The organism is Bacillus sp. BS98 (assembly GCF_008432245.1).
GTDB classification, from domain to species: domain Bacteria; phylum Bacillota; class Bacilli; order Bacillales; family Bacillaceae_G; genus Bacillus_A; species Bacillus_A toyonensis.
This window is the reverse complement of the sequence record NZ_CP043830.1, coordinates 3,522,490-3,580,160: the sequence shown is the minus strand read 5'-3', so window position 1 is coordinate 3,580,160 and position 57,671 is coordinate 3,522,490. Positions and strand designations below refer to the sequence as shown.

The window sequence follows — 57,671 nt, the reverse complement described above, 5'->3', positions numbered from 1 at the left end:
GTTTCTTTAAATCCCGATTATCCGAATGTCACCAAAATTGCCCGTTCTTTTTATGAAGAACAGCAAGATTTTGATAGTGCAGTAGAGCTTGCTGTGAATGAGCTGGTTCGAACAGAATCTTATCCTTGGTTTGAGGTGCTAAAAGGGTATATCGATAAAGGATTTACTAAAAATATTTCACCAGACTATTTTCATGAAGTATTAGTTACATTAAATCATGTAGATCAAGTGCAATTTACACAAATTGTATCATCACTTTGGAACAGTTATAAAAATGAACAAAATTACTTATTATGGCTTAACACAATAAATGAGTTTTTCTTACATATCGAAATACATTCGTCCGATATATGGGACAAAATTTCTTCTCTTTACGAAGAAACGTATTTTGAATTAATTCAAGGCCAATATACGCTTAGACAATTACATGATATCATTCCAAATCTGTTAACAAATTGGTTAAAGGTAGTCAATTCTTCTTATGCTGTATTTCCATCAGCAGCTGTATTGGCATGGGATGAGATTTTCCCTTCCAAAATAGATGCAGCAAATATAAAAAATGCAGAAAACCTACTGTTGTATTCTATTAATCATGTGGATGGCTTAGAGTATAGTTTACATCTTTTTGAATCTATTACACAGTGGGCACAAAAGCATGATATAGAAATGGGTCACCGATTTAGATGGTTAGTTAGCGAACTTGCAGATTTAAGAACAAATCGTATTTTAGTAACGGGCACTTCAGGAAATGGAAAAACTGCATTTATTAACTCTATAGTAGGAGAAAATATATTAGAAAACTCAATTTCAAATGTAGTGGTTTTAAAAAATGATGCTCATACAGAAATTAACGCTATAACAGACTCAGCAATTACAACAACTGAGAATTTCTCTGATTACCATGATATGATGTCTTTACACCACCAAACGTATAGAGATAGAGCGTGTGTTGAATTTAAACTACCATGCAAATTTTTAAGTGAAAATAAACTTACATTTGTAGTTACACCTGGCTTTAATAGAAATAACGATACTAGAGATGAGATATTTGAATACCTGAATTCTGTAGACGAATTATTGTTCGTATTGAATGCGGATTCACCTTTTACTGACAAAGAACGTGACATTCTATTAAGTATTCAAGAACATACACCAAATCTACAAATTCATTTCTTATTAAATAAAATCGATAACATTTACAGTGAAGCAGAAGTAAAAAGAGTTTTACATGATACGCAAGCGAGAATAAACGCGTATTTCCCGCAAGCGAGACTTTTCCCTTACTCTTCGTTATATACAAGTAATCAACAACTAAATGATTTAACTGAGTTTATTCGTTTTAATTTTAACTATAAAAATATCGATGCAGATCGTACTGAAAAGCTATTGTTTTTCATTCGAAAAACAATTACATACCTTTTAGATAAACGCGTTGAGAAAGAAAACAATCTAGTGGATGCTATGAATTGGAATGAAGATATGTTAGTTAAATTAAATGGTAGTATTAATAACCTTACTGCTTTTGAGAGGGAAAAAATTCATATCATTACACAATCGTATCGTACAATGAAAACAGAAATTACGAATGGTCTTACTGAACATATTCCGAAGCTACTGCAGAGTTGTTCTGATTTAATCAGTGAAGAAAGCGATTTTGGAAACATTGAAATGGAACTAAATACAGCAATGAACGAAAGAGTACACAAATATTTAGAACAAACTGTATTACCTAACTTTGCTCGTTCTATGCAAAATTGGATTGAAACTTCTAATAATGAGTTACTTCAAAGTCAATCGCACTTAGAAGAACTCAGTGAAGGACTTAATTCTTTATTTGGAGAAAATCGAATACAATTAGAATGTGACTTTAAAGTGCTTGATGACTGGCGCAGAGATACTGATAGAATGACGACTAGAATACAAATGGAAGAAGTAAATATTTTACGCCGATTTACGCCAGCGCAATTTTTACTGAAAAGTGCCGGTAAATTATTTGGGGTTCTTCCAAAGAATAGATCTATGCTATATAACAAATATAAACAGTATATAGAAAATGAAGATTATACAGAAGTAACGGCTTCTATTATGAAGAAATTTTTCTTGCAATTTGAGCTGTTTGAAAATACACAAGAGCGGGATATTAATATGTTCTTTAGAAATCCATTTAACTCCTTGAAACAAGCTGTAGAAAATACGCAGTTAGAAATACAAGAAAAACAAGAGATATTACATAAAATGAAATCAAATCCTGAAGTGTATCATGATTCTATAACGCTCTTTGAATTGAGATTACGTCAATGTGAAGTAATCTTAAATATAGGTGAGTATAATGCCTATACAGATTTAAATTTAGAAACAAGCATAGAATAAACGTAAAACAACTCCAAAAGTGGATTTTGGAGTTGTTTTTTTGTTTATATCCGTTGTTATAAGAGGGGAAAAAGGGAGCAACCGTAATGAGTTGCTCCTTTCGCATATATAGATTATTTTTCAGTTTCTTTAATTTTAGTTTTTACTTCGCCAGTTTTAATTTTATTACTTTCTGAGAAACGTAATAAATCGCCTTCAATAATTTTGTCAGACATACGTAATTCATTTTGTGCACGGTTAATGAGTGCTTGAGCTTCTTTTTTTGGTAAATCTAAAATTTCACCTGTTATCCGGTCATAAAAAGTGTTGTTTTTGTATGCATATTTGTCTGTAACGAAGCTACCATCACGTAAAACAACAAATCCTGTATATTCATCTGAAAACATATCGTGACCAAAACGGATATCGTTCGTAGTATCAATCCCTAATAAATTTAGAATAGTAGGTTTCACATCAATTTGTCCCGTAGGCTTTGAAATCGTTTGACCTTTTGTTTGTCCAGGGATATGAATATATAAAGGTGTACGTTGTAAATGTAAAGTATCAAATTCTGTTATTTGATCTTTTTCTAAAAACTGCGCCATTGCACGGTTATGTTTTTCAGAAATGCCATAATGATCACCGTATAATACAATAATAGAATCATCATAAAGCCCTTCGGCCTTTAAACGCTCAATAAAGTTTTTAATGGATTCGTCTAAGTAACGTGATGTTACGATGTAACGATCAAATACGCCATTACCAGAGTTATATGGTTCAATGAATTTTGTGTCTTCATCATACGTAAATGGATAATGGTTTGTTAAAGTAAGGAAACGAGCGTAAAATGGTTGATCAATCGTTTTTAACATATCTACTGATTGATCAAAGTATTCTATATCTTTTAATCCCCAATTTAAATTTGTTTCGGGCGTGATTTTGTAATCAAGTTCATTATAGTAACGATCATAACCAAGAGCTGAGTACATAATGTTACGATTCCAAAATGTTGCGTTATTCGCATGGAATACAGAAGTGAAATAACCTTGTTCACGTAAAATTTCTGGAGTTGCAGTATAATCATTGTTTCCGTGTGTGAAGAATACAGCTCCACGGTTTAATGGATACAACGATGTATCTATTAGAAATTCAGAATCGGATGTTTTTCCTTGTCCAGTTTGGTGGAAAAAGTTATCAAAGTAATAGCTTTCATTTATGAATTCATTCAAGAAAGGTGTAACTTCTTGACCATTGACGGATGCTCCTATTAAAAAGGTTTGCAAGGATTCAAGAGTAACGACAATTACATTTTTTCCTTTCGCTGCGCCAAACATATTAGGATTTGGTTCACTTTGGGTTGCTTTTACGTAGTTTTCAGTTTCTTGTAATTTACTACTATCAGCGAGTGCCTTTTGTGATCCTGCTTTTGCTTGCAGCGTTAAATCATATATTTGGTGAGTGTATAGTCCTAAATTTTTGACAAGCATTACTCGGTCGAAGGATCTCGTTAATAATTCAGGGCGTTCTTTTTCTGCAAGATGCAGATTTGCAGAAAATACAGCAATTGTTAAGACGAAATATAGTAAGCGTGTAGAATGTGCTACACGTTCTGTTTTAAAGACCAATGTCTTCTTTTTTAATAAAATAAAGAAGAAAATAATGTCTACGAATGCGAGTATAATTTTGTAGTTCAATATTTCTATAATACTACCGCCTAATTGGCCAAAGTTTGATGTTTGTCCGAGTACTGGTAACGTAACGAAATCACTATAAAAATCATAGAACATTACATTTCCGACAAGTACGATCGTTAATAAGAAATTAATACATAGCGCTATATAATTGCGCTTTTCACCAGTTGCAAATAATGCTAATCCAACAAATGCTAACGATGCAGCGAGAGGACTAATAAACAAAATAAGCTCTTGTGTAGAAGACTCAATTTTTAAATCAAAACTGAATCGCGTAATAAGATATGTTTTTAACCATACTGCTAAAGCAATTATGATAACAAAGCTTATATTTTGCATTTGTAAATTTATTTTATTCTTCATTTTTACACCTTCTTTATAAAATTTATTTAACTAAGGTTATATGTTATATTTTTATAACTATTATAGTAGGGTGAACCATTTAAATGATGTTTTCTAATGGTAATAATTTGCAGTGTTCCTATACATACAATGGGGAATTTAAATGCGAAGCAGAAAAAGTCATATTTGTAGTGTAAGTGACTTATAGACATCCTAACATATTAAACACTATGATGATGTTACAAAATATCGAACAAATGAAAGTGAAAAGGAATAGACGCTTTTTAAACTATTGACATTCAATGAGTTGGAATTTGAATAAAAGGTGAGTTTAAAGTAAACGGTTATATGAATGAGTAGAAAACTACATTCTACATAGAATGTAGTTTTTCATATATTCTGTAAAATCATGCTTCTTTGTAGGATAATCATTTCATTAAGTAAAGTGGTGGTGAAACGTAAAACGTTTGACTAGTAGTGTAATGAAAGAGTTCACATATCAGATAAATATTTTCCAACATATAGACCACTTGCAGCTGCTTGAGATAATGAATGAGTAACACCTGAACAATCTCCAACTAAAAATAGCCCATTCATACTTGTTTCAAAATGGTTATTGATTTTTATCGTAGGGGCATAGAACTTTCCATCTATTCCATATAATAAAGTATCTTTATCGATAGGTTCTTGGATAAAATGTTCTAAGCGTAATAAAAATTCTTTGAGTCCTTCAATATATAATGGAGGAATTTCTTTATGCAAATCTCCATAATCTCCGTGTAGTGTAGGTTGTATACGATTATGTTTCATATCTTTTTCCATTGTAGGTTGTTTCTTTAATAAGTCCTCTAAGCGCTGTATAACAATCCGATCTCGTCCTTGATTAATGCCTTTAATAATTGAGTTTGCATATATATTGGCGTCTTTAAGAGTTGGGAAATAGCGCGGGATAAACAAAGTGAAATTTAAGTTAGGAGTGCCAGTTCCTTGCTCTCGAAAATTTTGACCGTCAGGCATAACTAAACCTTCTTCGTACTTTCGAATAATGCGTCCTTTTGGATTCATACAGTAAGTAGTTGCTGTGAAATTTTCACCTTGATAAGAAAGTTTCGTTTCAAAAGTATCTTTTAATATAGAACGTAATTGATGTTCTTTCATTTCTACTCTAATCCCTAAGTCTACACGTGTTTGTTCCTGAGAAATATTTAGAGAAGTGCACATTTCTTTTAACCAATCTGCCCCAGAGCGCCCCGTTGCAAATACGAGTTGCTTAGATTGAACTGTTCCTTGATTTGTAGTTATATTAAAATGATCTTTCTGTTTCATAATATGCTCTACATCTATATGAAATTGGATATTTATTTTCGTAAGTAAAAATTCATAGAGTTGCTGAAAAATGGTACTGGAAATTGTAGTACCAAGATGCCTTACTTCTGTTGTTAACATTTGTAAACCACAAGTTGCAGCTTTCTTAGTGAGATTTACATTTTCTGTAGAATATTTTGAAACTGAATTTCCACCAAACTGACATAGAATTTCATCTACTTCAGCCATGAGTTGCATAAAACCTTCTTTACCTACTTTTTGTTCGAGTTCTCCTCCAAATCCATTTGTATAATTAAATTTTCCTTCAGACTTTCCTAAGCCACCAAAACCGAAATATTTATCACATATGTTACAGTCACACGTTTTTCCTTGATCTAAAGGACAATTTCGATGTTCTAGCTGTTTACCTTTATCAAGAATTAAAATGTTTTTGTTACTTTTGGCTAATGAATAAGCCATAAAAATGCTACTTACTCCAGCGCCGATAATTGTAACATCATACATATTCTTTCACCTGCTAACGAATAGTTTGTTTACTATTTTCCTAGTGTATAACACTTTTATGAAGTTAAGAAATAGCTTTTATGAATAAAGAAAAAGTTTTTGAACTTTATACTTTTTCAATTTCTCTAAGTGGTGGATGAAGTATAAATGTTTTTATTTGAACGGAGATATCGTTTTAAATAATCACTTTTTCGTATGATTCATAAAAGTCTACATATAAAAAGAACAGACCTTTTCAGTAAAAAGGTCTGTTCATCATTTGAAAAAGTTGTTAAGTGCATAAATTAGAAGGGAAGTATAGTTTTATTTAGCGAAGGCATGGTTACCGATTACTGCTACTGTTTGACGTGTCGTAATCCATTTGTCTGTTGATGTTTTTGGGTTGTAGAAATAAAGCCAATCAGAATGTATTCCCTTTGTGGAGATAGCCTCTTCTACAGCCATTTTTGCTTCAGCGCTTGCAGGCTGATTAATTCTTCCATCTGTAACAGGAGTAAATGCATATCCGTATTTAATAGGTTCATAAATAACGCCTGTTATTGTATTTGGAAACCCTTTTGCATTTACTCGATTTAGGATAACTTTTGCTACAGCTACTTTTCCTTTATATGATTCGCCACCAGCTTCAGCGGTAACTAAGCGTGCCATTAAGTCTTTTTCTATTTCGGAAATACTGGAATTAATTTTCAAATGTTGCCCTGTATAAAGCTTGTTACCGATTGTGTTGTTAATTTGTTTTATAGATTGAACGGTTACGTTGTAGCGCTTTGCTATCGTTTCTAATGAATCTCCCGGTTGTACTTGGTAAATAATTTGTCCAGAAGTGTTCGTAGTTTTTTCGTTTTGATGAACTGTAATCGCATTTGATTTCATAGATCTTGGAATATGTAACTGTTCTCCAATAAAAGCTTGATCGTTTCCTTTATTATTCGCTTGTTTAATGGCTTGTATGGAAACTCCATATTGTTTACTAATGCCCCAAAGTGTATCATTCTTTTTTACTGTATGAATGGTGGAAGCTTCAGCTGTACTTTGATTACATACGAATGTAAGTGCTACTGCAGATAAAGGAATTATATGTTTTAGTTTTAATAATTTCATTGTAAATCCTCCTAAAAAAGTAAGGTATAACTGTTGCGTAATGTAATTCAGAATATGAAAATATAAATATTTTAATGTAAATATATTAGCACATATAAAATAAATAATCATTATAAGTTTTTTATTTACATCCATATAGGATTCAAATATGAAATATTGCATATGAAAATACATTGAAGTTCATATTGCTGCTTACTATAATCTATTTAGTAGAAAGGTAATATGTTATAGAAATAAAATCATTATAGATTAATATATTGATTATTAATTGTTATGAGTTAGGAGGATTTATGTAATGAAAATGTTTCAAAGAATAGGTGTTTCAGCTGTGATCGTCTCAACATTTTTAGGAATAGGGGACAATGTTAATATTGTAACTGCTGATTCTATAGAACAGCAGAGTAAATTAGGGATAGAACAAGAAACAGATAAACAAATCATTGTAAAATTCAGTGCAGATTTGAAATTACCATATGAAGATGGTATTGAAAAGCAGATACAATCTGAAACGAACGATAAAGTATTAGAAGATTTTTTGGCAGAATATCCAGATGTAACATTTACTCGTCTATTCACATCTGTAAGTCCGGAAGAAATACAAAATCTTGAAGTGAAAGCACCTAATAATGTATCTACAAGCTTATTAAACTACTATATTCTTCAAACCAAAAATGATGGGCGTGAAGAAACACTAGTAGATAAGTTAAAAGCATCTTCTTTAATAGAAGATGTGTATATGAAGAAACAAGAAAAAATAATACCGCCTGAAGTGAAACAATTAAGTGTATCTCTTACTCCTAATAATAATCCTAGATTTAATAAACAAGGTTATCTTGAAGCAGCACCATACGGTATTAATGCACCCTTCGCCTGGGGCGTTCAAGGCGGTAATGGAAATGATGTAACCTTTGTTGATATGGAATATGGTTGGTTATTAAATCATGAGGATTTAGTACATCGAAATATTGAATTGATGTCTGGAAGAAATATAGATCAACATGTCGGTCATGGGACGTCTGTACTAGGAATTGTATCATCTGAAGATAATGAAGTAGGGAATATTGGGATTGCACCAAAAGCGAAAGCAAAAGTGATTTCTCAAATAAGAGATAACGGACAGTATAATACAGCTGATGCAATATTAAGTGCTGTAAATCATTTAGAAGCTGGGGATGTTTTATTATTAGAGGCACAAGCTTCTTTTGATGGATATGGTGATAAATATTTACCTGTTGAAGTACAACCAGATATCTTTGATGCAATTCGTGCGGGTACAGATAAGGGTGTTGTAATTATAGAGGCTGGAGCAAATGGTTGGAATGATCTAGATCAATTTAAAGATAGAAATGGTAAACAAATTTTAAATCGTAATAGTAAAGATTTTAAAGATTCGGGTGCAATTATGGTAGGAGCGGGCTCTTCATCTTTCCCTCATGAACGTATGTGGTTTTCGAATTATGGAAGCCGTATTGATGTGTATGGCTGGGGAGAAAACGTAGATACAACTACAGCTGAGCAAAGTAGAAGTGCTGTAAATCTTTATACATCCAGCTTTAGTGGTACGTCTAGTGCTTCGCCTATTATTGCTGGAGCAGCGACTTTAGTACAAAGTATTGCTAAAGAAAATGTAGGACAACCATATAGACCAAGTGAATTGAGAACGATATTAAGTAACCATAACACTGGAACGAAGTCTAAAGATCCATATTCAGATAAGATTGGTATTTTACCGGATTTGAAGTCTATCCTAGTAAATTTAGGGTATGAACGAAGAGAACTAAACGGTGGGAATGAGTTACAAGTAACAGAAAATGAACCAAATAATGAACCTAAACAGGCAAATAAAATTAACTTTCATACACCAATGAAAGGGACACTACATAATCGTGATAACGTAGATGTATTTACTTTCCAAATTGACTCGCCAGAAACTATTAATATCTCTCTACTAAATGAAAAAAATATTGGAATGACATGGGTACTTCATCATGAATCGGATGTAAATAACTATGTAGCATATGGTGAAAATGAGGGAAATGTAGTTAAAGGAACCTATAATGCAAAGCCAGGTAAATATTATTTATATGTCTATAAGTATGAAAATAAAGATGGTTCATATGTATTAAATATAAAATAATCGAAAGGAACTTCAGATGAAGTTCCTTTCGATTATTTTAATTCAGGATACGTGAATGTTTTTTTACTTTATCTCGCAATTTGTCGGCAGTAAGAATTCCACCTCGTATTCGTCCAATTAGTTAAACGTTACTTCTATGCAATATTTCATATTTATGAAATGTCATTTATTTTTTACTCACCAGATTATATTATATTCAATAAGTCTGATGTAAAACAGAAAAGGGAGGAATAATAATGAACAATAAGAAGTTTATTTTGAAGTTATTCATATGTAGTATGGTACTTAGCGCCTTTGTATTTGCTTTCAATGATAAGAAAACCGTTGCAGCTAGCTCTATTAATGAGCTTGAAAATTGGTCTAGATGGATGAAACCTATAAATGATGACATACCGTTAGCACGAATTTCAATTCCAGGAACACATGATAGTGGAACGTTCAAGTTGCAAAATCCGATAAAGCAAGTGTGGGGAATGACGCAAGAATATGATTTTCGTTATCAAATGGATCATGGAGCTAGAATTTTTGATATAAGAGGGCGTTTAACAGATGATAATACGATAGTTCTTCATCATGGGCCATTATATCTTTATGTAACACTGCACGAATTTATAAACGAAGCGAAACAATTTTTAAAAGATAATCCAAGTGAAACGATTATTATGTCTTTAAAAAAAGAGTATGAGGATATGAAAGGGGCGGAAAGCTCATTTAGTAGTACGTTTGAGAAAAATTATTTTCGTGATCCAATCTTTTTAAAAACAGAAGGGAATATAAAGCTTGGAGATGCTCGCGGGAAAATTATATTACTAAAACGATATAGTGGTAGTAATGAATCTGGGGGATATAATAATTTCTATTGGCCAGACAATGAGACGTTTACCTCAACTATAAATCAAAATGTAAATGTCACAGTACAAGATAAATATAAAGTGAGTTATGATGAGAAAGTAAACGCTATTAAAGATACATTAAATGAAACGATTAACAATAGTGAAGATGTTAATCATCTATATATTAATTTTATAAGCTTGTCTTCTGGTGGTACAGCATGGAATAGTCCATATTATTATGCGTCCTACATAAATCCTGAAATTGCAAATTATATGAAGCAAAAGAATCCTACGAGAGTGGGCTGGATAATACAAGATTATATAAATGAAAAATGGTCACCATTACTTTATCAAGAAGTTATAAGAGCGAATAAGTCACTTGTAAAATAGTAAATATGGTCATAGTAAGAAGCGGTGAAATACGTCGCTTCTTATTGAAAATACAGTTTTTCTTGTAAATGGAACAATTTTCGAGCTATCGCAATCAATGTTTCATTATGAAAAGACGAAACTTTTAAATCGAATTCATTTCAAGTGAAAAATGAATACAAATAACCTTTTGAAAAAGCGACTGATCTAAGTGATTAGTTGCTTTTTATTTTGAAGTGGATGAGCAAAAAAACATAAAAGTGGTTGGTCCGTTTTTTACAAACATCCATTATGATAGGAGAAGAAAGGTAGTATTTTATTGATGCTTTAAAGAGGAAGTTTTTTATTGAAGTTCTTAATTAAAATAGACTAGCCTTAGAGAGGTGAAAATACAATGAGTTTTGCAATTTCACTAGTAGTTATTATTGTAATTGTATCGCTGTTTGGGACCGTACTAGTTGCACGAAATGTGGAGGAGAATTACGGCAAGTCTACAAAGAGAAATGTGAAAAACTTATCGACTATCTATATTATCCTTCTTTTCGTTCTACTTGTTGGGGTAACGTGGTATGCGGTAGTGATTTAATAACTTTTTAAAGGAACACATTTACATTGTGTATGATGGAGGAGTAGCACTTTGATAAAAAATGAGCGCCACGTTTTAATTGTTTTTCCGCATCCAGATGATGAATCATATTGCGTGGCTGGAACAATTTTAGCTTATGCTCAGCAGAATGTTTCTCTTACGGATGTTTGTTTAACGCTTGGCGAAATGGGGAGAGCGATGGGAAACCCTCCTTTTGCAACACGTGAATCATTATATGCTATAAGAGAGAAAGAACTAAAGAGCGCAACTAATATTTTAGGGATTAAAGATTTACGTATGATGGGATATCGTGATAAGACGCTTGAATTTGAAACTCCTGGAGAATTAAGAAGTGTAATACAAAATTGTGTGGAAGAATTGAATCCTTCGTTAGTCATTTCTTTTTATCCGGGATATGCAGTTCATCCAGATCATAATGCAACAGGAGAAGCAGTAGCCAGGGCGTTAGCTAATATTCCGGAAAATAAGAGGCCAATATTTTATGCTGTAGCTTTTTCAAATAATCATGAAGCAGAAATAGGGCCACCAAGTTTTAAAAATGGAGTAAAAGAATATGTTCCAAAAAAGTTGGACGCATTGCAAGCACATGCATCACAATTTGCGACTAAGGTAGCGGAACTGAAAAGAGAGTATGAAGATGGTGTTCCGGAAACAGTCGAGTGGTTAGAGAGAGAACCGTTTTGGATATACCCGTTCAAAGATAAAAATAAGTGATGCTATAGCTGAAGGTGATGAATATGTATTTTGAATATAAGAATCGAAAGGTTTTTTATAATATAGAAGGATCGGGTCCCGTCATATTGTTTTTACACGGTCTTGGAGGAAACGCAAATAATTGGTTATATCAAAGGCGATATTTCAAGGGGAATTGGACAGTGATTTCAATAGATTTACCTGGGCATGGGAAATCTGAAGGACTAGAAATTAACTTTAAAGAATACGCAAATGTTTTGTATGAGTTATGCAATTATTTAAAGCTACAAAAAGTAGTCATTTGTGGTCTTTCAAAAGGGGCTAGAGTAGGAATTGATTTTGCTATACAATATCCAAGCTTTGTTTCTAGCTTAATTGTTGTAAATGCATTTCCTTATTTGGAACTAAAGGATCGTAAAGAGCGACTTGAAGTATATGATTTACTTAGCTTACAGGATAACGGAAAAACATGGGCGGATACATTATTGAAGGCGATGGGAGTAGCAGATAATGAAGGGATTGTCCGGGGATTTTATCAATCTTTACAGTCTATTAACCCATTGCATATTCAAAGATTATTTGCTGAATTAGTTGATTATGATCAGAGACCGTTTCTTGCAAATGTTTCATGTCCTGTTTTAATAATAAGAGGGGGAAATGATGATTTTGTCCCTGAGAAATATGTAAGAGAGTTTGAAATACATTTAAAAAATACGACTTTCATTGAGTTTGAAAATAGTGGACATTTACCTTATTTAGAGCAGCCAACTAGCTTTAATATGACGGTAGAAACATTTTTAAATCATGCGCTTAATTAATACGATTGTTACAGTAAATACTGTTATTAATGAGTAAAGGATAGTTCGTTTTGAGAGGAGGGAACTAGATGGAATGGAAACCAAATCGTGCAGATAAGACACCCGTATATAAACAAATTGCTGATTATATTGAAAGGGGTATTTCTTCAGGTGAATTTCCTTCTGATAGCAAGTTACCTTCTGAGCGTATGCTAGCAAAGGAATTACAAGTGAACCGGAGCACAATAGTAGCTGCATATGAAGAGTTAAAATCACTTGGAGTAGTAGAACGGCAAAAAGGAAGCGGAACTCGGGTGAATACAGACATATGGGGTGTGTCACATAAACGAATACCGAACTGGGGGAGGTACGTTGAGGATGGATCGTTCTTACCTAACGTACCACTTGTTCAACAAATTCGAACGGAAACACAAAAAGATGACTTAATTAATTTAGCGAGTGGAGAATTGTCACCAGAATTAATTCCGAGCGATAGATTTCGAACGATTTTGTCGGAGAAAACATTTATGGAAAACCTCGGTTATGACCATCCACTTGGAAATGAGATGTTGAGAAAAACAATTGCAGTACATGTTCAGCAATACAAACAAATTGAATCAGAATCAAGCTCGATTCTGATTACATCTGGAGCACAACAGGCACTTAATCTTATCGTTCAATGCTTATTAAAACCGGGCGATGCCATTGCAATTGAAGATCCTTCGTATTGTTTCTCGCTTCCCATGTTTAAATCGGCCGGTTTAAATATATTCCATTTACCTGTTGATGAGCATGGAATGAATCCAGATGACTTAATCGATTTGCACAAAAAGCATCGTATTCGTATGGTGTTTTTGAATCCGGATTATCAAAATCCGACGGGCACTGTGCTTTCGTTAGCGAGGCGTAAAAAGATTTTAGAACTGTCTTCTGAATTCGGTATACCGATTGTAGAGGATGATCCATATAGTTTAACTTCTTTTAATGGAGAAGTGAATCCAACATTAAAATCAATGGATCAGAATGGGAATGTTCTTTATATAAGTTCATTATCAAAAATTGTTGCGTCAGGATTACGTATTGGCTGGGTAATTGGTCCTACGCGCGTAATAGAACGTTTAGCAGATGCGAAGCAACAAGTTGATTTTGGTCATAGTGTATTTACACAGTGGGTAGCAAATCAATTTTTAGAATCAGAAGATTTTCATACGCATATTACAATGCTTCGTGGACAATTGAAACAAAGAAGAGATGAGTTAATTAGAAAGCTTGAAGAAATATTAGGGGACCGCGTTGAATTTTTTGTTCCAGAGGGTGGAATACATGTATGGTGCAAAGTACAAGGAACGTTTGATGAATATCATTTATTAGGTGAATCTATACGGAATGGTGTAGCATTTGTCCCTGGAAGTGTTTTAGGTTCTAAAAGTGAATATATTCGTTTTACTTTTGGGAGAGTAAATGTAGAACAAATCCAACTTGGAATTACGAGGTTTGCGGAAACGCTAAACGAAATTTCATAATAGTGATGTGTAATATTGGAATGAGGGGAAGAAATGAAGTATGTGACGCTTTTACTTCAAGTAGGCGTGCTATATGTGTTTAGCTTAGCTGGTACGTGGATTCAGGGAATATTCCATCTATCGATGCCAGGAAGTTTAATAGGAATGTTAATGCTGTTTCTACTCCTTTCTACTCGTATTTTTCCATTAAAGTGGTTTGAGTTAGGGGCAGAAAAGTTAATCGTATTTTTACCGTTATTTTTAATTCCTTCGACAACAGGATTAATGGAATATGGATCTTTTCTTTTAAGTAAAGGAAGTATTATATTCCTTTTAGTTGTTGCAAGTACGGTAGTAACATTGATTGTTTCAGGGTATGTAAGTCAATTATTAGTAACATTCAAAAAATAAAATCGACAAGGTGCACGATTCAAATGGTCTTAATACTTATTACTGTAGTCATATATTTATTTGCGACAAAGCTGTATAAAAAATATACGTTTCCATTTATGTTACCAGTATTAACAGTTACAGCAACTATGATTTGCTTATTTCTGATGTTTGGCATTTCTCATCATGAGTATAAGGAAAATGGTGGGGACGTTCTTTCAGGCTTTTTGAGTCCTGCAATTGTAGCGTTAGCCATACCTCTATTTAAAGAACGAAAGATACTTATGAAAAACTTTTTATCGATACTTATTGGCGTATTGATAGGTATAGTGGCTTTAACGAGTATGAATGTAGTGATTGGTGGGATTTTGAATATAGATAAGGAATTTATACTAACCACTCTTCCGCAATTAGCGACAATGCCAATTGCCATTTCATTAGCGGATCAAATTGGTGGTATTCCAACTATGACTTCTAGTTTTGTAGTTGTTGCAGGAATAACAGGTGCTATTATCGGACCGACAGTACTTAAGTTTTTCCGGATAACAAGTACGATTGGAAAAGGAGTGGGGATGGGTTGCGCATCACATATTATCGGTGTGAGTCGACTCGTGAAGGAAGGCGAGAAAGAAGCGACTATCGGTTCAGTAACGATGATTGTAACAGGAATACTCATTAGTATATTAATACCTTATGGAACGAAATTTATATTTTAAAAGTTGTAATAAGAAGTATAATGCTACTTATTTTAAAATGTATGGAGATGATAAAAGTGACAACATGGTTTATAGTTACATTATTTATTTTTGGTGCCATTAAAGTTCTAGTTTCTAGTATGCCAACTTCTGTTGTAGAATCCATTATTAGTAGATTTGAATTACATCAAAAACTTGATGAAGAACATACGACTGTATCGCTAGATGGAAAGAATATAGAGGGCGAAATGAAACTGCAAGTTATAAATGATTTTAACGAGGCTTTATTTTTAGATAAACATTATTTTCCGCCACAAGGTGAAGGCACGCCGATAATCATTGAAACGAAAAAAGGAAAAAGAGTAATTACGTTATCGATATATAGTTATGAAGAACATGTTGATGTAATAAGGCAATATAAGAAGAAAGTTGTTGCCTATCGTTTACGTTCTAAAAGTCTTCAAACGTTTGCACCATTAGCAGTAACTGAAGAGTATGCTTAAGAAGAGACCTATAATGGTCTCTTTATTTTTGTATCCAATTATATACTTTCCAAATAAAAGAAAGGAACACCATATAACCAAATAAAGAATATGTATGGTTCCAGTCTGCACTATGTATAAATAAACCTAAACCTTCAGCAACTTGTTCAAAAATGCTAGCACAAATACCTATGGAAATAATAAATATAGTTCTAGAAACGGCAGATAATGTTTTTGAAATTTGTATGAAAATGATTGTTAAAATCGGTAGTACAAACAACGTAAAGCCAATGTTAACTGAAAATATGGATGGGAAGGGCCTAACTGGAAAGAAATATATGTGCTTATGGACAAAGAAAGCATCTAAGTAAGTTCCGATAATTGAAGAGAGTAAGATTGTAACTGTTAATGCTAGAAAATTATTCTTCTTCTCGAAGGAGGACATTTTTCTTTGCGAGAATTGCCAGTTCAATTTTTTCGAGTGTTTTGCAGTAGTCTTCTGTAATTTTTCCATTCATATTTTCCTCCTTATCCACTAAGTAATTTACAACTTGCCAGTCCGTAAACCAATCTTCACTTTCAACTTCTTCATGCTTCATATCTCGCCATGCATAGATGAGTGCAGGGCTGTATATACGATATGCGCCACTACGCAACTGGCATTTCTTTATTCGGCGTTTATAAAACTCACGGGAAAAAGATTCATTTACACTTGAAAATAAATGAGGCCAGTAATCTTTCCTTGAGCCTGTATGTGGATGATGCTCGGCCCAATATATGATTTGAGATAAAATATGTGTATCTCGAAATAATAATGAATACAACCTTTTTCCAATTAAGATTCGTTCATGCAAGGAAGTAAAATGTTTCATTGTATCGCCAATTAATAAAGTTTTTTGATTTGTATTATTTTCGTAGAAAGGGAAAAGGATATGATTAAACTGAAAGAAATCAAAGAGTTTAAATCCGATACTATTGAGTACGGTCTTTTGAAAGTGTGCATTTTGAATCACTCTTTTTTCTAAGTAGTTTTGCTCATTAATAATAGTTGCGATTGCTAATGTTTTTTTGTTCCCAGTTTTCCAAAAATCGTTCCACATCGTTTCCATAAATGTAGAAACATTTAGGTGAGGGAGAAGATGAAATAGCTTTTTTGCTTTTTTAACACTTTGTTCATAAAGTAAAAATTGAGGATATACATCTTGAAAAATGAGCCAATTCCCTCTTTCTAAAAAAGAAAAAAATGTAATTTGATCTTTCTCTGATAAAAGTTTCGTATATAAGTCTCCTTTTAAATCAGTCATATTCCAACCACCGTTACGTGATACCATATGTCCAAGTAGTGCCCAATGTATTTCTGGATATCGAATGTAAAATTGGTAGTACGCGCGTGTTCTCGTAACATTATTTTTATTTAGTTGTTCTGTCTGTATTTTTATATTGTTGATGATGAATTGCTCTTCTTTCGTTAATGTATACATGGTGTCAGAATGAATGAGTTTGCTTTTTTGTTTCAATTCATTTTTTACATCAAATAGGGAGAGAGGCAGTGCTTTGGAAGGTCCATTATATGTATAATTTGAATTGCTTCGGTCCATTCCGTTACCTCCCTTTTTCATAAGTTTAAACGTAATTATTGGCTATGAATCATTCTATTTATCCCGCTATTTGCCGGGCAGTAAGATCCCCACCTCAAAATTCAGCGGAAGCAAAGAAGTTCAGTGGAGGTCGGGCTGTCCCCCCACTAAATAAAGTTTCACTTTATTTTATTACGAGTATAAGAAATAAATGAGCGGTGTTTTTTACAAGGAATTTATTTATCATGCAAATAGTATAAAAAATCTTACCGTTATGAAGCGAAATAAAAAACAGAAACTATGCTTAATAGTTTCTGTTTTTTTATTTTGTCAATTTAATGTAACAAATGACAATTATGATTTGAATCAATTGAAAATAATTCAATAGCTTTTAATAAATACAATTTTTATGAAATGTACAGCAGGAGGAAAAGAAATGCTTAATAAAATAATTTTAATTACTGGTGGTACAGGTTCGTGGGGACATGAACTTATAAAACAATTATTAGAAAAATCACCGAAAGAAATTAGAGTTTTTTCAAGGAATGAAACGGTTCAGTTTGAAATGCAGCAACAGTTTATAAATGAAACTAGATTAAAATTTATCATTGGAGATATTCGTGATAAAGACCAACTCGTCTATGCTTGCCAAGATGTACATTATGTATTCCATCTTGCAGCTTTAAAACATGTTCCAGTATGTGAGTATTATCCTTATGAAGCTATAAAAACAAATATACATGGTACGCAAAATGTAATTGAAGCATCTATCCAGATGCAAGTTGAGAAAGTTATATATGTTTCAACAGATAAAGCAGCGGATCCATCAAATACGTATGGGATGACAAAAGCAATTGGTGAAAAATTAATGGTTCATGCGAATGTGCAAACGCAGAAAACAAAATTCATTTGTGTTCGTGGTGGAAATGTTTTAGGGACGAGCGGAAGTGTAGTGCCGCTTTTTAAAAAGCAAATTAAGAAGTCTTCACAAATAGGAATTACCGATGTAAATATGACTAGATTTTTCTTAACGATTGAAGATGCTGTTCGGTTGTTATTTAAAGCAGCATTTGACGGAAGAGGAGGGGAAATCTTTGTCATGAAAATGCCGGCATGTAAAATTACAGATTTAGCAAAGGTGTTGATCGAAGATTCGAAAAAAGAATACGTGAAGATAAAAGAAGTAGGGATAAGGCCAGGTGAAAAATTAAGTGAAATGCTTTTATCTGAAGTAGAGAGTAAAACAAGTATAAGTTTTGATCAAAATTATTTTGTGGTACTACCGACTATTCCTATAGAGGGACTTCAAGAATATTATGCTAGTTATCCGCTTGTGGATGTGAAGAGTTTTAGTTCTCAACAAGACTTACTTGCAAAAGATGAGGTGAAACAAATGCTATTAAAGGGAGGATTTCTACGATGAAAAAAAATGCAAGCCTTTTAATAACTGGTGCAAATGGTTTCACAGGTAGACATGCTTGCCAATATTTTTTAGAGCAGGGCTTTCATGTAATTCCTATGTTTCAAAACCGTCCACATAGAGAAAACATCGGAAATAGTATTACTTGTGATTTAACTAATAAGAGCGAAGTAATGAAGGTAATGAAACAAATAAAACCAGACTATGTATTGCATTTAGCAGGAAGAAATTCAGTTATAGAGTCTTGGACAGCTTCTCTTGAATACATGGAGATTAATGTAATAGGGACTTTGTATTTATTAGAAGCGATTAAGCAGGAAGCTTCGCATTGTAAAACATTAGTTATAGGATCTGCATTGCAAGCAGATAGTATGAATAACATAAAAGTTTCAAATCCATATAGTTTAAGTAAAACGATGCAAGTCATTATTGCAGAGGCTTGGGGCGGATTAATGGATTCAAATATTATCATTGCAAAGCCCTCAAACTTAATTGGTCCAGGAGAATCGAATGGCATTTGTTCGATTCTCGCAAAAAAAATGATAGATATAGAATCGGGTAGGAGTAAAGCGATTATTGAAGTAAGCAGTTTGAAAGATAGTAGGGATTTTCTAGATGTACGTGATGCGGTTAAAGCGTATCATGTGTTATTACGTAATGGTATAAATGGGAAACAATATAATATTGGATCAGGAGTGAGACGATCTTTATTAGATGTACTAGAACAATATAAAAGATTAACACAGCTCCATTTTACTATAAAAGAAACAGAGAATAGTGGAAGCAGCTCAAATGAGAGCTTAGTAATAGAGGATATAAAAAAGTTAGGTTGGATCCCAGAAATTCAATTTCATCAATCATTAAAAGATGTACTTGAATATGCGAAGTGCAGTGACATCTGCATGCAATGAAAAATAAAAAAGGGTGTAAGAAGTATATGAATGTGAATGGTTATGAAGCAATAAATAATCAAAATACACTATTTCTTTCGATTGTCGATACGCTGGATTGGAAAGATGAAGAAGCGCATGTTTTGCACATCTATGAGGCGATAAATAAATGTCGAGCATACGTGGAAAAGGTTAATCGGAAAAATCCAGCAGTAGAGACGGGAATTAGGCCTGTAATCCAAGTCTTTACTCAGTGTGAATGTAGTGAGTATGGAAATGATTTTTATGAACTCATCAAAGATCTTTTGCAAGATATAGGATTTGAGTTAAATATTTATATAAATAATAGTAAGTTTACTTACATGTAATAGATTGATATAAAGCAAGATTTTTAATGATAAAGGTGGATATAAGTTATGAATAAAAAGATTCTCTTTACTGGGGGCGGTACAGCAGGACACGTTATGATTAATATGGTATTGATTCCTAAATTTATGGAAAAAGGATGGGGAGTTGAGTATATTGGATCTCAAAATGGAATTGAAAAGTTATTAGTTCAAAATGTTAAGTACAATAGTATTTCAACGGGGAAGCTTCGGAGATATTGGGATTGGGAGAACTTTAAAGATCCTTTTAAAATTATAAAAGGCTGCTTACAAAGTTATAAATTAATTAAGAAAGTGAAGCCAGACGTTATCTTTTCGGCAGGAGGATTTGTTTCGGTTCCTGTAGTTATAGGGGCATGGTTAAATCATGTACCAATCGTAATACGTGAGCCAGACAGTACGTTAGGGTTAGCAAATAAAATAGCATTGCCTTTTGCTACAAAACTATGCACAACATTTCCTCATACAGGGGAGAATGTAAGTAACGAGAAAAAAGTTTATGTAGGACCAATTGTAAGGGAAGAAATTGAGAGAGGTAGCGTATTACGAGGAAGAAGTTATTGTGAATTTCAGCAAGATAAGCCAGTATTGTTAATTATGGGTGGGAGTCAAGGGGCTAAGTGGATAAATGATATGGTAAGGAAAAGTTTAGATACATTATTATTAAGTTTTAATATTGTTCATATGTGCGGTAAAGGAAAGGTAGATTCATCTATTGGCATGGAAGGTTATATGCAATTTGAATATATAGGGGAAGAATTGCCGCATATATTGAATATGGCAAGTGTTGTCGTTTCCAGAGCGGGTTCTACTGCTATTTCTGAATTGTTATTTTTGAAGAAACCGATGTTGCTTATCCCGTTAACTAACGGTTCCAGTAGAGGGGATCAAGTTTTAAATGCTGACTATTTTTCTAGGCAAGGGTATGCGGAAGTTTTACTTCAAGACAGAGCAAGTAATAGTGCATTTACACATGCAGTAAACCGGCTATATGCAAATAAGGAGAGATATGTTCAAAACATGAATGGATATAAGAAAACAAATGATGAGGGGATTCATCAATTAATAGATTTAATAAATGAAGTGGTGAAATAATAGAAAGTTAAATAGAAAAACAAAAGGAAAGAAGGTATCTTCTTTCCTTTTGTTTTTCAAATTCATTATTATGTAGCCTATTATATTCTGTATAGAGCTATATACTATAGACGAATACCGTTTTTTAACAGCTTAGTAAATGCATTAGAATAAATAGGTTTACTGTAATAGTAACCTTGAATAAACTGACATTTATTTTTTTGAAGGAAATTCACGTGTTCTTTCGTTTCTACACCTTCAGCGATAACCGACATCTCTAATGTATGTGCTAATGTGATGATTGTTTTAATGATTTCCATTCCATCTTCACACGTTTCAGACATTGTCATAAATTCCCTCGGGATTTTTAAAGTATCGATTGGATATAAAGGTAAGTAAGCAAGCGAAGAATAGCCTGTACCAAAGTCGTCGATTGAAATGTGAATTCCTAAATTTTTTAGTGTACGCAGTTTTATTAATGTTTCTCTTTCATCCATCATTGCAATTCGTTCTGTTAATTCAAGATCGAGAGAACTTGCTGGTAAGCCTGTAGTTGCTAAAGTAAATGAAATAGACTTTACAAAATCTTCTTGTTCAAATTCTTTAGCAGATAAATTTACTCCTATTTTTAAATGAGAATACCCGAGTACATGCCAACGTTTCATTTGCTCACAAGCTTGTTGTAATGTCCATTTTCCTATTGGAATAATTTGTAGTGTTTCTTCAGCAATAGGAATAAATTCGTATGGAGAAATAACACCTAATTCGGGATGGTTCCATCTGATCAAAGCTTCAGCACCGATAATTTTGTTAGATTCACTGTCAACTTGAGGTTGATATAAAAGGAATAATTCTTCATTTTGAAGTGCATTTGGTAAATCTTTCTCTAATCGTAATCGTCTTTCAATTTTTTTAGCGATTACATCGTCATAAATAGAGACTGAATTAAGCTCTTTTTCTTTCGCATCATACATTGCGACATTAGCATTTTTCAAAAGTGTAGAGGCATCGATTCCAGAATGTGGATAAATAGCGATACCAATACTAAGTGATACATTTAATTTTTGTTCATGTATGACAAATGGTTTTTTCATACTTTCAAATAATTCGTTACATAACTGGAATAAGGAATCATGGTCAGTATAGTTTTCAATTAAGATTGTGAATTCATCGCCACCGATTCTTGATACATAAGTATGTGATGGAAGACATGATTGGAATCGCTGTGCCACTTCTTCTAATATGTAATCACCTGACGAATGCCCAAGTGTATCGTTAATTGCTTTAAAGCGGTCTAAATCTAAATATAATAATGCGAACTCACTATTTATTGTTTGAGCATTCTTTATAACTTTTCTTAATTTCTTATGGAAATAGGCTCGATTCCCAATTTTCGTTACAGCATCGTGGAATGCTAAATATTTTATTTCTTCTTGTTGTTTTTTTTGTGCGGTAATATCCTTTACCATAATATAGCTTCCTGAAATTTGTCCATTTATCATAATAGGGACGATGGTAACGTATAAAAAATAAATAAAACCATCTTTATATTGAGAACTAAGTTGTAAGGATGCCGATTTTTGTTGTTTAACTTTTTCTAATGCAGTTAACAGTTTGTGTTTATCTTCATCTAAAATGATCGAGAAACATGTCTCACCGAGTAACTCGTTTGTTGGTGCTCCGAGTAGGACGCTTCCTGCCTTATTTACATTTAAGAATACTCCATTTAAATCAATTGTAAAAATAGGGTCAGGGTGATATTCATATAATGATTCGAATTTTTGCTGTTTCTCAGATAGAGCCTCTGACTTATGGACTAAATCAGAAGTCCTTAAAGTAACTTTATCTTCAAGTTGAGCATTAAATGCTTGTAGACGTTTTGTTAGAGTAGCATTTTGCATACCCACAATAGAATGTCGAATAAGTACAAAAACAAAAGCGATACAATTTCCTGTAATGAGAGTGGAAGATGATGTTTGTTCTTTTAACGTAAACCCGATTAGTATTGCGACGGCAAGGTAGGGGAATACGACTAAAACTTTTTTCCCTAATTTAGGGTGTACAGTAAAATAATTTTTATTGCTATTATAATCGTCTGAAATGGAACCAGCTATTGCGATAAGTAATATAGGTACTCTATATAAAAGACGTAATAGCGTTATAGTATCATTTGCTAAATGGCTATATAGGTAGAAGTAAATATAGTTAAAAGTTGCAGAACTTATTAATACAAAAATAAAAATATAAATTTTCCGTTTGGAATTAAAAACAGTTGGGCGGAAAAAGAGACTAACACTTAGTAGAAGAAGTAATAGGTCTGCAATTGGATATAGAAAGGAAAGAAAAATATCTCCCAGTGAAAGGGAAAATATATTTAAATCTGGCTGATTAAATAAATACCATTCTAATGTGAATACGGAAATGAGTACTATGCATAGATCACAAATAAAGAATGCCTTTTCCCATTTGTTGCATTCTTTTAAGATTTTATAGCAGAAAGCGATAAGGCAGAAGACTAGAAAAAACATGTAAAACACATCAGAAACAGTAAAACGATGTATTGGAATCTCAAAAAACTTATCTTGATACGTATATACTATTTTTCCTAATAAAAAACTACCAATTGCTATTGTGATACATATCCAAAAAGGATTTGAACTAACTTTTTTAGAATATATAGAGTAAATTAGTGATACAAATGTAATGGCTTCAATGATGAGTGAAGCGAAGCGTACATTGAAATTTGAAAAATGAGTAGGGAACAGAAAGAAAAACATAAAATAGATTGAATAGCATACTAATGTTGTAATTAATATGCATAGTTGTAAATTTTTATTTAATTTCAATAAAATCACCTTCTTTAATTACGCACCATATTCGTAATATCTATACATAATAATATTACTTAAGGATTGTATCAGATTTCCATATAAAAAGCATGCTAATAAGAAAAGAATTGAAGAGTGTAATACTTCTTAAAATTGAAAAAGTATTGCGTTCAATAATTTTTAGTTTATAAGGAATATAGATAGAATTTGTATATTTAGTCATCCTTTAGATTTTAAAGGTTTTTTAGTGATTTGCAAGCAGAGATGCAACATTACATATAAAATGACAAGGGACTTCCTTCTAAGTTATAAAACGAAAGGGAAGACTTTCTGTTTTAAAATCTGAAAATTTATAATTGAAAATAAGTTCCGGGAAGTAATATGATAAGAAAGTATGATTTTGTGGGTTTGATAGTGTTGCCATTAAAACTATAAAAAGAGGGTGAACTTTTAATGTTATGTCGAATTAAAGATGCAGAAATATACTACGAAATTGTTGGAGAGGGGAAACCAGTCCTTATTATACATGGGTGTGCCCCTGATCATAGGTTAATGCAAAGATGTATGGAATCAGTATTTCAGAAATATGAAGGATATCAAAAAATTTATATTGATTTACCTGGCATGGGAAAATCGAACGCTCCAGATTGGATAAATAGTTCAGACCATATATTAGAAGTACTTATTGCATTTATTGAGGAGATTATTTCTACTGAAAAATTCTTATTGGTAGGAGAATCGTACGGAGGATATTTGGCTAGAGGGATACTCTCAAAGATGTCTGAGAAGGTGAATGGATTATTGTTAGTATGTCCTGTTGTTGTAGCACAACCAAAAGAAAGACTTTTACCGGATAAACAGGTACTTGTACGAGACGAGGAGTTTTTAAATACGCTCACTTCTATCGAAAGAGAAGAATTTTGCGATTTGGCAGTGGTAGCAAATGAATATACATATACACGATTCAAAGAAGAAATTAAGCCAGGATTAGATGTTGCTAATTATGAATTTATTGAAAGGTTGCAAAAGAATTACCCTCTTACTATAGATTTTCACCGTAAGAAATATGAGAAACCCGTTCTTTTATTAGCTGGAAGACAAGATATAACAGTAGGGTATCAAGATATTATAGGAATGATTGAAAATTATCCAAGAGCGACATTAGCTGTGTTAGACACGGCAGGACATAATTTGCAAATTGAACAGCCTGAACTATTTGAGAGTTTAGTAGGAGAGTGGATTAGAAGAACAACTTAGCAAAGTGTATAAAGTATATTAAAGGAGAATAAATTAATATTGCGATTACGCCTAAGTTTTTGGATGGGACAGATTAACGTGATGTATAAACAATCTTAAGGAGGAATTATGAGTACATTTATTTACATGGTTAGACATGGTGAATCACTTAAAATAGAGGGGAATGAAAGAACACGTGGATTAACTGAGAAAGGAAATTTAGATACTCATAGAGTAACTGAGATATTAAAAACAGAGGGAATTGATACTTTCATTTCAAGTCCGTATAAGAGAGCTATGTTAACGATAGAAGAGGCAGCTAATTTCTATGAAAAAGAAATAGTAGTATATGAAAATCTTAAAGAGTGTCGATTTGCAAGTGAGGATCAGATTATATTAGACAAAGAGGTGTATCCACTTGTAAAGAAGATGTTCTCTAATCCGGACTTTGCACGAACGGAAGGAGAGTCATATGCGGATTGCCAGAAAAGAGTAGTGAAAGTATTAAAAGAAATCTTAATGGGTTTTCAAGGGCGCAAAATTGTAATTGGTACACATGGGCTTGTCATGACATTGATGATGAACTATTTTGATAAGCAATATGGGCTTGAATTTTTAATGAATACAGCAAAACCGGATATATATAAGATGGAATTTAAAGAAGAACAATTAATGAATGTAGAGAGATTATGGAAAGCTGAATAAAATTGGTTGCATGGATTTTGCTGTAAAAGTTACTTTTATAGCAAAATCTTTTTTATTTGAATAGAAAGCATCTTTATCAACTATTTTTAGAATGTTACATCAATAAGTAATTATTCAGTGTTTGAATAAATTATGGGGGAATTGGTTTAGGGAAACAATTTTAAATGTGTCAAAACTCCAAACGTTGGATTTATATGCATTAGGAGAAAAAGATGTAGAATTTTGTCTTGTTGTACGTGTTTACTTTTTATTCCGTTACATATAGGCTTTGTGGTGTAAGGGGGAGACATCGCCTTTGCGCTAAATTTAGAAGGAGGTCATTGTGATGAAAAAGATGAAGAAATTTGCGGGAGTAGCTTTAGCGGGGACAATTGGATTAAGCGGACTACTTTTTTTAGAACCGAGTATAAGTGCTGCAGAAACATCGCAAGTGCAAGAGGAGAATGTTAATGCGATTCATGTAAAGATGAATCAAAGTGAGCATTATTTATTGAGTGGTAGAAGTATTGATGTTCTTTCGGGAGATAAAGAAGCAATTCAGCTAAATAAATATACAATTAGTTTTAGTAAACCTGGCGAGTATGTGATTAGGGTAAATGGTTGTGTTTATGACGATATCTATACTTTTACTGTGAGTGAGTAGTATATATTTTTATATTGTGAGATAAAAAAAGAAACACCCTATTTGCGGTGGGAATCGTAAATAGGGTGAATTATTTGTTAGAAAGTTAATGAAAAGAGCAATAGGTATTCAGTTGTATTTTATATATTTTCATTAATTTGCTCTTTATTTTTGTTATGTAAAGTATGTAAAAGTGTTTGAAATACTGTAAATGATTGCTGAAAGATTGGACTTTGAATAAAAGTGTATAGAAACGTTACGATGAAAACAGGACCTCCTAGCATATATCCAATAACTAATACAACGCATTCTACTATGATTCTAGCACGACTAATAGACAGTCCCGTTTTGTCGGAAATAGTAAGCATGAATCCATCGCGAGGTCCAGCGCCAATTCCAGCCGCAACATACATACCTCCCCCAATACCTGTGATTGCAATACCGGAAAATAAGATGAGTAAGTTTATCCATAAATAATGAGTAGCGTTTGGAAGGATATTTGATTGTAAGAAAAAGTCCATAATAGGACCGATAAGTAGTGCATTTAAAAATGTGCCCACGTTTATATATTTTCGATCTACTAGTAAAGAAATGAGAACGAGACATAATCCACATATGACACTCCACGTACCAATGGTCCATCCAAATCTTTGGTAGAGGGCCATATTTAAAACTTCCCACGGATGCAAACCGAGAAATTTAACTTTGACTGCAAGAGCGTTTCCAAGGCCAAAGAAAATTAATCCTAAGAAAAAAAGAAAATAGCGAAAGAGAGTTAGCCTCATCTTTAAAACCTCCCATATTTTATAATTATGTATGTTACCTGTTACGGTTTTAATGTACAAATATTATGTCTTTTTATCATTCGTTTAAAATTGTTAACAATGTAAATGAAATATACATCTTCACAGTCAAAAAAGTTAAAATATTTCGTTTTAAGGATTATAATGGAGAAAGAAACAGAAAAGGGAGTGAACGAACTTGAAACAAGAACTTATTGAAAGATTTACGAGATATGTAAAAATTGATACCCAATCAAATGAAGAAAGCCATACAGTACCAACAACACCCGGACAAATTGAATTTGGTAAGTTATTAGTTGAAGAGTTAAAAGAAATTGGGTTAACAGAAGTAACGATGGATGACAATGGTTATGTGATGGCAACACTTCCCGCTAATACGGACAAGGATGTGCCTGTAATCGGATTTTTAGCCCATTTAGATACGGCAACAGACTTTACAGGGAAAAACGTAAAACCACAAATTCATGAAAATTTTGATGGTCATGCAATTACGTTAAATGAAGAGTTAAATGTTGTATTAACACCAGAGCAGTTCCCGGAATTACCATCATATAAAGGTCATACGATTATTACAACTGATGGTACAACACTTCTAGGAGCAGATGATAAAGCTGGTCTTACAGAAATTATGGTTGCAATGAACTATTTAATACATAATCCGCAAATTAAGCACGGGAAAATAAGAGTAGCATTTACACCGGATGAAGAAATTGGTCGTGGGCCAGCGCATTTTGATGTAGAAGCGTTTGGTGCATCATTTGCTTACACGATGGATGGAGGTCCATTAGGTGGTTTAGAGTATGAAAGTTTTAATGCTGCAGGTGCTAAGTTAACGTTTAACGGAACGAATACACATCCTGGAACAGCGAAAAATAAAATGCGTAACGCAACTAAACTTGCTATGGAGTTTAATGGGCATCTACCGGTAGAAGATGCACCAGAATATACGGAAGGTTATGAAGGGTTCTATCATTTACTTTCTTTAAATGGTGATGTTGAGCAAAGTAAGGCGTATTACATTATTCGAGATTTTGATCGTGAAAATTTTGAGACACGTAAAAATAACGTTGAAAATATTGTGAAGCAAATGCAAGAGAAGTATGGGCAAGATGCGGTCGTTTTAGAAATGAATGATCAATATTATAACATGCTTGAAAAAATTGAACCGGTAAGAGAAATTGTTGATATTGCATATGAAGCGATGAAAAGTTTAAATATCGAACCGAACATTCACCCGATTCGCGGTGGAACAGATGGATCACAATTATCATATATGGGATTACCGACGCCAAATATTTTCACTGGTGGTGAAAACTACCATGGTAAATTTGAGTATGTTTCGGTAGATACTATGGAAAAAGCTGTTCAAGTTATTGTAGAAATCGCAAGACGATTTGAAGAACAAGCTTAGAAAAGAACCAAGTAGTACGAATGTGCTACTTGGTTCTTTTTAATATAGCACTCGCCACAAATAAAAAGTTGCATAAGATTCCCAATTTGTCCAGTTTGCCGCAAAGTCTTTTATTTCATTTTTAGTCGGTTTATTTTGGGAACCTGTAATAAATTTAATTGCATTATGCAGACCAACATCATCAATTGGAAAGGCTGAAGGGAAGCGTAAACAGCGCATTAAAACATAGTGGGCAGTCCACGGTCCTATACCATGGATAGCGGTTAATTGTTTTTCAGCAATTTTTACATCTTGTGTTTGTAGTAACGATTCTTTTGATAGTTTCCCTTCTGTAATAAGCTTCGCAATACCGATTAAATATTCACATTTTCTAGTCGTCATTTTTAATTTTTTAAGATCCTCTACATGTAAATTTGCAATTGTTTCAGGTGATGGGAATATCCTATGTTTTCTATCGTTCCATTCTACGTAACTTCCAAATTGTTCAACTAATCTTCTTTTTAGCGTATAAGCATATGCGAGGTTAATTTGTTGACCGATAATTCCCCAGGAAAGTGCTTCAAATAAATCTGGAATACCTAATGTGCGAAGCCCATAATAATCTTGAATAGGGCCTTGAAGGAGTGGATCATGTTTAGCTAATGTATAAAAAGGAGCTAAATCGGTAGTGAAATCAAACCACTCTATTACATAGTTAGCTACAGCATCACATACCCATTTTTCAGAGTTATAGGATTCTCCTAAAAAACGTATTTGAATATTTCCGTCAGTATTTATACTAATTTCAACTAAAGGGTTTACATGTTCAACAGGAATGACTTTATAAATTTTGTTATCTTCAATGTGAAACATACATTCATTGTTAGAACGTGATAGATAGCGTAAGTTTTCTTGGAAATTAAATTCTTTTGGAGCTGCTAAAGTCAATGCGTTATTATATTCTGCTGTCATATGAATTCCACCTGTAATTTTTCTAATGTGAGCAATTCTTTTTTCATTTCTAATCCGCCTCTAAAACCAGTTAGTTTTCCATCTTTTCCTATAACGCGATGGCAAGGAATCGTAATGAGAAGAGGGTTGGCGGCAATAGCAGAAGCAACGGCACGCACAGCTGTAGGTTTTTGAATTCTTTCTGCAATTTCTGAATAAGAATAGGTCTTCCCGTAAGGAATTTCACGTACCGTATTCCAAACGGATAATTGAAAAGCAGTTCCGTAAGCATCGATAGGGAAAGTAAAAGTTTCACGCTTGTTTTCTAAATACTCGATAATTTCTTTCGTATATGTTTGCATGTAATCTGGATTGCAAGTCAATATATGTTGGGGCTTTTTTTTTCTAGCCCATATATTTAGTTCTTCAAAGTTTGCGTCTTGTGATCCAATAAAACAAATTCCATTTTCAGTTGCCGCAATATGAAAGCACCAATTTTTATGTGTAAGTAGCGTCCAATATATAGATTTATTTTTGTAGGAATTCATTATTGTCTCCCTCTTTCATTACGTTCTTTTTTCGATATTCAGTAGGAGTAAATCCAGTTTTCGTTTTAAATAAAGTTGCGAAATACTCTTGGTTTTCTATCCCGACAGCAGTACTAATTTCCTTAACGGATTGCTTTGTATGTGAAAGATATTCCGTCGCTTTCACAATCCTGAATTGCTGTATATATTCCATTGGGCTAATTCCTGTTATTCTTTTGAAAGTGCGTTGTAAATGAAAGGGACTACCGTGGCACATTTCCGCCAGTATGTCGAGAGTTAATGCTTCGTCAAAATGCTTTGCAATATACTCTTTAATTTGTACTACCCACTCTTCATTTGGTAAAGTGATCCCATTTGGTTTACAACGTTTGCACGGACGAAAATTTTCATGCAATGCTTGTTCTGCATGAAGAAAAATTCGTACATTGTTTTGATTCGGTATTCTTGATTTACACGATGGTCGGCAAAAGATACCAGTTGATTTCACAGCATAAAAGAATTTGTTGTCATAGGAAGAATCATTATGAATAATTGCTTGCCAATACTCACTTGTTAACGTAAATCCTTCATTGTGCAAAGAACATCACCTCTGAAATTAGTATAACCTGAATAAAGTGCGTATGTACGTATTCAAAAATGTAAGAGCAAGATTACAAAGATGAAAATATGATTGTTTTTCTATTTTGTGATAGCATGAACTTTGAAAGTGAACAGCAAGAGGAGGATTATAAGTGAAGTTAATTTCATGGAATGTAAATGGTTTACGTGCAGTTATCGCAAAAGGTGGATTTTTAGAATACCTTGAGGAATCTAATGCAGATATATTTTGTCTACAAGAAATTAAATTACAGAGTGGACAAATTGATTTAAATCCAGAGGGATATTATACATATTGGAATTATGCTGTGAAAAAAGGCTATTCAGGAACGGCAATTTTTACGAAAAAAGAACCGCTTTCTGTTACGTACGGTTTAGGCATTGAAGAGCATGATCAAGAAGGAAGAGTCATTACTTTAGAATTCGAAGATTTTTACATGATAACGTTATACACGCCAAACTCAAAACGAGGATTAGAGCGTTTAGATTACAGAATGGAATGGGAAGATGATTTCAGGACTTATATAAAGCAATTAGATGAAAAGAAACCAGTTGTTTTCTGTGGAGATTTAAATGTTGCTCATAAAGAAATAGATTTAAAAAATCCAAAAAGTAACCGTAAAAACCCTGGATTTTCTGATGAGGAAAGGGAGAAGTTTACACGTATTTTAGAAGAAGGATTTGTTGATACGTATCGTCACCTTTATCCTAATCAGGAAGGCGCATACTCTTGGTGGTCCTATCGTATGGGAGCAAGAGCGAAAAATATCGGATGGCGTTTAGATTATTTTGTTGTCTCTGAAAGAATAAAAGGGCAAATAACAGATGCGAAAATTAACAGTGAAATAATGGGATCAGACCATTGCCCAGTTGAATTACATATAAATTTCTAAAAAAAGAAGTATCTCGCTAATAATAGGCGGATACTTCTTTTTAATTCAGTTTGTTAAAATTTTTCAAATCATTCTTGAAATAATTGCATATTAAATATATACTTAGTAACGATAATCATTATCAGTGAAAAGGGTTATCAATGGATGAAGTGTGAAAGAATTATAGTTTAGGGGAAGTGAACGAGAATGAGTTCCGGATAAAATTATTAATCTAATGAATTATATGCATGGAACAAGTTTCATGTAGTTAAGTTTTTATATAAAAATAATCTATTTACAGGTTTCGAGAGGAGATATATAAAGATGAACAAGAAGTTATTTACGTTAGGGATGGTTACAGTTTTAAGTGTAGGGTTAGCGGCATGTAATAGTGCGGATAAAACTTCAGGTGAGCAAAAGCAACAGACAAAAGCTACGGAAACGAAAAAAGACGAAAAGCGAAAAATTACATATTTAGGTAAAGAATATACAGTGCCAGCAAAAGTAGATAAAATTGCGACAGCTAGTTTAGAGTCAATGGAAGATGCGGCCGTACTTGGAATTAAACCAGTTGGTGCGATTACTGTAGGTGGTAAATTACCAAAGTATCTTGAAAAAGATTTAGAGGGTGCAAAATCTGTTGGTGAGAAAATGCAACCGAATTTTGAAACATTACTTCAATTAAAACCAGATGTTATTACATCAAGTACGAAATTCCCAGCAGAAACAGCTGAAAAGTTTACAAAAGTAGCTCCGACGTTCCCGGTATCACACGTTTCAACAAATTGGGAGGATAACTTAAAGTTAATGGGAGAATTAACTGGTAAAAAAGATAAAGCAGAAAAGATTATTAAAGATTACAATGCGGACGCTGAAAAAGCAAAAGCAAAACTAGGAGATAAGTTAAAAGACAAAAAAGTACTTGTCGTTAGACTAAGAGCAAACGAATTATTCCTATATCCTGAAGGTGTATACTTTAACCCTGTCATTTATAAAGATCTTGGACTAACTGCTCCAGAACAATTGAAAACTGTAAAAGCACAAGAGAAAATTTCATTTGAAAAACTTGCTGAACTTAACCCGGATTATATTTTCTTACAATACGAGGCAAGTGAAAATAAAAACCCGAAAGTACTAGAAGAAATTGAAAGCAATCCAATTTGGCAAAGTATGAATGCTGCGAAAGAAAAGAAAGTATTTGTAAACGTTGTGGATCCAATGGCACAAGGTGGTACAGCTTGGAGTAAAACAGCATTCTTAAAAGAAGCAGTGAAAAATTTATCTAAATAATACAATAAGTAAGGTGCGTTGAATGATATGCAGAAAACAAATGCAGTACCAGTAACTATATTATGTATAGCACCCATACTCATCTTAGCTACAGTTATACTTTCTATTTTGTATGGTGCGAAAAGTATTGATGCTGAAACAGTGTGGAACGCATTATTTCATTTTGATTCAAGCGATGTAAATCATAATATTATTATTACTTCACGTTTACCAAGGGTAGTTGCAGCTCTTTTAGTCGGAGCATTTCTAGCCATATCAGGAGCACTTATGCAGGGGATGACAAGAAACTATCTTGCATCCCCTTCTATTATGGGTGTGACGGATGGTGCAGCCTTTGTTATTACACTATGTATGATTTTTCTTCCAGGAATGTCATCAATCGGTATGGTTTTATGTTCAATGATTGGTTCTGCACTAGGGGCCGGTATCGTGTTTGGTTTTGGCTCACTTCTTCAAAATGGCTTATCTCCTGTTAGGTTAGCAATTATAGGGACAGTTATTGGAACATTTTTAAGCAGTGTATCAGCTGCGATGGCTTCGTATTTCCAAATCTCTCAAAATGTTAGTTTTTGGTTTAATGCAAAGTTAGACCAAGTGGACCCTAATATAATTAAAATCACGATACCTTTTGGGATAATTGGGATAGTTTTAGCGCTGTTAATAGCGAAATCTATTACCATTCTTTCTTTAGGAGAAGAAGTTTCTATTAATCTAGGGCAGCGTACAAAACTAGTAAAAGCGATGGCAATTTTATCAGTAATTTTTTTAACAGGAACAGCAGTTGCTTTAGTAGGAAAAGTTGGTTTTGTAGGCTTAATTATTCCACACATTACTCGCTTTATTATTGGGGTAGATTATAAGTGGATTTTACCATGTGCGGGTGTTATTGGTGGAGTTTTCTTAGCTTTATGTGATGTATTAAGTAGATTTGTAAACTATCCATTTGAAACGCCAATTGGAGTCGTTACATCTTTAATTGGGATTCCTTTCTTCCTTTATTTAATCCGTACAAGAGGAGGAGAGAGACATGCTTAAAAGTTCAAGTCAACGTTTTGGAATGACGATGGGGATTATTATATTTTTAATACTATGTGCCATTTATATTAGTTTAACGAATGGAACGTTTGATATTACGATTACAGATGTATTTAAAACACTTTTTAGAATAGATCCGTTACCAGAGCATGATTTAGTTATTTTTGAGTTTCGTCTTCCGCGCATTGTAATTGCTGGATTAGTAGGATTAGGATTAGGCGTTGCGGGTGCTGTAATTCAAGGGATTACGAGAAATGGTTTGGCGGACCCAGGTATTTTAGGAGTAAATGCCGGAGCAGGTACAGCTATCGTCATTTTTATGTTTTTCTTTCAAGGACAATTAAAGAGCACAGACTGGATTTCTATAATGATGATGCCGATGTTTGGCCTAGTTGGTGGATTAGGTGCAGCCATTATAATCTATCTGTTTTCTTGGAAAAACGGTAAGTTAGATTCGCAGCGACTTTTGTTAACAGGGATTGCAATCGGTTCAGGGTTTGGCGCATTCTCTATGTATTTATCACTCAAAATGAAATCATCTGATTTTGAGATGGCTGCAGTTTGGGTGTCTGGAAGCATATATAGTGCAAACTGGAAGTATATTATTGCTATGTTACCGTGGCTTATCATTTTAATTCCACTTATACAGAAGAAAGCTTATTTATTAGATTTATTTCAATTGGAAGAAACGAGTATTACGAGTTTAGGTGTTTCAGTAGAAAGAGAGAAATCAATTTTACTATTAAGTAGTATCGGACTTGTGAGCGCATGTGTTGCTGTTTCAGGAAGTATTGGTTTCATCGGACTAATGGCACCGCATATAGCGAAAAGACTTGTTGGTATTCAGCATAAGCATATCATTCCTACGTGCGGAGTAATCGGAATGTTTCTTGTAATTGCTTCAGACTTTATTGCAAAAACAGTTTTCACACCTGTAGAGTTACCAGTTGGAATCGTTATTTCTATTGTCGGTGTACCGTATTTCTTATATTTACTTTATAAGGCGAAAGCGTAAGAGGAGGAATAAAAGTGAGTATTTTAAGTGCAAAAAATTTAGAAACGAGTTATGAAAAACTTACAGTGTTTCGCGATTTAAATGTGGAAATACAAGAAGGAAAAGTAACGACAATTATAGGGCCAAACGGGTGCGGTAAATCAACACTATTAAAAACGATGGGACGAATTTTAAAGCAAAAAAGCGGAAAAGTTTATTTGCAAGGACAGGATTTAAATACAATTCCAACGAAAGAAATTGCCAAGCTGTTAGCCTTACTTCCGCAAACTCCGATTGCACCAGGAGAGCTTAAAGTAGAAGAATTAATTTCTTATGGACGCTATCCACATCGAAATAACGTAAACAAGTTAACCTCAAAAGATAAAGAAATGATTGATTGGGCATTAGATATAACGAAAACTTCAGAATTTAGAACGAGACAAATTGCAAATTTATCAGGTGGTCAACGACAAAAGGTATGGCTAGCGATGGCTTTAGCGCAAGAGACAGAAGTGTTGCTATTAGATGAACCGACTACATATCTTGATATGTCTCACCAATTAGATGTATTGCAAATTGTAGAAAAGTTAAATAGAGAACATAATTGTACGATTGTAATGGTATTGCATGATATTAACCACGCAGCAAGGTTTTCCGATGAAATTATTGCAATGAAAGATGGGGAAATTGTTACAACTGGTAGTCCAGAAGAAATTATTACAAATGAAGTATTAAAAGAAGTATTTCATATTGATGCGCGTGTCATGATTGACCCGTATAATGGGGCTCCTGTTTGTTTCGGTTATGATAGTGTTGTATCTCAAGAAGAAAAAGTAGAAATATATGTAACGAGTTAAAAGGGGGAGATAGGGTGAATACTACTATTGAAAAACAGCAGATTATTACATCTAATACAGAACAGTGGAAAATGTATTCAAAAGTAGAGGGTAAGGAATATCAAATTCATATTTCAAAGCCGAGGCAACCAGCACCGGATTCAGGATACCCTGTCATATACGTATTAGATGGCAATGCCTTTTTTCAAACATTTCATGAAGCGGTTAAAATACAATCAGTAAGGGCTGAAAAAACAGGTGTTTCACCAGCCGTTATAGTAGGTATCGGTTATCCAATTGAAGGAGCATTTTCAGGAGAAGAAAGATGCTATGATTTTACACCTAGCGTAATTTCAAAAGATGCTCCTTTAAAACCAGACGGTAAACCGTGGCCTAAAACAGGAGGAGCACATAACTTCTTTACTTTTATTGAAGAAGAAGTTAAACCGCAAATTGAAAAAAGTTTTGCGATTGATAAAGGAAAACAAACGTTATTTGGGCATTCGCTAGGTGGCCTATTTGCTTTACACATACTATTTACAAACGTAAATGCCTTTCAAAATTATTTTATTAGTAGTCCATCTATTTGGTGGAATAACCGATCTGTACTTGAAAAAGAAGAGAACCTTATAAATGAATTAAACAATGCTAAGTTTGAAACAGGGGTATTCCTTACAGTTGGGTCACTAGAACGAGAGCATATGGTTGTAGGTGCAAATGAATTATCAGAGCGACTTCTCCAAGTAACACATGATAAACTTAAATTTAAGTTTTATGAAGCGGAAGGGGAGAATCACGCATCTGTTGTCCCAACGTCTTTAAGTAAAGGATTGCGATTTATTAGTCAAGTGTAGAAGAAGTATATGAAAAAAGGTAAGCGATTGCTTACCTTTTTTCATTATTGTTTTATTGCTACGTATCCATCAATTAAAAAGCTAGTGAAAAAGCGATTGATTTGAGTAAATCCACATTCTTCCATAATAGCAAGTAGATTATTTTCGGAAATAGGAAATATGTCTGTTTCAAAAGAATTTTCAAACCGGTCCCAATCTTCTAATGGAATTTGATTTTGTATCATGTAGTTTTGCCAAGCATTCAATTGCGCAGAAAACATACTTGTATGGGGTACACCATTTATTGTAGAGAGAAAGAATGGAGCGTCAGGTTTTAAGCGCCTACTAATTTCATGAAGAAGCTCTTTTTTCTCCTCAATAGTTGGGATGAAATGAAGAACAAGCATACAGGTAGCGGTGTCAAATAACGAATTTGGTAATAATGAATGGACAGTTCCATGTACGAAGTGAATTTGGTTCTGTACGCCTTCGTTTTCAATTCTTTTTTTAGCTAACTGTAGCATGCTTTCAGATGGATCAACACCTGTAAAAGATAAATTGCTATTTTGTTTACCTATTGAGAGGATCTCTTGTCCACCTCCAGCACCTATAACTAGTAAATTCGGATTGATATGTTCTTTAGGGAGTGTAGTAAACAAGAAATGATTTATCATGTCGTATAGGGTGTAATAGCTTGGGATTTTTAATGGAATTCTTTGTTCATATGAACTTACGGTAGTATCATTCCAATTCATTTTTGACCTCCTAAGTATATGTACTATAGCTTTATTATGAAATAAATGTATGAAGGTGAACAATCCCATAAATCTGGGGGGAAGAGGATGTATGAAAAAACAACGAAAGAAATTACAATGCTAGCGAATCGTATAAGTTCTATAAGGACATTTCAAAAGTCATTTCTCCACTTGATTCGTAAAGTTATTGATTTTGAAGCCGCTTGTTTTACAATTATAGACCCAATTTCTTTTTTATCTACTGGGGCATTTACGGATGCAAGTGTTGAAAAGATTCATCCACAATTGTTTATGAATGAATTTCTAGATGATGATTTTAATAAATTTAAATATTTATCAGAACACTCACCTCATGTTGCTGCTCTTAGTATGGCGACAAATGGTGAGCAAAAGAAAAGTTCTAGATACCGAAATATTTTAAAACCAGCAAGTTTTGGAGATGAATTAAGGGGCGTTTGTATAAGTAAGGGGAAATGTTTTGGGCATCTTAGTTTATTTCGAGGGAGTACCAGTCCCGTTTTTCATATCGATGATTGTAAGTACTTAGCAACGATAGTCCCAATTGCTGGAGAGGCTTTAAAAAAGGCATTTCCTATACCTTTTTCAGAAGAGAAGGTGATAGGGACAGGCACGATTATATTAAGTGAGGATTTTAATTTATTATATTGGAATCAAGATGGTAGCGATTGGCTCTCAAATCTTAGAAAGTATGAACAGTTAAATATAAAAGAAATACCAAGACCAATACGAGCAGTTTGTTCGAAAGTAAAGGCTAACGAATATAATGTAGATTGCATACGGAGAGAAGAAAAAGTTTGTATACCTTTAGCCTATGGACATTTTCTAATCATTCGGGCCAGTAAGTTAGAATGTACAAGTAGTTTTCAGGCTGGTTATGTTGTTCTTTTCGAAAGAGCAAGACCAGAAGAAATCTTTCCGCTTATTATGGAAGTTTATAGTTTTACAACACGTGAGAAGCAAGTAGTACGTAAAATTCTTACAGGTATGTCGACAAAGGAATTAGCCCAAGAACTGTGTATATCTATATACACAGTACAAGATCATTTAAAATCCATTTTTGAAAAGACTGGGGTAAGTAGTAGAAATGAACTTGTGTGGGAAGTTTTTTCGAGATTTTGCTTTGATGTTGATAAATAAAAATAAAACAAGTCTACTAAAATCACATGAAGTACGGTGGCTGAGTTGTAAAATAGGGCTGAAAAAAGGTTATGGATGAAACATTCCGTAACCTTTTTTCATAAGTAGAATTGTCCTTTTTGAAAGTTTTGTTTCAACTTTTCGTCTAAAGAGACAAAAAGTTGTCACATTTCCGTCACAATTAGCATAAACATAAAATAGACGAAATGAACTTATTTCCAAAAAGTCTTGATTCATTCAAATCAAGAGGAATAGAGCTGAAAAAGCGCGGATTAAAAGTTCACTATATTCTCAAGGAGGTAGATCGTATGAAAACTATTCTTGCTATCGCTGGACTGATTTGGGTTCTATCACATGGCATCCCAATTTATGAAGGAGAACAAATTCGCAGTGCTCTGAATAAAAATTTTAATGAATATCATATCATTGATCGGCAAGATAATGTTGTGACAGTTCGAGTGAATGATTGTTTTCATACGGTGACCGTTGAAGGAACTTCAGTAGTGAATGATACAAAAGTATGTGATCAGCAATAACTATATATAGGAAGAAAAAAGTCTCAATTTAAACGTGTGAAGATTGAGGCTTTTATATTTGTAGGCGAATAATAAGCGGGGATGGACAATCCCCGCTTATTATTGTTTCAATTTATCCCGCTATTTGCCAGGCAGTAAGACCCCCACCTCAAAATTCAGCGAAAGCAAAGAAGGTAGGTGAAGGTCGGGCTGCCCATAAAAGCTCGATTGGTGAGGGCTAATTAAAATTTCACTTTATTGGATTTTGATTGGAGATATAATGATTTTTTTACAAAAAGGAAAGGGTATAATAAAAATTGAGACTGAGAAGCTAATAATGTGTTAAGAATAATCATAAAGTGGAAATATACTCATATGGGGTATCATACATAGATATTTAATGCTATAATTGGTATACTCATAAAAGCAATTGTTTTATTGGATGAAGAGAAATTTTAAGAAGGTGATAATATGGATCATAAAGAGCATGAATCAGTAACACATAGATCAGAAAAAGAAAAAGAGCAAATTATAAATAGATTGAAGAGAATCGAAGGACAAGTTCGTGGTATTCAAAATATGATTGAAAATGATCGTTATTGCGTTGATATTTTAGTGCAAATTTCAGCGATTAATGCAGCGATGAAAAAAGTAGGAATGGGTGTCTTAAAAAATCATACGAGTCATTGTGTTTCAGGAGCTATTAAAAATGGAAATGGTGACGAAGCAATTGAAGAATTAATGACAGTATTTGAACGTTTTTCAAAAGCGTAAAAACAAGCTAGTATGTAACTGGCTTGTTTTTTTGTTTACCCGTATATTGGATTTAGGTGTATTGTAGTGAAAAAGTGTGTGTAAAATAAACGTTTAGAAAATAATTGAAAAATCATGATACAAAACCATTGATTACCTTAGGGGGGTATGGTAAAATGTAGTTGTGATTAACAAACAATGAAGAAACAAGAGGAGGATTTTAAATGGAACAGTTAACATTAAAAGTTGAAGGTATGTCTTGTGGACATTGTGTAAACTCTATCGAAAGCAGTGTGAAAGAGCTAAACGGTGTTGAAAAAGTGAAGGTTCAATTAGCAGAAGGAACTGTTGAAGTTACTATCGACTCGTCTGCTATAACATTAAAAGATATCGTTGCTGTAATTGAAGATCAAGGATACGATGTTCAATAATTATTTTTAGATATGGAAATAAATCGTACTTTAAACGAAGTACGATTTATTTTGCTAATAATTATACCTCACAAGGGTATATAGAGGTGAGAGACATGAATGAACAAAAAGAGGCCAATCTTCAAATATCAGGAATGACATGTGCAGCATGTGCCAATAGAATTGAAAAAGGTCTGAAAAAAGTAGAAGGTGTTCATGATGCAAATGTAAATTTTGCACTTGAAAAAACAAAAATAATGTACGATCCAACTAAAACAACTCCGCAACACTTTAAAGAAAAAGTTGAATCGTTAGGATATGGAATTGTAAGTGATAAAGCTGAATTTACTGTTTCAGGAATGACATGTGCAGCATGTGCGAATAGAGTTGAAAAGCGTTTAAATAAGTTAGATGGTGTGAACAAAGCGACGGTTAATTTCGCTTTAGAGTCGGCAACGGTAGACTTTAATCCTGATGAAGTCAGTGTAAATGAAATGAAGAGTACGATTACAAAGTTAGGATATAAATTAGAAGTGAAATCAGATGAGCGAGATGGATCAACAGATCATCGCTTACAAGAAATTAAACGACAAAAGAAAAAATTTATTATTTCGTTTATTTTATCATTCCCGTTATTGTGGGCAATGGTGAGTCATTTCTCATTTACATCGTTTATTTATTTACCTGATATGCTAATGAACCCTTGGGTACAGCTAGCTCTTGCAACTCCTGTTCAATTTATCATTGGTGGACAGTTTTATATTGGAGCTTATAAAGCGTTACGTAATAAAAGTGCGAATATGGATGTTCTCGTGGCACTTGGAACGTCGGCCGCTTATTTCTATAGTGTATATTTAAGTATTCAATCTATTGGTTCTTCGGAACATATGACAGATTTATATTTTGAAACGAGTGCGGTACTTATTACATTAATTATTTTAGGTAAATTATTTGAAGCAAAGGCAAAGGGACGTTCATCAGAAGCAATTAAAAAGTTAATGGGATTACAAGCGAAAACAGCTACAGTTGTACGAGATGGAACAGAAATGAAGATTTTAATCGAAGAAGTGGTAGCTGGTGATATCGTTTATGTAAAACCTGGTGAAAAAATACCAGTTGATGGAGAAATTGTAGAAGGAAAATCTGCGATTGATGAATCGATGTTAACGGGTGAAAGTATTCCAGTTGATAAAACAATTGGAGATGTAGTAATTGGTTCTACAATAAATAAAAATGGATTTTTAAAAGTTAAAGCAACTAAGGTAGGTAGAGATACGGCATTAGCTCAAATTATTAAAGTAGTAGAAGAAGCGCAAGGATCGAAAGCGCCTATTCAACGGGTAGCTGATCAAATTTCTGGTATTTTCGTACCGGTTGTAGTTGTGATTGCTATTATTACATTTGCAGTGTGGATGATATTTGTTACACCTGGTGATTTTGGCGGAGCGCTTGAGAAAATGATAGCAGTACTTGTTATCGCCTGCCCATGTGCGTTAGGTCTTGCGACACCTACATCTATTATGGCTGGATCAGGAAGATCAGCTGAGTATGGTATTTTATTTAAAGGTGGAGAGCATTTAGAAGCAACGCACCGATTAGATACGGTTATTTTAGACAAAACGGGTACTGTGACAAATGGGAAGCCAGTATTAACAGATATAATTGTAGCAGATGGATTCCATGAAGAAGAAATACTACGTTTAGTAGGAGCGGCAGAAAAAAATTCTGAACACCCACTTGCAGAAGCGATAGTAGAAGGAATTAAAGAAAAGAAAATTGATATACCAAGTTCGGAAACATTTGAAGCAATTCCTGGGTTCGGTATTGAATCGATTGTTGAAGGGAAACAATTATTAATTGGTACACGTCGATTAATGACGAAGTTTAATATTGATATTGAAGAAGTTTCTAAATCGATGGAAGAGCTAGAGCGAGAAGGAAAAACAGCAATGTTAATAGCGATAGATAAGGAGTATGCTGGAATAGTTGCTGTTGCGGATACTGTAAAAGATACTTCAAAAGCAGCTATCGCACGACTTAAGAAAATGGGTCTAGACGTTGTTATGATTACAGGGGATAATACACAAACTGCTCAGGCAATTGCAGGGCAAGTTGGTATTGATCACGTAATTGCAGAAGTATTGCCAGAAGGAAAAGCAGAAGAAGTGAAAAAACTGCAAGCGCAAGGTAAGAAAGTAGCGATGGTTGGAGATGGAATAAATGATGCTCCTGCTCTTGCTACAGCAGACATTGGTATGGCAATTGGAACAGGAACGGATGTAGCGATGGAAGCAGCGGATATTACGTTAATCCGTGGTGATTTAAATAGTATTGCCGATGCAATTTTTATGAGTAAAATGACGATTAGAAATATTAAGCAAAACCTATTCTGGGCGTTAGCTTATAATGGCTTAGGGATCCCAATTGCAGCATTAGGTTTCTTAGCACCTTGGGTTGCAGGGGCGGCGATGGCATTTAGCTCGGTATCAGTCGTATTAAATGCATTAAGATTGCAAAGAGTGAAATTAAAATAATAAAAATTTTAATTTATAGAGTAATTGAAAATGCTTTTATACAAAAAAACAATACTTTGAATAAGTGTTGTTTTTTTGTTTGTATAAAAAGAAAAAAGGTATAATAAAGCAGCAATATTGAATCTTATTATAGTAGAAAGCCGAGTGTTAGTTTAGTAAGGAGACTCATATATGTTAACGGATATTATAATTAGGACATTCCAGAAAGAGGATTTAGAAACAGTATTACAATTGTTCTATGAAACAGTTCATACGGTGAATGCAAGAGATTATAACGAGTTACAGCTACAGGCATGGGCGCCAAAGCGACTAGATAGAGAAAGATGGCTACAGTCTTTAGAAAAGAATATTTGTTACGTTGCTGAGTATAGAGGTGTGATAGTGGGGTTTGGGGATTATAATGATGAGCATTACATAGATCGCTTATTTACGCATAAAGATTATCAAGGAAAAGGGGTAGCTTCATACATATTACAGAAGTTAGAAAAAGAAGCAGTGAACTTAGGGCACGGGGATATATATACAGAGGCGAGTATTACAGCAAAATCTTTCTTTGAAAGGAAAGGTTTTATTTGCATAAAGGAACAAAAAAAACAGCACAATGGTCAGATTTTTATTAATTATGTTATGAAAAAATAGCCTTCTCATAAACGAGAAGGCTATTTTTTCATTATTTTACAGCTTCTTTTAGTTCTTTACCAGCTTTGAAAGCAGGTACTTTAGAAGCTGCGATTTGCATTTCTTCACCAGTTTGTGGGTTACGGCCTGTACGAGCAGCTCTTTCACGAACTTCGAATGTACCGAATCCGATAAGTTGTACTTTTTCACCAGCAGCTAAAGCGTTAGTGATTGATTCTACTACAGTTTGTACAACTACAGTAGCTTCTTTTTGAGAAATCTCAGCATTTTGTGCTACGTTTTTAATTAATTCTGTTTTATTCATGTTTTTCACCTCATATGTAAATAATGCTATTTAAGTTGTTATTATAACGTATAAAACATTCGAGAACAAGTGTACGTAGATATATTCACGAAAAAAATGAAATTTGTAATATTTTTTAGCCTACTTTATAACCATTCCATTTAAGCGGATATAGATTTGTTCTGTATTTCAGTCTTCTCTTTATTTGTAGGTAGTTTCTTATTATAAGATATGAAATAAGGTAGTTCTACAAAATACAAACCGCCTACTAAATTCCCAAAGAAAACAAGAAGTTTGGGAAATATTCAATCCAAGTTACATGACCGGTAAAAATTGCAGCTGGGATAACAAACATATTTGCTACAACGTGTTGAAACCCCAATTTTTTTCATGTTGTCACATCAATGTAACAAAAGGATTTTAAACTACATCTAGAGGTGAAAACATGAATACGCATCATGTAAAAAAAGAACAAAAAAAATCAATCTTAAAGAAACTTATTATAAGTTTCATAAGTATAGTAATGATTCCAGTAAGCTTGTATTTCTATGCGACAGAAATAGAACGAAAACTAATAACAGTTACGTGGAATGAAATAGAAGCCCCGACGATTCCTAAAGAGTTTAATAATAAAAAAATATTGCAATTCTCAGATGTACATTTAGGACCAGAGTTTACATTGAAACAACTAGAAAATTTGGTGGAGAAAATGAATGAATTGCATCCAGATATAGTTGTTTTCACAGGAGATTTAATAGATAAGTTTGGATCTTATAGTGCGGAAAAAGATGAAGCGAAGGTTATTTTGCAGAAAATTAATGCTCCCTTAGGGAAATATGCTGTGTTTGGGAATCATGATAGGGGCGGGGGTGGTAGTGTGTTTTATAAAAAGTATATGGAGGAAGCTGGTTTTTCTGTATTAGTAAATGAAGTGCAGAAAATTAAAGTGGGAAACGGCAAATATATTACAATATCAGGCTTGGATGATTTCTTATTAGGGAAGCCACAAATAGACGCGACTTTAAAACATGTAAGGCAACAAGATTTCAATATGCTATTAGTACATGAGCCGGATGTTGTAGACAAAGTAGCTTGTTATCCAGTTGATTTTCAAGTTTCAGGGCATAGTCACGGAGGACAAGTTCAAATTCCTTTTATAGGTCCATTAATTACTACAAAATTAGCTGAGAGCTATGTTGAAGGTATGTATGAATTAGAAGGGAAGAATAAGCCGTTACATTTATATGTAAATCGAGGTATTGGGACAACCCGAATGCCGGTTAGATTTTGGAGTGTACCTGAACTTTCAGTATTTGTGTTGAAGCAAAATAGTAATTAGACGATTCTAGAATAGTAGGAGGACTTTCAGAGAAAGTTCTCCTTTTTATTGATTAAATACAGAATGTTATGTAAATTAAATTTAAAGTGTTAAAAAAGAAAGGGGAATTTCTATGATAGAAACATGGCATAAAGAGTTGGAAAGTTTGTATAACCAAATGGTTTCGTGGCGAAGAGATTTTCATCAATACCCAGAGCTATCGTTTCAAGAAATAGAAACACCGAAAAAAATAGCTGCAATCTTAAAAAGTTTTCATATTGATGTGAAAACAGATGTCGGGGAAAGAGGAATCATCGGCGTAATTGAAGGTGGGAAATCTGGGAAGACAATCGCGTTGCGTGCTGATTTTGATGCACTACCTATTCAAGATGAAAAGAAAGTTTCATATAAATCAAAGGTTCCGGGCGTAATGCACGCTTGTGGCCATGATGGACATACAGCAACACTTTTAGGAGTTGCAAAAATATTAAGTGATCATAGAGACCAACTTTCTGGAAAAATAGTTCTTATACACCAACATGCAGAAGAGAAAGAGCCTGGCGGGGCTATCGCTATGATTGAGGATGGTTGTTTAGAAGGAGTAGATGTTGTTTTTGGTACGCATGTATCTTCTCAAATGCCTGTAGGAATTGTTGGTGCGAAAGCAGGAGCAATGATGGCGGCAGCTGATTCTTTTGAGGTGAAGGTTCAAGGGCGAGGTGGTCACGGAGGTATGCCACATCATACTGTAGATGCTATTATTGTTGCAACACAAATTATTAACCAGTTGCAACTGTTAGTTAGTAGAAAAGTCGATCCACTTCAATCCGTAGTTTTAACAGTTGGTACATTCCATGCTGGTCAAGCGGATAATATTATTGCGGATACTGCTACGTTTACAGGAACCATTCGAACGTTAGATCCTGAAGTAAGAGAATATATGGAGAAGGAATTTAGACGAGTTGTTGAGGGGATTTGTCAGTCTCTTCAGGCTGAAGTTAATATTCAATATAAACGTGGCTATCCAATATTAATAAATCATGTAGAGGAAACGAGTCATTTTATGGAGGTTGCAGAACGTGATCTTGGAAGAGAAAGGGTCATTGAAGTGCCGCCTATTATGGGTGGTGAAGATTTTGCATACTACTTAGAACATGTTCCAGGAGCATTTTTCTTCACAGGTGCGGGTAATGAAGAAATAGGAGCAACATATCCGCATCATCATCCTCAATTTGATTTTGATGAACGTGCAATGTTAGTTGGTGGGAAGTTACTTTTAAGTCTCGTAAATAGCTATTTACGAAATGGAGATGAATCTCTTAGTACTGTAGATATGGATGTGAAAAAGTAATTTACATAAATAAAAAACAGCACTAGGTTACTTTATATAACCTAGTGCTGTTTTTTATTATTTTTGCAAAGGAATAGCATCAAAATATGTTCTGTAGTTATTGGAGAATTCAAAGTTGTTTTTTGCATCCCAATTAATGGACCAAGACATTAGACCACGAAATGCAGGGTAGCCATTTTGATTAGAAAGCTTATACTTTCCTCCGAAAGGAACGCCTTTAATGATATAATTTAAAGCTTTTTTCATTTCAGTTGGAGAAATATACCCGCCACTTGGAGCTGCTGCTGGTGCCGCCGGAAGTCCAATCATTACTTGATCTGAACGAAGAGCGGGGAAAATATTATTTGGATTACCGCCTACAGGAAAGCCATGTAAGAGCATATCTGCCATCGCGACCTCGTAGTCTGCGGCTCCTTGATTATAATTATTACCGTCCATCCCAATGCCGCTACCAGCATTATAGTGTTGAACGTGAATATAAGTTAGTTTGTCTTTCACTCCGTAAATAATTGGTAAATATGCACCCCATATGCTTCCATATGCGCTATACCCGCCTTGAACATAAGCTGTTTCAGGGGCCATGCTTAGTAGGAAATCTGGGCCGTAATGGTCTGAAATCGTTCGAATTGCTGAGATAAGATTCACGATTTGAGGAGTTGTTGGGTTTTTAAAATTAGTGTCATTGCCGTTTAAGTAAATACCTGATTCAAGGTCAATATCCATTCCATCAAAACCGTATTTATCGATTAGAGATTGTATGGAATTAATAAAACGTTGTTTAGCGGCATTGTCAGGAAGTAAAACGACTCCATTTTGTCCACCTATTGAAAGAACTACTTTTTTTCCTTTACTTTTTAAATAGGAAATATCAGATTTGAACTCTGCATCTGTACCATACACAGGGGAAAATTCAACAGTGGAACGATCACCACCAGTTTCACCGAAAGATACATTTATTACATCCCATTTTGGTGAAACATCTTTTAATTTAATAATGCCAGTACCGTTATCAAAGTTATGCCAATATCCAACGAGTAATTTTGATCCTAAATTGTTTGCTGCTTTTGTTTGGAAGGGGGCTAGCGGTAGCAGTAAGAAAATTACTAACATACAACAAATGAATTTGAACTTGTTTAACATATCAACACTCCTATACAAAAAGTTGTCTAGATGTATAATCTTGTTTCTTTAATGATATCTGAAAATTTTATCTTTTGTTAGGTTTAATAATTTTCTCAACAATTGTGTATGGAAAATTATTAAACCTAATGTAATAATTTATGAAGGAGGTGGATTTATAATTTTTAAATTCAGAATATTTTGATATATTAAGAAATGTAAGACAAGGTTTTTTGCATAATACTCTTACATAAATTTCAAAATAAAGTTTGGAAGGGGATGTACAAGATTTGGATAAAAATCTTAAGAAAGACCTAAAAATACGCCACATTACGATGATCTCAATTGGTGGTGTAATAGGGGCTGGTTTGTTTGTTGGAAGTGGTGCAGTTGTACATTCGGCCGGGCCAGGTTCTATCGTTTCATATGCATTAGCAGGACTTTTAGTCATTTTCGTCATGAGAATGTTGGGGGAAATGGCAGCTATTAACCCGACAAGTGGTTCATTTGCAACATATGCACGAGAAGCTATTGGTCCATGGGCCGGGTATACAATTGGGTGGCTATATTGGTTTTTCTGGGTAATTGTTATTGCAATAGAAGCCACAGCAGGTGCTGGTATTATTCAATACTGGATTCCAGACATCCCACTCTGGTTATTAAGCCTAATATTAACGATTTTATTAACGTTGACGAATGTTTTTTCAGTGAAATCATTTGGAGAGTTTGAATATTGGTTTTCTTTTATTAAAGTAATAAGTATCGTCTTATTCCTTTGTCTTGGACTTGCTGTTATTTTAGGATTTGTACCAGGAACGGAAGCACCTGGCACTTCAAATTTAGTAGGACAAGGGGGATTTATGCCAAATGGGATAAGTTCGGTGCTGCTTGGAATTACCGTCGTTATATTTTCATTTATGGGGTCAGAGATTGTAGCAGTAGCGGCTGGTGAGTCTGCTGAGCCTGTAAAAGCAGTAAAAACAGCAACAAATAGTGTAATTTGGCGTATTCTCGTATTTTTCATTGGATCTATTGCTATAGTCGTTACACTCCTTCCGTGGAATTCAGCAAACATACTAAAAAGTCCATTTGTAGCGGTACTTGAACATATAGGAATACCAGCGGCAGCACAAATTATGAATTTTATCGTTTTAACAGCTGTACTCTCTTGTTTAAATTCGGGCTTATATACAAACTCAAGAATGCTTTTTTCGATGGCAGAAAGAGGAGATGCTCCAAAGGTGTTTTTAAAATTGAACAGTAGTGGTGTTCCAGTTCGAGCAGTTTTATTTGGAACTTTCTTCGCTTATATTGGAGTTGTTTTTAGTTACATATCTCCAGATAAAGTATTTTTATTTTTAGTGAATGCTTCTGGTGGGATCGCGTTACTCGTTTATCTCGTTATTGCAGTTTCGCATTTAAAGATGCGTAAAAAAATGGGAAAAGTAGAACAAAGAAATTTGAAAGTGAAAATGTGGCTTTTCCCATATGTAACGTATGTTACAATTGCTGCTATTATAGCAGTTTTAGTTGCAATGCTTGCAATTGAATCTTTGCGTCCACAAGCACTTTTAACGATGCTTGTTACTGTTCTTATAATACTTTCTTATTTTATTTTTAATAGAAATAAAAATAGCACAGTTTTGAAACCTAAAAGTAGAAATGAAGAATCCGTTCGATTCTAATTTATTGTTTTGGAATAGAGTTACACCCAATCATTGCTATAAAAGAATCATATATAAACATAGAAACGAGTAATTACTATTGTCATAGTGAATATAAACTTTTTTCTTGACTTTTTATACGAAGGCGAGCAAAATGGTAAAAAAGGAAGGGGGGATGATGATGGAAGAGTACGTATTAGAGCTGTATAACCTGTTATATACGACAGAATGGCAAGATATTGTTTCGTTTCTAGGAATAGTATTTTGCATGAAAATTGTAATTGTATATATGGAAGAGCAAGGTATGTTCTATTCCTTCTCATCCCCGTTCGATGTGCAGCGCGAGCCGTTGCTGAACTATGCCAAGGTGAATTACGAACAAATTCCTTTTGTTCTATTCTTTATGATTCGATTTATAACAGCAATTGTAAAGAAGAAAGAAAGTGATGATGAAGAGTGCCACGTAACTTGTAATATAGCTAACGTTTTTTAAGCTAAATACAAGGAGGAGATTTATATGTGGTTTCGATTTCTTATGATTGGTTTCTTTTCATTAACAGCAATTTCATTAATGGGATATCAAGTATCTGAAATTTTTCAAGCATATAGCAATACGTTTTTTAACAAAAACTAATTGCATTGCTATTTGAATAATAAAGCGATAAAATCCTTCTTAAGAAGTTTTATTAAGAAGGATTTTTTTCTTTGTCTTGTCTTACTGTGTCAAACTATTGTCACATTTACACTGTGAATAATATGTTAAAATAGTGAGGTTACGTATACATATTTGAAGGAAGAGGGAGTGACCATTTTGGTGGATCAATCAACAAATCAGAAAAGCTATGCTCCTATTGTGATAACGCTTTCTGTAATTGTAAATGCGATTATTTTATTTTTGTTCTTTGGGCCTGTTGGCTATGAAGGAGAAGTACATTTTGATGTAACGATTTTACCAATGTTAAATGCAATTTTTAATAGCTTTACGTTCGTATTCTTATTAGCAGCTTTATACTCTATTATTAAAAAGAATGTGAAAATGCACCGTGGTTTCATTCTTGCGGCATTCACGACGACTTTGCTATTCTGTGTTTCGTATTTATCGTATCATTACTTGGCGCCAGCAACACATTTTGGCGGGGAAGGATTTATTAAATATGTGTACTTCATCATTTTAATTACACATATTATCCTTGCGGCAATTATTGTACCACTTGCATTGTTCGCACTTGTATTTGGTTTTACGAATCAATTAACACGTCACCGTAAAATTGTACGATGGACGATGCCAATTTGGCTATATGTAAGTCTATCTGGTGTTATTGTTTACTTAATGATCTCACCTTATTATCAATAAAAAATCTCAGCCCTAAAGGCTGGGATTTTTTTGTTAAGCAAATATTTTTGTGAAATGAAAAAAATATGGTATACAAAAGTATAGTTGCTTTTTAAATAGAAGGGATGGTAAAAAGATATGCAAAATTTTGTATTTCGTAATCCGACAAAACTTATTTTCGGTAAAGGACAATTAGAGCAGTTAAAAACTGAAATTCCACAGTTCGGTAAAAAAGTTCTTCTCGTATATGGAGGAGGCAGCATTAAAAGAAACGGTATATATGATAATGTAATTTCTATTTTAAAAGATATAAATGCGGAAGTATTTGAATTGACTGGTGTTGAACCGAATCCTCGTGTATCAACAGTAAAAAAAGGGATTCAAATTTGTAAAGAAAATGGTGTCGAATTTATTTTAGCAGTTGGTGGAGGAAGTGTAATCGACTGTACGAAAGCGATTGCCGCTGGTAGTAAGTACGATGGAGATGTATGGGATATTGTAACGAAAAAAGCATTTGCTAGCGAGGCATTACCATTTGGTACTGTACTTACTCTTGCAGCAACAGGATCTGAAATGAATGCAGGCTCGGTAATTACAAACTGGGAAACGAATGAAAAATACGGCTGGGGTAGCCCGGTTACTTTCCCGCAGTTTTCAATCTTAGATCCAGTTCATACTGCGTCTGTACCGAAAGATCAAACAATTTACGGTATGGTAGATATTATGTCACACGTATTAGAGCAATATTTCCATCATGGAACAAATACAGAACTACAAGATCGTTATTGTGAATCTGTTTTAAGAACAGTAATTGAAACAGCTCCTAAGCTTTTAAGTGATCTAGAAAATTATGAGCATAGGGAAACAATTTTATATTGCGGTACTATGGCGTTAAACGGCATTTTAGCAATGGGAGTAAAAGGAGACTGGGCAACTCATAATATTGAGCATGCAGTTTCTGCTGTTCATGACATACCACACGGCGGCGGCCTTGCAATTCTATTCCCGAATTGGATGAAGCATGTTATAGATGAAAATGTAAGTCGTTTTAAACAGTTCGCTATTCGTGTATTTGATATAGAAACAGATGGCAAAACAGATAAAGAAGTGGCGTTAGAAGGAATTGAGGCACTGCGTCAATTTTGGACTTCAATTGAGGCGCCAGTAGCATTATCTGATTATACTATTGGAGAAAATGAAATTGATTTAATGGCGGATAAAGCGATGGCTTATGGTGAATTTGGTAACTTTAAAAAATTAAATAAAGATGATGTTTTAAACATATATAAAGCTTCTTTATAAGTGAATCGAGAAAAGAAACCCATTTGATATAACAATCAAATGGGTTTCTTTTTTGTTGTCTATAACTGTTTTTGATTGTTTTTGATTATTTATGAATGTATATGGTTGATTTTTGTGATCGTTTTCATTATACTGTAATCAAAGAAGAGGTGAGTAAAATGTTAACTCCTGAACGTCATCAAATGATATTGCAACTTGTAAAAGAACAGAAAGTAGTTAAATTACAGCAATTAGTTGAAAGAACAGAAAGCTCTGAATCAACAATTCGTCGTGATTTAGCACAATTAGAAAAACAAAGGTTATTAAAAAGAGTTCATGGTGGTGCCTCTGTTTTAACAGCAAAGGGACAGGAGCCAACGATGACTGAAAAATCATCCAAAAACATTCAAATAAAACATCAAATTGCTAAGTATGCAGCTACTATTGTGGAACAAGGGGATTGTATTTATTTAGATGCAGGAAGTACAACATTTGAAATGATTCCATTTCTAATAAATAAAGATGTTACTGTCGTGACGAATGGACTTATGCATATTGAAGCTTTAGTTGAAAATAATATTCGTGCGTATTTACTAGGCGGAATGATGAAGAGTAGGACGAAGGCTTTAATTGGTGCGATGGCACAGGAAAGTATGCAGAAGTATCGCTTTGATAAATGTTTTTTAGGAGCGAATGGCGTACATGAACAGTTTGGTTTTACAACACCAGATCCAGAAGAAGCGCTTTTAAAACAAATGGCATTAACATTAGCGAACGAAGGGTATTTCTTAATTGATGAAAGTAAGTTTTCAGAAGTTGCGTTTGCGAAAATTGCCAATGTTGAAGATGCAAATATTATTACAAACCATTTAGAAATGGATTTAGAAAAATATAAAAGACAAACCAATGTAATTGAGGCTGATAAACAATGATCTATACAGTTACTTTAAACCCATCTATTGATTATGTAGTACAAGTTAATTCTTTCGATTTAGGCACAGTAAATCGGGCAGAGAAAGATATGAAGTTCCCTGGAGGAAAAGGGATTAATGTTTCTCGCGTTCTTCATCGTTTAGGTGTTGAAAATGTTGCACTTGGATTTACTGGTGGATTTACTGGTCAGTTTATTCAAGATGTATTACATGATGAAGGTGTAACAACAAATTTCGTCCAAGTAGATGAAGATACTAGAATTAATGTAAAAATAAAAGGGGAAGAAGAAACAGAATTAAATGGACAAGGTCCTATTGTGACAAAAGAACAGTTTGGACAATTGATGAAAAAAATTGAAAGTATGCAACGTGAAGATTGTGTTGTACTTGCTGGAAGTATACCGGCTTCTATTCAAAATACCTTTTATGAATCAATTGCTGCGTTTGGAGCTGAAAAAGGTATTCGTGTAGTAGTAGATGCAAGTGGAAGTGCACTGCAACATGTAATTAAAAATAAGCCATTTTTAATAAAGCCAAATCATCATGAACTTGGTGAGTTATTTGGAGTGGAGCTTTCAACGGTAGAAGAGATTTTACCGTATGGAAGAAAATTAGTCGAACAAGGTGTAGAGAACGTTATTGTATCAATGGCCGGAGATGGAGCTTTATTATTTACGGCAGAAGGTATATATGAAGCAACTGTTCCAAAAGGTGTTGTTATTAATTCAGTTGGGGCAGGAGATTCTCTCGTTGCTGGATTTGTAGGTAAATACGAACAGACAAAAGAAATTGAAAAGGCATTCCAATATGGCGTTGCAACAGGGAGTGCAACAGCATTTTCGGCAGATTTATGTAAAAAGGAAAAAGTAGAAGAATTATTGTCGCAAGTAATTGTAGTTAAGCGATAGGGGGAAGTAACATATGAAAATTACAGAACTATTAAAAAGGGATACAGTCATTATGAATTTGACAGCTTCAAATAAAGAAGCTGTCATAGATGAATTAGTTGAGAAATTAAGTGGGGCAAATCGTTTAAATAGTAAAACGGAATTTAAAGAAGCTATTTTAAAGCGGGAGTCCCAAAGTACGACTGGAATTGGGGAAGGCATTGCCATACCTCATGCGAAGACGAAGGCTGTTAAGCAACCGGCGATTTGTTTTGGTAGAAGTGTAAGCGGTATCAATTATGAATCGCTTGACGGACAGCCTGCACATTTATTCTTTATGATTGCTGCAAGTGAAGGAGCGAATAATACACATTTAGAAACGTTGTCCCGTCTTTCTACATTATTAATGGATGAAGGCTTTCGCAAGCAATTATTAGAAGCGAAGGATGAAGAGGAGCTTCTTCGCTTATTTGATGAAAAAGAGAATGAAAAAGAAGAAGAAGTTGAAGTAGCGAAACCAGAAGGGGATGAACCATACGTATTAGCTGTTACAGCTTGTCCGACTGGAATCGCTCACACATATATGGCTGCTGATAGTTTGAAAGCGAAAGCGGCAGAGTTAGGGATTGCGATTAAAGTTGAAACGAACGGATCAACAGGTATAAAAAACGGTTTAACGAAAGAGGACATTGAACGTGCAACGGCCATTATCGTTGCGGCAGATAAACAAGTAGAAGTGAATCGTTTTGCTGGAAAACATGTCATTCAAGTGCCAGTAGCTGATGGGATTAGAAAAACGGAAAAGCTTCTTAATCGAGCTGTCAAACAAGATGCACCAATCTTTAAAGGTGTAAAAGAGAATGGGAAGTCAGAGAGTATAGAGAAGGAAAAAGGATTAGGAATTTATAAGCATTTAATGAGCGGTGTAAGTAATATGCTTCCGTTTGTTGTTGGCGGTGGAATTTTAATAGCGCTAGCGTTTTCGTTTGGTGGTATAAAGGCGGAAGGTCCATTAGCTGAATTGTTCATGTCTATTGGTGGAGGAAAAACAGGGGCGTTTTTATTCCTTGTACCAATTTTAGCTGGATTTATTGCGAGTTCTATTGCTGATCGTCCTGGTTTTATGCCTGGTGTTGTCGGAGGATTTTTAGCGGCACATGCGAATGCTGGGTTTTTAGGTGGATTAATTGCTGGTTTCTTAGCTGGATATGTTGTTTTAGGATTGAAAAGATTATTTTCAGGATTACCAGCGCAGTTAGAAGGAATTAAACCTGTTTTGTTATATCCAGTCTTTGGATTGTTAATTACAGGAGTTGTAATGCAAAAAGTAGTAAATCCACCTGTAGTAGCATTGAATGAAATGTTAACAGGATGGTTAAATGGTTTGAACGGTACAAATGCTATATTACTAGGTCTTATTTTAGGTGGTATGATGGCAATCGATATGGGTGGTCCAATTAATAAAGCCGCATTTACATTTGGTATTGCTGCAATAGAAGCGCAGAACTTTGGAGTTCACTCTGCTGTTATGGCTGGTGGTATGGTACCGCCACTTGCAATTGCATTTGCAACTACATTCTTTAAAACAAAGTTTACAGAAGCGGAACGTAAATCTGGTTTAACAAATTATATTATGGGAGCATCGTTTATTACAGAAGGTGCAATTCCATTTGCAGCTGCAGATCCGATTCGAGTAATTGTAAGTTGTGTTGTTGGTTCAAGTATTGCAGGCGCGTTATCTATGTTATTCCAAATTACATTACCGGCACCACATGGTGGGTTATTTGTTATAGCATTAGTAAATAAACCGTTGCTATATATTTTCTCTATACTAGTAGGGACAGCTATTTCTGCTCTTATGATGGGAATTTGGAAAAAGAAAGTTAAATAACAAATGAAAAAGGAGTAGCTACTATAAGTTACTCTTTTTTATTACAAAAAAAGAGATTAATAATTGGAGAATGATGTTTTATGGTAAAGATGTAATGGAATATGGTTTTTTTGTAACAAAACAGTAATACTGTAATTTTTTTTGGAAAAAAATTTTCATGCTTGTATGTGGAAAATATATGAAAAATATTGGGGTTTCTATTGAAAAGGCATTTTATTAATATGGAAATTTATGTTACAACTCGTTAATCGTATATTACGAATGCTTTGTAATTGTGTGATTTCTAAAAAACTAAAAAATTTGTTGCTATAATGAAAATACGAAAACAAAGCAAATGGAGGCTATTCATGAAAAAATTATTAGGTATAGCAACAGCGGCAGTTTTTGGTCTTGGGATTTTTGCAGGTTCTGCGAAAGCAGAAACGATTGTAACAACAGACGTATTAAATGTGAGAGAAAACCCAAATGTAGAGTCAAAGCTTGTAGGTAAAATGTTAAGTGGAAATAAATTAGATGTTATAAATACAGAAAACGGATGGTCGAAAATTAAATTAGACGGTAAAGAAGCATTTGTAAGTGCTGAATTTACTAAAAGTACGTATTATGTAACTGCGAATGTATTAAATATTCGTGCTGGAGCGAATACTGACTCTGAAATTCTTGGTAAATTTAATAAAAATGATTTGATTGAAACGACAAATCAAGTTCAAAATGAATGGTTACAATTCGACTACAATGGAAAAGTTGCATATGTTCACGTGCCATTTTTAACAGGGACGGCACCGGTAATTGAAAAGAAAGAAGTTGTAACGCAAGAAGAAGTGCCGGAAAGAGTAAATACGCCGGTTAAAAATAATAAAGCAGTTAAGAGCAAAGAGTCTGTTAAGAATGTAGAATCAAATAAACCTGTGGTAAAACAGCAGTCAACTACGAAACAAGTTGCGAAATCTACTCAAACAAGTGCCCCTGCTGGTGGACGTGAAATAACAGTAGAAGCGACGGCGTATACAGCAAATCCAAGTGAGAATGGTACGTATGGTGGTCGTGTATTAACTGCAATGGGGCATGATTTAACAGCGAATCCAAATATGAAAGTAATTGCTGTTGATCCAAAGGTAATTCCACTTGGATCGAAAGTATGGGTAGAAGGATATGGAGAAGCGATTGCTGGAGATACTGGTGGTGCTATTAAAGGAAATCGTATTGATGTATTAGTGGGCTCAGATGGTAGTGCTAATAGCTGGGGCCGTAAGTCTGTAAAAGTGAAAGTTATACAATAGTGTATATGTATTAATTTAAAAAGCGGTTGCTTACATATTTTCAAGCAACCGCTTTTTATGGATTATTGAAAGGGATAAATAGTTGTACCTGTAAGAATTTTATATGCACTGCAAAATTGAGTCTGCATATACTCTGTATTTTTATTTTCTGGATGTAATGTTGTTTCTTGGAGCGTAGAATGAAAAGAACGTAGCAAACAATTTAGAGCGAAGTATAATTCTTCTTGTGAACAGTTTTGTTCTTTTGTAGCAGTGGCTAAAATAAGGTCTTTTGTTAAAGATGAAAAATTGATGGTAGATTGTTTCATAGTCAACTCATCCTCTCAAAGCTATTTTTATCATGTGTATGCAGAATTGGACAAACTATGTTCTTTTTTATATGAAATTTCATGTACCAGAATGAAAGAACTTGCAATCGTACCGTTAAAATTGTTAAGATTGGATATAATCAATAGATGGAGTATATTACATAAAGAGAGTTGAATGATATGGGAGAAATGCAACGCGAAAAGGTTGCTGTCATCATTGGACCAACTGCTGTTGGAAAGACGAAGTTAAGTATTGACCTTGCCAAAGCGTTGAATGGTGAAATTATAAGTGGAGATTCCATGCAGATTTATCGCACGATGGACATTGGAACAGCAAAGGTGACAAAAGAAGAGATGGACGGAATTCCACATTATATGGTCGATATAAAAGATCCGGAAGATTCATTTTCTGTCGCAGAATTTCAAGAACGTGTTCGTAAACATATTCGAGAAATTACAGAGCGGGGTAAATTACCGATTATTGTTGGTGGAACCGGTCTTTATATACAATCAGTTTTATTCGATTATCAGTTTACAGATGATGCTGGTGATGCT

At 33.9% G+C, this 57,671-nt stretch carries 55 protein-coding genes and 2 pseudogenes (2 of these 57 only partly in view); 42 read left to right on the top strand and 15 right to left on the bottom strand.

From position 1 onward, the window contains the following. Positions 1–2,370: the 3' portion of a dynamin family protein gene (locus F0362_RS18455; protein ID WP_001217642.1), read on the top strand. 414 nt of this gene lie to the left of the window's left edge; 2,370 of the gene's 2,784 nt are visible here — the last part of the coding sequence; its start codon lies off the left edge, out of view; it ends in the stop codon at positions 2,368–2,370. 113 nt (positions 2,371–2,483) lie between these two features. Here the strand turns inward: F0362_RS18455 and F0362_RS18450 are convergent, their stop codons facing one another. The 3 genes from F0362_RS18450 to F0362_RS18440 form a co-directional block, all read right to left on the bottom strand. After that, the gene (locus F0362_RS18450) at positions 2,484–4,403 is read right to left on the bottom strand and encodes an LTA synthase family protein (RefSeq protein ID WP_000791015.1); all 1,920 of its coding nucleotides are present in this window, start codon (positions 4,401–4,403) and stop codon (positions 2,484–2,486) included. Positions 4,404–4,874: 471 nt separating this feature from the next. Then, on the bottom strand, positions 4,875–6,212 hold the full coding sequence (locus F0362_RS18445; RefSeq protein WP_149889918.1) for a BaiN/RdsA family NAD(P)/FAD-dependent oxidoreductase: 1,338 nt from the start codon (positions 6,210–6,212) through the stop codon (positions 4,875–4,877). A 303-nt stretch (positions 6,213–6,515) separates the two neighbouring features. Then, entirely contained in the window at positions 6,516–7,313 is a 798-nt protein-coding gene (locus F0362_RS18440) for a cell wall hydrolase (RefSeq protein WP_000771182.1), read from the bottom strand. A 295-nt stretch (positions 7,314–7,608) separates the two neighbouring features. Here F0362_RS18440 and F0362_RS18435 point away from each other — a divergent pair, with 295 nt between their 5' ends. From F0362_RS18435 to F0362_RS18390, 10 genes and pseudogenes are all read left to right on the top strand, one after another. Beyond that, positions 7,609–9,450: a S8 family peptidase gene (locus tag F0362_RS18435; RefSeq protein ID WP_000781565.1), complete on the top strand. Its 1,842-nt coding sequence runs from the start codon at positions 7,609–7,611 to the stop codon at positions 9,448–9,450. Positions 9,451–9,686: 236 nt separating this feature from the next. Beyond that, positions 9,687–10,673: a phosphatidylinositol-specific phospholipase C gene (locus tag F0362_RS18430; protein WP_001060367.1), complete on the top strand. Its 987-nt coding sequence runs from the start codon at positions 9,687–9,689 to the stop codon at positions 10,671–10,673. A 34-nt stretch (positions 10,674–10,707) separates the two neighbouring features. Continuing rightward, positions 10,708–10,821 (top strand): annotated as a pseudogene (locus F0362_RS18425) (GntR family transcriptional regulator); the annotation flags it as partial. Between the two features lie 225 nt (positions 10,822–11,046). Beyond that, entirely contained in the window at positions 11,047–11,238 is a 192-nt protein-coding gene (locus F0362_RS18420) for a hypothetical protein (RefSeq protein ID WP_000006467.1), read from the top strand. Between the two features lie 54 nt (positions 11,239–11,292). Further along, positions 11,293–11,973, top strand: coding sequence for a bacillithiol biosynthesis deacetylase BshB2 (gene bshB2, locus F0362_RS18415; protein ID WP_149890063.1), 681 nt, complete (start codon positions 11,293–11,295; stop codon positions 11,971–11,973). 23 nt (positions 11,974–11,996) lie between these two features. Beyond that, complete coding sequence (locus tag F0362_RS18410) at positions 11,997–12,770, top strand: alpha/beta fold hydrolase (protein WP_002048821.1); 774 nt, start codon at positions 11,997–11,999, stop codon at positions 12,768–12,770. Positions 12,771–12,838: 68 nt separating this feature from the next. Beyond that, positions 12,839–14,272, top strand: a complete 1,434-nt coding sequence (locus tag F0362_RS18405; RefSeq protein ID WP_000454969.1) for a MocR-like pyridoxine biosynthesis transcription factor PdxR — start codon at positions 12,839–12,841, stop codon at positions 14,270–14,272. 33 nt (positions 14,273–14,305) lie between these two features. Beyond that, the gene (locus F0362_RS18400; protein WP_000878481.1) at positions 14,306–14,662 is read left to right on the top strand and encodes a CidA/LrgA family holin-like protein; all 357 of its coding nucleotides are present in this window, start codon (positions 14,306–14,308) and stop codon (positions 14,660–14,662) included. Positions 14,663–14,685: 23 nt separating this feature from the next. Beyond that, positions 14,686–15,357, top strand: coding sequence for an LrgB family protein (locus tag F0362_RS18395; RefSeq protein WP_000242990.1), 672 nt, complete (start codon positions 14,686–14,688; stop codon positions 15,355–15,357). A gap of 56 nt (positions 15,358–15,413) precedes the next feature. Next, positions 15,414–15,839: a YfmQ family protein gene (locus F0362_RS18390; RefSeq protein WP_000214609.1), complete on the top strand. Its 426-nt coding sequence runs from the start codon at positions 15,414–15,416 to the stop codon at positions 15,837–15,839. A gap of 22 nt (positions 15,840–15,861) precedes the next feature. Here F0362_RS18390 and F0362_RS18385 read toward each other — a convergent pair whose 3' ends face one another. Continuing rightward, on the bottom strand, positions 15,862–16,263 hold the full coding sequence (locus tag F0362_RS18385; protein ID WP_033661972.1) for a CBO0543 family protein: 402 nt from the start codon (positions 16,261–16,263) through the stop codon (positions 15,862–15,864). Further along, positions 16,238–17,416: a DUF2515 domain-containing protein gene (locus F0362_RS18380; protein WP_000376171.1), complete on the bottom strand. Its 1,179-nt coding sequence runs from the start codon at positions 17,414–17,416 to the stop codon at positions 16,238–16,240. The genes F0362_RS18385 and F0362_RS18380 overlap by 26 nt, the downstream gene beginning before the upstream one ends. 415 nt (positions 17,417–17,831) lie before the next feature. On the opposite strand from F0362_RS18380, the gene F0362_RS18375 reads away from it, so the two are divergent. From F0362_RS18375 to F0362_RS18360, 4 genes are read left to right on the top strand one after another with little or no spacing between them, the layout of a single operon-like run. Then, on the top strand, positions 17,832–18,818 hold the full coding sequence (locus F0362_RS18375; protein WP_000932618.1) for a UDP-N-acetylglucosamine 4,6-dehydratase family protein: 987 nt from the start codon (positions 17,832–17,834) through the stop codon (positions 18,816–18,818). Beyond that, entirely contained in the window at positions 18,815–19,726 is a 912-nt protein-coding gene (locus F0362_RS18370; protein ID WP_000739099.1) for an SDR family oxidoreductase, read from the top strand. Before F0362_RS18375 ends, F0362_RS18370 begins: the two co-directional genes overlap by 4 nt. After that, positions 19,723–20,073: a DUF6572 domain-containing protein gene (locus F0362_RS18365; protein WP_002093408.1), complete on the top strand. Its 351-nt coding sequence runs from the start codon at positions 19,723–19,725 to the stop codon at positions 20,071–20,073. Before F0362_RS18370 ends, F0362_RS18365 begins: the two co-directional genes overlap by 4 nt. A 48-nt stretch (positions 20,074–20,121) precedes the next feature. Beyond that, positions 20,122–21,186: an undecaprenyldiphospho-muramoylpentapeptide beta-N-acetylglucosaminyltransferase gene (locus F0362_RS18360; RefSeq protein ID WP_001035077.1), complete on the top strand. Its 1,065-nt coding sequence runs from the start codon at positions 20,122–20,124 to the stop codon at positions 21,184–21,186. 104 nt (positions 21,187–21,290) lie between these two features. Here the strand turns inward: F0362_RS18360 and F0362_RS18355 are convergent, their stop codons facing one another. Then, entirely contained in the window at positions 21,291–24,011 is a 2,721-nt protein-coding gene (locus F0362_RS18355) for a sensor domain-containing protein (protein WP_000773578.1), read from the bottom strand. Positions 24,012–24,446: 435 nt separating this feature from the next. Here F0362_RS18355 and F0362_RS18350 point away from each other — a divergent pair, with 435 nt between their 5' ends. From F0362_RS18350 to F0362_RS18340, 3 genes are all read left to right on the top strand, one after another. Further along, positions 24,447–25,250, top strand: coding sequence for an alpha/beta fold hydrolase (locus F0362_RS18350; protein WP_000882567.1), 804 nt, complete (start codon positions 24,447–24,449; stop codon positions 25,248–25,250). A 108-nt stretch (positions 25,251–25,358) separates the two neighbouring features. Then, positions 25,359–25,934, top strand: coding sequence for a histidine phosphatase family protein (locus F0362_RS18345; protein ID WP_000102866.1), 576 nt, complete (start codon positions 25,359–25,361; stop codon positions 25,932–25,934). Positions 25,935–26,259: 325 nt separating this feature from the next. Continuing rightward, on the top strand, positions 26,260–26,577 hold the full coding sequence (locus tag F0362_RS18340) for a hypothetical protein (protein WP_000738320.1): 318 nt from the start codon (positions 26,260–26,262) through the stop codon (positions 26,575–26,577). Positions 26,578–26,696: 119 nt separating this feature from the next. On the opposite strand, the gene F0362_RS18335 is transcribed toward F0362_RS18340, so the two are convergent. Then, the gene (locus tag F0362_RS18335) at positions 26,697–27,341 is read right to left on the bottom strand and encodes a YczE/YyaS/YitT family protein (RefSeq protein WP_001241268.1); all 645 of its coding nucleotides are present in this window, start codon (positions 27,339–27,341) and stop codon (positions 26,697–26,699) included. Between the two features lie 196 nt (positions 27,342–27,537). Between F0362_RS18335 and pepT the strand changes: the two genes are divergently transcribed. Then, on the top strand, positions 27,538–28,770 hold the full coding sequence (gene pepT, locus F0362_RS18330) for a peptidase T (RefSeq protein WP_000807008.1): 1,233 nt from the start codon (positions 27,538–27,540) through the stop codon (positions 28,768–28,770). 39 nt (positions 28,771–28,809) lie between these two features. Here the strand turns inward: pepT and F0362_RS18325 are convergent, their stop codons facing one another. From F0362_RS18325 to F0362_RS18315, 3 genes are read right to left on the bottom strand one after another with little or no spacing between them, the layout of a single operon-like run. Beyond that, the gene (locus tag F0362_RS18325; protein WP_000123491.1) at positions 28,810–29,721 is read right to left on the bottom strand and encodes a DNA-3-methyladenine glycosylase 2; all 912 of its coding nucleotides are present in this window, start codon (positions 29,719–29,721) and stop codon (positions 28,810–28,812) included. Next, entirely contained in the window at positions 29,718–30,248 is a 531-nt protein-coding gene (locus tag F0362_RS18320) for a methylated-DNA--[protein]-cysteine S-methyltransferase (protein WP_001089819.1), read from the bottom strand. Before F0362_RS18320 ends, F0362_RS18325 begins: the two co-directional genes overlap by 4 nt. After that, positions 30,229–30,825, bottom strand: coding sequence for a bifunctional transcriptional activator/DNA repair enzyme AdaA (locus F0362_RS18315; RefSeq protein ID WP_000551292.1), 597 nt, complete (start codon positions 30,823–30,825; stop codon positions 30,229–30,231). Before F0362_RS18315 ends, F0362_RS18320 begins: the two co-directional genes overlap by 20 nt. 154 nt (positions 30,826–30,979) lie before the next feature. On the opposite strand from F0362_RS18315, the gene F0362_RS18310 reads away from it, so the two are divergent. The 6 genes from F0362_RS18310 to F0362_RS18285 all read left to right on the top strand — a co-directional run bounded on the left by F0362_RS18310 (position 30,980) and on the right by F0362_RS18285 (position 36,726). Next, entirely contained in the window at positions 30,980–31,738 is a 759-nt protein-coding gene (locus F0362_RS18310; protein ID WP_000767610.1) for an exodeoxyribonuclease III, read from the top strand. A gap of 303 nt (positions 31,739–32,041) precedes the next feature. Beyond that, the gene (locus tag F0362_RS18305; protein ID WP_001035500.1) at positions 32,042–33,007 is read left to right on the top strand and encodes an iron-hydroxamate ABC transporter substrate-binding protein; all 966 of its coding nucleotides are present in this window, start codon (positions 32,042–32,044) and stop codon (positions 33,005–33,007) included. Positions 33,008–33,034: 27 nt separating this feature from the next. Further along, the gene (locus F0362_RS18300) at positions 33,035–34,042 is read left to right on the top strand and encodes a FecCD family ABC transporter permease (RefSeq protein ID WP_001173039.1); all 1,008 of its coding nucleotides are present in this window, start codon (positions 33,035–33,037) and stop codon (positions 34,040–34,042) included. Beyond that, entirely contained in the window at positions 34,035–35,057 is a 1,023-nt protein-coding gene (locus F0362_RS18295; RefSeq protein ID WP_000920443.1) for a FecCD family ABC transporter permease, read from the top strand. Before F0362_RS18300 ends, F0362_RS18295 begins: the two co-directional genes overlap by 8 nt. 14 nt (positions 35,058–35,071) lie before the next feature. Continuing rightward, complete coding sequence (locus tag F0362_RS18290; protein WP_000025775.1) at positions 35,072–35,893, top strand: ABC transporter ATP-binding protein; 822 nt, start codon at positions 35,072–35,074, stop codon at positions 35,891–35,893. Between the two features lie 14 nt (positions 35,894–35,907). Continuing rightward, entirely contained in the window at positions 35,908–36,726 is an 819-nt protein-coding gene (locus tag F0362_RS18285) for an alpha/beta hydrolase (protein WP_001098325.1), read from the top strand. A 44-nt stretch (positions 36,727–36,770) separates the two neighbouring features. Here F0362_RS18285 and F0362_RS18280 read toward each other — a convergent pair whose 3' ends face one another. Then, positions 36,771–37,460 (bottom strand): class I SAM-dependent methyltransferase, encoded by a 690-nt coding sequence (locus tag F0362_RS18280; protein WP_001104348.1) that lies wholly within the window; start codon positions 37,458–37,460, stop codon positions 36,771–36,773. Positions 37,461–37,547: 87 nt separating this feature from the next. Here F0362_RS18280 and F0362_RS18275 point away from each other — a divergent pair, with 87 nt between their 5' ends. The 6 genes from F0362_RS18275 (at position 37,548) to F0362_RS18250 (ending at position 43,469) form a co-directional block, all read left to right on the top strand. Further along, on the top strand, positions 37,548–38,618 hold the full coding sequence (locus tag F0362_RS18275; protein ID WP_000273065.1) for a helix-turn-helix transcriptional regulator: 1,071 nt from the start codon (positions 37,548–37,550) through the stop codon (positions 38,616–38,618). Between the two features lie 308 nt (positions 38,619–38,926). Continuing rightward, positions 38,927–39,154 (top strand): hypothetical protein, encoded by a 228-nt coding sequence (locus F0362_RS18270; protein WP_000849103.1) that lies wholly within the window; start codon positions 38,927–38,929, stop codon positions 39,152–39,154. A 450-nt stretch (positions 39,155–39,604) separates the two neighbouring features. Beyond that, a complete protein-coding gene (locus tag F0362_RS18265; protein ID WP_000349642.1) occupies positions 39,605–39,907 on the top strand; it encodes a metal-sensing transcriptional repressor in 303 nt (100 codons plus the stop codon). A gap of 203 nt (positions 39,908–40,110) precedes the next feature. Next, complete coding sequence (copZ, locus tag F0362_RS18260; protein ID WP_000436967.1) at positions 40,111–40,317, top strand: copper chaperone CopZ; 207 nt, start codon at positions 40,111–40,113, stop codon at positions 40,315–40,317. Between the two features lie 95 nt (positions 40,318–40,412). Further along, the gene (locus tag F0362_RS18255) at positions 40,413–42,830 is read left to right on the top strand and encodes a heavy metal translocating P-type ATPase (protein WP_001005320.1); all 2,418 of its coding nucleotides are present in this window, start codon (positions 40,413–40,415) and stop codon (positions 42,828–42,830) included. A 171-nt stretch (positions 42,831–43,001) separates the two neighbouring features. Further along, a complete protein-coding gene (locus F0362_RS18250) occupies positions 43,002–43,469 on the top strand; it encodes a GNAT family N-acetyltransferase (RefSeq protein ID WP_000954491.1) in 468 nt (155 codons plus the stop codon). Between the two features lie 31 nt (positions 43,470–43,500). Here the strand turns inward: F0362_RS18250 and F0362_RS18245 are convergent, their stop codons facing one another. Both F0362_RS18245 and F0362_RS18240 read right to left on the bottom strand, forming a co-directional pair. Beyond that, a complete protein-coding gene (locus tag F0362_RS18245; protein ID WP_001043903.1) occupies positions 43,501–43,773 on the bottom strand; it encodes an HU family DNA-binding protein in 273 nt (90 codons plus the stop codon). Between the two features lie 140 nt (positions 43,774–43,913). Next, positions 43,914–44,134, bottom strand: a pseudogene (locus F0362_RS18240) (formate/nitrite transporter family protein); the annotation flags it as partial. 63 nt (positions 44,135–44,197) lie between these two features. Here F0362_RS18240 and F0362_RS18235 point away from each other — a divergent pair. Together F0362_RS18235 and F0362_RS18230 are read left to right on the top strand one after the other, a co-directional pair. After that, positions 44,198–45,091: a metallophosphoesterase gene (locus F0362_RS18235; RefSeq protein WP_001091710.1), complete on the top strand. Its 894-nt coding sequence runs from the start codon at positions 44,198–44,200 to the stop codon at positions 45,089–45,091. A 112-nt stretch (positions 45,092–45,203) separates the two neighbouring features. Then, positions 45,204–46,421, top strand: coding sequence for a M20 metallopeptidase family protein (locus tag F0362_RS18230; protein ID WP_000573502.1), 1,218 nt, complete (start codon positions 45,204–45,206; stop codon positions 46,419–46,421). A gap of 57 nt (positions 46,422–46,478) precedes the next feature. Here F0362_RS18230 and F0362_RS18225 read toward each other — a convergent pair whose 3' ends face one another. Then, positions 46,479–47,561 (bottom strand): chitinase, encoded by a 1,083-nt coding sequence (locus F0362_RS18225; protein WP_000932453.1) that lies wholly within the window; start codon positions 47,559–47,561, stop codon positions 46,479–46,481. 269 nt (positions 47,562–47,830) lie between these two features. On the opposite strand from F0362_RS18225, the gene gabP reads away from it, so the two are divergent. From gabP to entD, 8 genes are all read left to right on the top strand, one after another. After that, on the top strand, positions 47,831–49,225 hold the full coding sequence (gene gabP, locus F0362_RS18215) for a GABA permease (RefSeq protein ID WP_000360092.1): 1,395 nt from the start codon (positions 47,831–47,833) through the stop codon (positions 49,223–49,225). Positions 49,226–49,358: 133 nt separating this feature from the next. Continuing rightward, positions 49,359–49,697 (top strand): hypothetical protein, encoded by a 339-nt coding sequence (locus F0362_RS18210; RefSeq protein WP_002039366.1) that lies wholly within the window; start codon positions 49,359–49,361, stop codon positions 49,695–49,697. Between the two features lie 318 nt (positions 49,698–50,015). Further along, positions 50,016–50,558 carry a DUF420 domain-containing protein gene (locus tag F0362_RS18205; protein WP_000228316.1) on the top strand — a complete coding sequence of 181 codons (543 nt, stop codon included), beginning with the start codon at positions 50,016–50,018 and terminating at the stop codon, positions 50,556–50,558. Positions 50,559–50,675: 117 nt separating this feature from the next. After that, complete coding sequence (locus tag F0362_RS18200; RefSeq protein WP_001179084.1) at positions 50,676–51,839, top strand: iron-containing alcohol dehydrogenase; 1,164 nt, start codon at positions 50,676–50,678, stop codon at positions 51,837–51,839. A 158-nt stretch (positions 51,840–51,997) separates the two neighbouring features. After that, positions 51,998–52,750 carry a DeoR/GlpR family DNA-binding transcription regulator gene (locus F0362_RS18195; protein WP_000957292.1) on the top strand — a complete coding sequence of 251 codons (753 nt, stop codon included), beginning with the start codon at positions 51,998–52,000 and terminating at the stop codon, positions 52,748–52,750. Further along, positions 52,747–53,658 carry a 1-phosphofructokinase gene (pfkB, locus tag F0362_RS18190; protein WP_000640839.1) on the top strand — a complete coding sequence of 304 codons (912 nt, stop codon included), beginning with the start codon at positions 52,747–52,749 and terminating at the stop codon, positions 53,656–53,658. Before F0362_RS18195 ends, pfkB begins: the two co-directional genes overlap by 4 nt. A gap of 13 nt (positions 53,659–53,671) precedes the next feature. Continuing rightward, complete coding sequence (locus tag F0362_RS18185; protein ID WP_000704651.1) at positions 53,672–55,528, top strand: PTS fructose transporter subunit IIABC; 1,857 nt, start codon at positions 53,672–53,674, stop codon at positions 55,526–55,528. A 347-nt stretch (positions 55,529–55,875) separates the two neighbouring features. After that, a complete protein-coding gene (entD, locus tag F0362_RS18180) occupies positions 55,876–56,808 on the top strand; it encodes a cell wall-binding protein EntD (RefSeq protein ID WP_000734608.1) in 933 nt (310 codons plus the stop codon). Between the two features lie 62 nt (positions 56,809–56,870). Here the strand turns inward: entD and F0362_RS18175 are convergent, their stop codons facing one another. Then, on the bottom strand, positions 56,871–57,116 hold the full coding sequence (locus F0362_RS18175) for a hypothetical protein (RefSeq protein WP_000814421.1): 246 nt from the start codon (positions 57,114–57,116) through the stop codon (positions 56,871–56,873). Positions 57,117–57,296: 180 nt separating this feature from the next. Here F0362_RS18175 and miaA point away from each other — a divergent pair, with 180 nt between their 5' ends. Beyond that, a protein-coding gene (gene miaA / locus F0362_RS18170) for a tRNA (adenosine(37)-N6)-dimethylallyltransferase MiaA (protein ID WP_000504365.1) crosses the window boundary here: on the top strand, positions 57,297–57,671 show its start. The gene runs 579 nt beyond the window's last position; only the first 375 of its 954 coding nucleotides appear in the window; it begins with the start codon at positions 57,297–57,299; the stop codon falls past the right edge of the window.

Excerpts from the sequence above, each read along its gene's own strand:
- F0362_RS18450 (WP_000791015.1), bottom strand. The coding sequence starts at position 4,403 with ATGAAGAATAAAATAAATTTACAAATGCAAAATATAAGCTTTGTTATC.
- F0362_RS18445 (WP_149889918.1), bottom strand. The coding sequence starts at position 6,212 with ATGTATGATGTTACAATTATCGGCGCTGGAGTAAGTAGCATTTTTATG.
- F0362_RS18440 (WP_000771182.1), bottom strand. The coding sequence starts at position 7,313 with ATGAAATTATTAAAACTAAAACATATAATTCCTTTATCTGCAGTAGCA.
- F0362_RS18435 (WP_000781565.1), top strand. The coding sequence starts at position 7,609 with ATGAAAATGTTTCAAAGAATAGGTGTTTCAGCTGTGATCGTCTCAACA.
- F0362_RS18430 (WP_001060367.1), top strand. The coding sequence starts at position 9,687 with ATGAACAATAAGAAGTTTATTTTGAAGTTATTCATATGTAGTATGGTA.
- F0362_RS18420 (WP_000006467.1), top strand. The coding sequence starts at position 11,047 with ATGAGTTTTGCAATTTCACTAGTAGTTATTATTGTAATTGTATCGCTG.
- F0362_RS18410 (WP_002048821.1), top strand. The coding sequence starts at position 11,997 with ATGTATTTTGAATATAAGAATCGAAAGGTTTTTTATAATATAGAAGGA.
- F0362_RS18405 (WP_000454969.1), top strand. The coding sequence starts at position 12,839 with ATGGAATGGAAACCAAATCGTGCAGATAAGACACCCGTATATAAACAA.
- F0362_RS18400 (WP_000878481.1), top strand. The coding sequence starts at position 14,306 with ATGAAGTATGTGACGCTTTTACTTCAAGTAGGCGTGCTATATGTGTTT.
- F0362_RS18395 (WP_000242990.1), top strand. The coding sequence starts at position 14,686 with ATGGTCTTAATACTTATTACTGTAGTCATATATTTATTTGCGACAAAG.
- F0362_RS18385 (WP_033661972.1), bottom strand. The coding sequence starts at position 16,263 with ATGTCCTCCTTCGAGAAGAAGAATAATTTTCTAGCATTAACAGTTACA.
- F0362_RS18380 (WP_000376171.1), bottom strand. The coding sequence starts at position 17,416 with ATGGACCGAAGCAATTCAAATTATACATATAATGGACCTTCCAAAGCA.
- F0362_RS18375 (WP_000932618.1), top strand. The coding sequence starts at position 17,832 with ATGCTTAATAAAATAATTTTAATTACTGGTGGTACAGGTTCGTGGGGA.
- F0362_RS18370 (WP_000739099.1), top strand. The coding sequence starts at position 18,815 with ATGAAAAAAAATGCAAGCCTTTTAATAACTGGTGCAAATGGTTTCACA.
- F0362_RS18365 (WP_002093408.1), top strand. The coding sequence starts at position 19,723 with ATGAAAAATAAAAAAGGGTGTAAGAAGTATATGAATGTGAATGGTTAT.
- F0362_RS18360 (WP_001035077.1), top strand. The coding sequence starts at position 20,122 with ATGAATAAAAAGATTCTCTTTACTGGGGGCGGTACAGCAGGACACGTT.
- F0362_RS18350 (WP_000882567.1), top strand. The coding sequence starts at position 24,447 with ATGTTATGTCGAATTAAAGATGCAGAAATATACTACGAAATTGTTGGA.
- F0362_RS18345 (WP_000102866.1), top strand. The coding sequence starts at position 25,359 with ATGAGTACATTTATTTACATGGTTAGACATGGTGAATCACTTAAAATA.
- F0362_RS18340 (WP_000738320.1), top strand. The coding sequence starts at position 26,260 with ATGAAAAAGATGAAGAAATTTGCGGGAGTAGCTTTAGCGGGGACAATT.
- F0362_RS18335 (WP_001241268.1), bottom strand. The coding sequence starts at position 27,341 with ATGAGGCTAACTCTCTTTCGCTATTTTCTTTTTTTCTTAGGATTAATT.
- F0362_RS18325 (WP_000123491.1), bottom strand. The coding sequence starts at position 29,721 with ATGACAGCAGAATATAATAACGCATTGACTTTAGCAGCTCCAAAAGAA.
- F0362_RS18320 (WP_001089819.1), bottom strand. The coding sequence starts at position 30,248 with ATGAATTCCTACAAAAATAAATCTATATATTGGACGCTACTTACACAT.
- F0362_RS18305 (WP_001035500.1), top strand. The coding sequence starts at position 32,042 with ATGAACAAGAAGTTATTTACGTTAGGGATGGTTACAGTTTTAAGTGTA.
- F0362_RS18300 (WP_001173039.1), top strand. The coding sequence starts at position 33,035 with ATGCAGAAAACAAATGCAGTACCAGTAACTATATTATGTATAGCACCC.
- F0362_RS18295 (WP_000920443.1), top strand. The coding sequence starts at position 34,035 with ATGCTTAAAAGTTCAAGTCAACGTTTTGGAATGACGATGGGGATTATT.
- F0362_RS18280 (WP_001104348.1), bottom strand. The coding sequence starts at position 37,460 with ATGAATTGGAATGATACTACCGTAAGTTCATATGAACAAAGAATTCCA.
- F0362_RS18275 (WP_000273065.1), top strand. The coding sequence starts at position 37,548 with ATGTATGAAAAAACAACGAAAGAAATTACAATGCTAGCGAATCGTATA.
- F0362_RS18270 (WP_000849103.1), top strand. The coding sequence starts at position 38,927 with ATGAAAACTATTCTTGCTATCGCTGGACTGATTTGGGTTCTATCACAT.
- F0362_RS18265 (WP_000349642.1), top strand. The coding sequence starts at position 39,605 with ATGGATCATAAAGAGCATGAATCAGTAACACATAGATCAGAAAAAGAA.
- copZ (WP_000436967.1), top strand. The coding sequence starts at position 40,111 with ATGGAACAGTTAACATTAAAAGTTGAAGGTATGTCTTGTGGACATTGT.
- F0362_RS18255 (WP_001005320.1), top strand. The coding sequence starts at position 40,413 with ATGAATGAACAAAAAGAGGCCAATCTTCAAATATCAGGAATGACATGT.
- F0362_RS18250 (WP_000954491.1), top strand. The coding sequence starts at position 43,002 with ATGTTAACGGATATTATAATTAGGACATTCCAGAAAGAGGATTTAGAA.
- F0362_RS18245 (WP_001043903.1), bottom strand. The coding sequence starts at position 43,773 with ATGAATAAAACAGAATTAATTAAAAACGTAGCACAAAATGCTGAGATT.
- F0362_RS18235 (WP_001091710.1), top strand. The coding sequence starts at position 44,198 with ATGAATACGCATCATGTAAAAAAAGAACAAAAAAAATCAATCTTAAAG.
- F0362_RS18230 (WP_000573502.1), top strand. The coding sequence starts at position 45,204 with ATGATAGAAACATGGCATAAAGAGTTGGAAAGTTTGTATAACCAAATG.
- F0362_RS18225 (WP_000932453.1), bottom strand. The coding sequence starts at position 47,561 with ATGTTAAACAAGTTCAAATTCATTTGTTGTATGTTAGTAATTTTCTTA.
- F0362_RS18210 (WP_002039366.1), top strand. The coding sequence starts at position 49,359 with ATGGTAAAAAAGGAAGGGGGGATGATGATGGAAGAGTACGTATTAGAG.
- F0362_RS18200 (WP_001179084.1), top strand. The coding sequence starts at position 50,676 with ATGCAAAATTTTGTATTTCGTAATCCGACAAAACTTATTTTCGGTAAA.
- F0362_RS18195 (WP_000957292.1), top strand. The coding sequence starts at position 51,998 with ATGTTAACTCCTGAACGTCATCAAATGATATTGCAACTTGTAAAAGAA.
- pfkB (WP_000640839.1), top strand. The coding sequence starts at position 52,747 with ATGATCTATACAGTTACTTTAAACCCATCTATTGATTATGTAGTACAA.
- F0362_RS18185 (WP_000704651.1), top strand. The coding sequence starts at position 53,672 with ATGAAAATTACAGAACTATTAAAAAGGGATACAGTCATTATGAATTTG.
- entD (WP_000734608.1), top strand. The coding sequence starts at position 55,876 with ATGAAAAAATTATTAGGTATAGCAACAGCGGCAGTTTTTGGTCTTGGG.
- F0362_RS18175 (WP_000814421.1), bottom strand. The coding sequence starts at position 57,116 with ATGAAACAATCTACCATCAATTTTTCATCTTTAACAAAAGACCTTATT.